50 protein-coding genes, 2 pseudogenes and 3 riboswitches (2 of these 55 running past the window's edge) are annotated in these 57,671 nt (G+C 35.9%); of the genes and pseudogenes, 37 read left to right on the top strand and 15 right to left on the bottom strand.

Features of this window, described 5'->3' with window-relative positions; translation table 11 throughout:
- The 20 genes and pseudogenes from MKX65_RS22355 to MKX65_RS22260 all read left to right on the top strand — a co-directional run.
- Positions 1 to 99 carry the 3' portion of a hypothetical protein gene (locus tag MKX65_RS22355; protein ID WP_340905698.1) on the top strand. Its footprint begins 1,287 nt before the window's first position, so 99 of the gene's 1,386 nt are visible here — the last part of the coding sequence; its start codon lies off the left edge, out of view; the stop codon is at positions 97 to 99.
- Between the two features lie 272 nt (positions 100 to 371).
- The gene (locus MKX65_RS22350; protein ID WP_340905697.1) at positions 372 to 1,481 is read left to right on the top strand and encodes a recombinase family protein; all 1,110 of its coding nucleotides are present in this window, start codon (positions 372 to 374) and stop codon (positions 1,479 to 1,481) included.
- A 123-nt stretch (positions 1,482 to 1,604) separates the two neighbouring features.
- Positions 1,605 to 5,225, top strand: a complete 3,621-nt coding sequence (locus MKX65_RS22345; protein WP_340905696.1) for a recombinase family protein — start codon at positions 1,605 to 1,607, stop codon at positions 5,223 to 5,225.
- A 220-nt stretch (positions 5,226 to 5,445) separates the two neighbouring features.
- Positions 5,446 to 6,060, top strand: coding sequence for a hypothetical protein (locus MKX65_RS22340; protein ID WP_340905695.1), 615 nt, complete (start codon positions 5,446 to 5,448; stop codon positions 6,058 to 6,060).
- Between the two features lie 39 nt (positions 6,061 to 6,099).
- Positions 6,100 to 6,981, top strand: coding sequence for a hypothetical protein (locus tag MKX65_RS22335; protein ID WP_340905694.1), 882 nt, complete (start codon positions 6,100 to 6,102; stop codon positions 6,979 to 6,981).
- Positions 6,982 to 7,379: 398 nt separating this feature from the next.
- Positions 7,380 to 8,408, top strand: a complete 1,029-nt coding sequence (locus tag MKX65_RS22330; RefSeq protein ID WP_340905693.1) for a LacI family DNA-binding transcriptional regulator — start codon at positions 7,380 to 7,382, stop codon at positions 8,406 to 8,408.
- Between the two features lie 105 nt (positions 8,409 to 8,513).
- Positions 8,514 to 9,791, top strand: a complete 1,278-nt coding sequence (locus tag MKX65_RS22325) for an IS110 family transposase (protein WP_340905692.1) — start codon at positions 8,514 to 8,516, stop codon at positions 9,789 to 9,791.
- Between the two features lie 390 nt (positions 9,792 to 10,181).
- Positions 10,182 to 10,877, top strand: coding sequence for an RraA family protein (locus MKX65_RS22320; protein WP_340905691.1), 696 nt, complete (start codon positions 10,182 to 10,184; stop codon positions 10,875 to 10,877).
- The gene (locus tag MKX65_RS22315) at positions 10,852 to 11,949 is read left to right on the top strand and encodes an Ldh family oxidoreductase (protein ID WP_340905689.1); all 1,098 of its coding nucleotides are present in this window, start codon (positions 10,852 to 10,854) and stop codon (positions 11,947 to 11,949) included. Before MKX65_RS22320 ends, MKX65_RS22315 begins: the two co-directional genes overlap by 26 nt.
- The gene (locus MKX65_RS22310; RefSeq protein ID WP_340905688.1) at positions 11,942 to 13,126 is read left to right on the top strand and encodes an iron-containing alcohol dehydrogenase; all 1,185 of its coding nucleotides are present in this window, start codon (positions 11,942 to 11,944) and stop codon (positions 13,124 to 13,126) included. The genes MKX65_RS22315 and MKX65_RS22310 overlap by 8 nt, the downstream gene beginning before the upstream one ends.
- 25 nt (positions 13,127 to 13,151) lie before the next feature.
- A complete protein-coding gene (locus tag MKX65_RS22305; protein WP_340905687.1) occupies positions 13,152 to 14,654 on the top strand; it encodes an aldehyde dehydrogenase family protein in 1,503 nt (500 codons plus the stop codon).
- A gap of 72 nt (positions 14,655 to 14,726) precedes the next feature.
- Entirely contained in the window at positions 14,727 to 15,752 is a 1,026-nt protein-coding gene (locus tag MKX65_RS22300) for a TRAP transporter substrate-binding protein (protein WP_340905685.1), read from the top strand.
- 135 nt (positions 15,753 to 15,887) lie between these two features.
- On the top strand, positions 15,888 to 16,403 hold the full coding sequence (locus tag MKX65_RS22295) for a TRAP transporter small permease (RefSeq protein ID WP_340905684.1): 516 nt from the start codon (positions 15,888 to 15,890) through the stop codon (positions 16,401 to 16,403).
- Positions 16,381 to 17,691: a TRAP transporter large permease gene (locus MKX65_RS22290; RefSeq protein WP_340905683.1), complete on the top strand. Its 1,311-nt coding sequence runs from the start codon at positions 16,381 to 16,383 to the stop codon at positions 17,689 to 17,691. The genes MKX65_RS22295 and MKX65_RS22290 overlap by 23 nt, the downstream gene beginning before the upstream one ends.
- Positions 17,692 to 17,896: 205 nt before the next feature.
- Positions 17,897 to 19,051: a glycerate kinase gene (locus MKX65_RS22285; protein WP_340905682.1), complete on the top strand. Its 1,155-nt coding sequence runs from the start codon at positions 17,897 to 17,899 to the stop codon at positions 19,049 to 19,051.
- Positions 19,052 to 20,032, top strand: coding sequence for a 2-hydroxyacid dehydrogenase (locus MKX65_RS22280; RefSeq protein ID WP_340905681.1), 981 nt, complete (start codon positions 19,052 to 19,054; stop codon positions 20,030 to 20,032).
- A gap of 434 nt (positions 20,033 to 20,466) precedes the next feature.
- Complete coding sequence (locus tag MKX65_RS22275) at positions 20,467 to 20,634, top strand: transposase (RefSeq protein WP_340905679.1); 168 nt, start codon at positions 20,467 to 20,469, stop codon at positions 20,632 to 20,634.
- Positions 20,635 to 20,754: 120 nt separating this feature from the next.
- The gene (locus MKX65_RS22270; RefSeq protein ID WP_445677932.1) at positions 20,755 to 20,862 is read left to right on the top strand and encodes a hypothetical protein; all 108 of its coding nucleotides are present in this window, start codon (positions 20,755 to 20,757) and stop codon (positions 20,860 to 20,862) included.
- A 1,850-nt stretch (positions 20,863 to 22,712) separates the two neighbouring features.
- Positions 22,713 to 23,996: an IS21 family transposase gene (gene istA / locus MKX65_RS22265; protein WP_340905678.1), complete on the top strand. Its 1,284-nt coding sequence runs from the start codon at positions 22,713 to 22,715 to the stop codon at positions 23,994 to 23,996.
- Positions 23,996 to 24,340 (top strand): annotated as a pseudogene (locus MKX65_RS22260) (ATP-binding protein); the annotation flags it as partial. The gene istA and the pseudogene MKX65_RS22260, both read left to right, overlap by 1 nt.
- Before the next feature lie 97 nt (positions 24,341 to 24,437).
- On the opposite strand, the gene MKX65_RS22255 reads toward MKX65_RS22260, so the two are convergent.
- Genes MKX65_RS22255 through MKX65_RS22245 form a run of 3 tightly spaced genes read right to left on the bottom strand, consistent with a single transcriptional unit; the run spans position 24,438 to position 27,664 of the window.
- On the bottom strand, positions 24,438 to 25,460 hold the full coding sequence (locus MKX65_RS22255; protein WP_251520838.1) for a site-specific integrase: 1,023 nt from the start codon (positions 25,458 to 25,460) through the stop codon (positions 24,438 to 24,440).
- Positions 25,447 to 26,430, bottom strand: a complete 984-nt coding sequence (locus MKX65_RS22250; RefSeq protein ID WP_251520841.1) for a tyrosine-type recombinase/integrase — start codon at positions 26,428 to 26,430, stop codon at positions 25,447 to 25,449. The genes MKX65_RS22255 and MKX65_RS22250 overlap by 14 nt, the downstream gene beginning before the upstream one ends.
- Positions 26,423 to 27,664, bottom strand: a complete 1,242-nt coding sequence (locus MKX65_RS22245; RefSeq protein WP_251520844.1) for a site-specific integrase — start codon at positions 27,662 to 27,664, stop codon at positions 26,423 to 26,425. Before MKX65_RS22245 ends, MKX65_RS22250 begins: the two co-directional genes overlap by 8 nt.
- Before the next feature lie 148 nt (positions 27,665 to 27,812).
- Here MKX65_RS22245 and MKX65_RS22240 point away from each other — a divergent pair.
- Together MKX65_RS22240 and MKX65_RS22235 are read left to right on the top strand one after the other, a co-directional pair.
- Positions 27,813 to 28,229, top strand: a pseudogene (locus tag MKX65_RS22240) (ATP-binding protein); the annotation flags it as partial.
- Positions 28,230 to 28,587: 358 nt separating this feature from the next.
- Entirely contained in the window at positions 28,588 to 28,938 is a 351-nt protein-coding gene (locus MKX65_RS22235) for a hypothetical protein (protein WP_340905675.1), read from the top strand.
- A 228-nt stretch (positions 28,939 to 29,166) separates the two neighbouring features.
- Here MKX65_RS22235 and MKX65_RS22230 read toward each other — a convergent pair whose 3' ends face one another.
- Positions 29,167 to 30,270 (bottom strand): Fic family protein, encoded by a 1,104-nt coding sequence (locus MKX65_RS22230; RefSeq protein WP_340905672.1) that lies wholly within the window; start codon positions 30,268 to 30,270, stop codon positions 29,167 to 29,169.
- Between the two features lie 238 nt (positions 30,271 to 30,508).
- On the opposite strand from MKX65_RS22230, the gene MKX65_RS22225 reads away from it, so the two are divergent.
- Entirely contained in the window at positions 30,509 to 30,931 is a 423-nt protein-coding gene (locus MKX65_RS22225; RefSeq protein WP_445677931.1) for a hypothetical protein, read from the top strand.
- Positions 30,932 to 31,023: 92 nt separating this feature from the next.
- On the opposite strand, the gene MKX65_RS22220 is transcribed toward MKX65_RS22225, so the two are convergent.
- Positions 31,024 to 31,188 carry a hypothetical protein gene (locus MKX65_RS22220; RefSeq protein WP_340905670.1) on the bottom strand — a complete coding sequence of 55 codons (165 nt, stop codon included), beginning with the start codon at positions 31,186 to 31,188 and terminating at the stop codon, positions 31,024 to 31,026.
- Positions 31,189 to 31,207: 19 nt separating this feature from the next.
- Here MKX65_RS22220 and MKX65_RS22215 point away from each other — a divergent pair, with 19 nt between their 5' ends.
- Both MKX65_RS22215 and MKX65_RS22210 read left to right on the top strand, forming a co-directional pair.
- Entirely contained in the window at positions 31,208 to 32,059 is an 852-nt protein-coding gene (locus MKX65_RS22215; protein ID WP_340905668.1) for a GGDEF domain-containing protein, read from the top strand.
- A 68-nt stretch (positions 32,060 to 32,127) separates the two neighbouring features.
- Positions 32,128 to 33,426 (top strand): hypothetical protein, encoded by a 1,299-nt coding sequence (locus MKX65_RS22210; protein ID WP_340905666.1) that lies wholly within the window; start codon positions 32,128 to 32,130, stop codon positions 33,424 to 33,426.
- 307 nt (positions 33,427 to 33,733) lie between these two features.
- On the opposite strand, the gene MKX65_RS22205 is transcribed toward MKX65_RS22210, so the two are convergent.
- The 3 genes from MKX65_RS22205 to MKX65_RS22195 all read right to left on the bottom strand — a co-directional run bounded on the left by MKX65_RS22205 (position 33,734) and on the right by MKX65_RS22195 (position 36,582).
- The gene (locus tag MKX65_RS22205; RefSeq protein ID WP_340905665.1) at positions 33,734 to 34,276 is read right to left on the bottom strand and encodes a competence protein ComK; all 543 of its coding nucleotides are present in this window, start codon (positions 34,274 to 34,276) and stop codon (positions 33,734 to 33,736) included.
- 438 nt (positions 34,277 to 34,714) lie between these two features.
- Complete coding sequence (locus MKX65_RS22200; protein ID WP_340905664.1) at positions 34,715 to 35,203, bottom strand: sigma-70 family RNA polymerase sigma factor; 489 nt, start codon at positions 35,201 to 35,203, stop codon at positions 34,715 to 34,717.
- Positions 35,204 to 35,574: 371 nt separating this feature from the next.
- Positions 35,575 to 35,664: riboswitch (cyclic di-GMP riboswitch) on the top strand.
- Positions 35,665 to 36,123: 459 nt separating this feature from the next.
- The gene (locus MKX65_RS22195) at positions 36,124 to 36,582 is read right to left on the bottom strand and encodes a hypothetical protein (protein WP_340905662.1); all 459 of its coding nucleotides are present in this window, start codon (positions 36,580 to 36,582) and stop codon (positions 36,124 to 36,126) included.
- 272 nt (positions 36,583 to 36,854) lie between these two features.
- Positions 36,855 to 36,937: riboswitch (cyclic di-GMP riboswitch) on the top strand.
- Between the two features lie 70 nt (positions 36,938 to 37,007).
- On the opposite strand from MKX65_RS22195, the gene MKX65_RS22190 reads away from it, so the two are divergent.
- Positions 37,008 to 37,748 carry a hypothetical protein gene (locus tag MKX65_RS22190; protein ID WP_340905661.1) on the top strand — a complete coding sequence of 247 codons (741 nt, stop codon included), beginning with the start codon at positions 37,008 to 37,010 and terminating at the stop codon, positions 37,746 to 37,748.
- 299 nt (positions 37,749 to 38,047) lie between these two features.
- Positions 38,048 to 38,818 (top strand): transposase, encoded by a 771-nt coding sequence (locus MKX65_RS22185; RefSeq protein ID WP_340905660.1) that lies wholly within the window; start codon positions 38,048 to 38,050, stop codon positions 38,816 to 38,818.
- Between the two features lie 94 nt (positions 38,819 to 38,912).
- On the opposite strand, the gene MKX65_RS22180 is transcribed toward MKX65_RS22185, so the two are convergent.
- Positions 38,913 to 39,401, bottom strand: coding sequence for a VanZ family protein (locus tag MKX65_RS22180; RefSeq protein ID WP_340905659.1), 489 nt, complete (start codon positions 39,399 to 39,401; stop codon positions 38,913 to 38,915).
- A gap of 127 nt (positions 39,402 to 39,528) precedes the next feature.
- Between MKX65_RS22180 and MKX65_RS22175 the strand changes: the two genes are divergently transcribed.
- The gene (locus MKX65_RS22175) at positions 39,529 to 40,338 is read left to right on the top strand and encodes a glycosyltransferase family 2 protein (RefSeq protein ID WP_340905658.1); all 810 of its coding nucleotides are present in this window, start codon (positions 39,529 to 39,531) and stop codon (positions 40,336 to 40,338) included.
- Between the two features lie 1,081 nt (positions 40,339 to 41,419).
- Here the strand turns inward: MKX65_RS22175 and MKX65_RS22170 are convergent.
- Positions 41,420 to 42,585 (bottom strand): IS3 family transposase gene (locus MKX65_RS22170; RefSeq protein WP_340905655.1). Its coding sequence is split into 2 segments (ribosomal slippage): positions 41,420 to 42,270 and positions 42,270 to 42,585, totalling 1,167 coding nucleotides; the frame shifts between segments, so codons are not numbered across the junction.
- 141 nt (positions 42,586 to 42,726) lie between these two features.
- Here MKX65_RS22170 and MKX65_RS22165 point away from each other — a divergent pair.
- The gene (locus MKX65_RS22165) at positions 42,727 to 43,116 is read left to right on the top strand and encodes a hypothetical protein (RefSeq protein ID WP_340905654.1); all 390 of its coding nucleotides are present in this window, start codon (positions 42,727 to 42,729) and stop codon (positions 43,114 to 43,116) included.
- Between the two features lie 62 nt (positions 43,117 to 43,178).
- On the opposite strand, the gene MKX65_RS22160 is transcribed toward MKX65_RS22165, so the two are convergent.
- Positions 43,179 to 43,310 carry a hypothetical protein gene (locus tag MKX65_RS22160; protein ID WP_340905653.1) on the bottom strand — a complete coding sequence of 44 codons (132 nt, stop codon included), beginning with the start codon at positions 43,308 to 43,310 and terminating at the stop codon, positions 43,179 to 43,181.
- Between the two features lie 20 nt (positions 43,311 to 43,330).
- Positions 43,331 to 43,416, bottom strand: a riboswitch (cyclic di-GMP riboswitch).
- A 175-nt stretch (positions 43,417 to 43,591) separates the two neighbouring features.
- Here MKX65_RS22160 and galU (MKX65_RS22155) point away from each other — a divergent pair.
- On the top strand, positions 43,592 to 44,470 hold the full coding sequence (gene galU / locus MKX65_RS22155) for a UTP--glucose-1-phosphate uridylyltransferase GalU (protein ID WP_340905651.1): 879 nt from the start codon (positions 43,592 to 43,594) through the stop codon (positions 44,468 to 44,470).
- Between the two features lie 55 nt (positions 44,471 to 44,525).
- On the opposite strand, the gene MKX65_RS22150 is transcribed toward galU (MKX65_RS22155), so the two are convergent.
- The 4 genes from MKX65_RS22150 to manA form a co-directional block, all read right to left on the bottom strand.
- The gene (locus MKX65_RS22150) at positions 44,526 to 46,595 is read right to left on the bottom strand and encodes a sulfatase-like hydrolase/transferase (RefSeq protein WP_340905649.1); all 2,070 of its coding nucleotides are present in this window, start codon (positions 46,593 to 46,595) and stop codon (positions 44,526 to 44,528) included.
- A gap of 481 nt (positions 46,596 to 47,076) precedes the next feature.
- Positions 47,077 to 48,003 (bottom strand): glycosyltransferase family 2 protein, encoded by a 927-nt coding sequence (locus MKX65_RS22145; protein ID WP_340905646.1) that lies wholly within the window; start codon positions 48,001 to 48,003, stop codon positions 47,077 to 47,079.
- Positions 47,957 to 49,237: a flippase gene (locus MKX65_RS22140; protein WP_340905644.1), complete on the bottom strand. Its 1,281-nt coding sequence runs from the start codon at positions 49,235 to 49,237 to the stop codon at positions 47,957 to 47,959. Before MKX65_RS22140 ends, MKX65_RS22145 begins: the two co-directional genes overlap by 47 nt.
- A 162-nt stretch (positions 49,238 to 49,399) precedes the next feature.
- The gene (gene manA, locus MKX65_RS22135; RefSeq protein ID WP_340905642.1) at positions 49,400 to 50,347 is read right to left on the bottom strand and encodes a mannose-6-phosphate isomerase, class I; all 948 of its coding nucleotides are present in this window, start codon (positions 50,345 to 50,347) and stop codon (positions 49,400 to 49,402) included.
- Positions 50,348 to 50,538: 191 nt separating this feature from the next.
- Between manA and MKX65_RS22130 the strand changes: the two genes are divergently transcribed.
- From MKX65_RS22130 to MKX65_RS22100, 7 genes are all read left to right on the top strand, one after another.
- Positions 50,539 to 50,721, top strand: coding sequence for a hypothetical protein (locus MKX65_RS22130; RefSeq protein ID WP_340905640.1), 183 nt, complete (start codon positions 50,539 to 50,541; stop codon positions 50,719 to 50,721).
- Between the two features lie 194 nt (positions 50,722 to 50,915).
- Positions 50,916 to 52,658 carry a phospho-sugar mutase gene (locus tag MKX65_RS22125; protein ID WP_340905638.1) on the top strand — a complete coding sequence of 581 codons (1,743 nt, stop codon included), beginning with the start codon at positions 50,916 to 50,918 and terminating at the stop codon, positions 52,656 to 52,658.
- 347 nt (positions 52,659 to 53,005) lie between these two features.
- Positions 53,006 to 53,893: a UTP--glucose-1-phosphate uridylyltransferase GalU gene (galU, locus tag MKX65_RS22120; RefSeq protein WP_340905636.1), complete on the top strand. Its 888-nt coding sequence runs from the start codon at positions 53,006 to 53,008 to the stop codon at positions 53,891 to 53,893.
- Positions 53,894 to 53,997: 104 nt separating this feature from the next.
- Positions 53,998 to 54,609, top strand: a complete 612-nt coding sequence (locus MKX65_RS22115) for a sugar transferase (RefSeq protein ID WP_340906364.1) — start codon at positions 53,998 to 54,000, stop codon at positions 54,607 to 54,609.
- 9 nt (positions 54,610 to 54,618) lie between these two features.
- Positions 54,619 to 55,866 (top strand): flippase, encoded by a 1,248-nt coding sequence (locus tag MKX65_RS22110; protein WP_340905635.1) that lies wholly within the window; start codon positions 54,619 to 54,621, stop codon positions 55,864 to 55,866.
- Between the two features lie 3 nt (positions 55,867 to 55,869).
- Positions 55,870 to 57,027: a UDP-galactopyranose mutase gene (gene glf, locus MKX65_RS22105; protein ID WP_340905634.1), complete on the top strand. Its 1,158-nt coding sequence runs from the start codon at positions 55,870 to 55,872 to the stop codon at positions 57,025 to 57,027.
- Positions 57,028 to 57,048: 21 nt separating this feature from the next.
- Positions 57,049 to 57,671: the 5' portion of a glycosyltransferase family 2 protein gene (locus MKX65_RS22100; protein WP_340905632.1), read on the top strand. 325 nt of this gene lie beyond the right edge of the window; only the first 623 of its 948 coding nucleotides appear in the window; the start codon lies at positions 57,049 to 57,051; its stop codon lies off the right edge, out of view.

Raw genomic sequence — 57,671 nt, 5'->3', positions numbered from 1 at the left:
ACTGTTCCTCGTGGATATAAAGAGGCAGAATGGAAAATAATGATTCATACTATTCGGGAATTAGAATACTCTCATATAAGAAGGGGTAACTCGAAGTAGTAACCCCAAAATTTAATACAAGAAGCACGTCATTAATTGCTCATTGCCTAAGAAGGTGGTGGGCTTTTTTGTTTTGACCATTTTCATTTATCTAACAGCCATACTCTTCAAATGTCCTGAATAGTTACTATGGTTAGATAAAAATTGCCGGTTTTTATCTATATTTTGCGTTTTTGAATTAGATAAGATTCTATATATAGTTTTTTATCTAACTAGTATCATGGGGTACGAAATGGGGAGTACAGAAGCGATTCCAACAAGGAATAGTTCATATGCCGACCACGTTTTTCCTAGGCTATGACACAACTGAAGATGGAGAAATAGTTATCGACGAAGAACAGGCTGAGGTGGTAAGGAGAATTTTTCGAGAATTCCTAGAAGGAAAAGGATGTCCAACCATTGCAAAAGGTTTAATGAGAGATGGATTAAAGACTGGTAAGGGGAATACAACGTGGACGGGAGATTCGGTCTACAAAATCTTGAGGCAAGAGAAGTACCAAGGCCATTGTTTAGCACAGAAAACGATTACAACTAGCTACCTCACCCATAAGCGCATCCGCAACAGAGGACATCAGCCACAGTACTATGTAAAGAATACTCATCCAGCGATTATTAGCGAAGAAACCTTTGAAGCCGTTCAACAAGAAATGAAAAGGCGAAGGTTGATGATGAGGGACCCGGATAAAAAATATCGGCAGCATTTTAGTGGAGTTAGCCCATTTTCCAATGAGTTCTTTTGCGGCGAATGCGGTAGGCCAGCCATAAGAAGACGAATGACTTCTAGCAGGAAAGGGGAGAAATATTATATTTCTGCTTGGCAATGCCGAGTGACCGCAGGACGAGATCCAGATTATAAAGACTGTAAAACGAGCTACGTTCACGAAACCGATTTAGAAAATGTCTTTATGAAAATAATGAGGGCGATGAAAGAAAACATTAGTGAAGTAAAGCAAGAAGCGAAACAAGCTATCGAAAAAGCATCCCTCTCGCCACCGGAACAACAAAGGTTGGAGGAGCTGAATACACAAATTGAAATCATAACCAACCGCATTAGTGACCTAGCTGCAAAAGAATCAGCTACCAGCGATGCCATTTACGATGCAACATTAAGGCATTTGATTTACGAACAAGAAATTCTCCAACAGGAGAGGGACAGTCTGGAAGAAAACATGCAAGAACAACTGTATTTAGAGAAGCAATTCCAATACCTTCTAGACTCATTAGAAGAAGCTGAGGAATTAGAACATTTTGATGTGAATCTTTTCAAAAATACAGTTGAACGAGGCATTATATACAAAGAGCGGATGGTTGAATTTCAATTTAAGTGCGGAGTGAAACGGACCATCTGTGCGAGAGAACGAAAGACACCCAAAAAGAAATAAGCTTAATCTAATCGAATAAACATAAACCTCTTTCCACCCGGAAAAAGAACTTGAAAGTTCTTGGGATGTGAGTGATAGATGGACACGATCTATTATCGCTTATAGGAAAGGGGTTTTTTGTTTATGGATGCATTTCAAAAAGGAATGTGGACCAAAACATTATGGGATCCAGTGAAAGAAAGAGAGGAAAGTCCATTACATGGTGAGAAGCAAGTTAAAGTCGCAGCTTATTGTCGAGTGAGTACCGACTTTGAAAATCAGATTCGCTCGCTGGAGAATCAGGTGCACCACTATACCCATTTGATTAGAAGCAAACCAAACTGGAAGTTTGTAGGTGTGTATTTTGATAGTGGTACTAGCGGTAGTAATGCTAAAAAGCAACGAGGACTGCAGCGATTGCTTCGCCATTGCGATGAAGGTAGAGTCGAATTTATTCTTACAAAAGATGTATCCCGCCTAACGAGAAACGCAGAACATTTAATGGAAATCGTAGAGGAGCTTAAAGCGAAAGGGGTAGGAATTTATTTTGAAAAAGAACAAATTGACACCTCTATTACTTACAATCAATTTTTACTCACAACTTATGCAGCTCTTGCACAAGAAGAAATCGAGAACCTATCTACCTCAACAAAATGGGGATACGAAAAAAAGTTTCAAAAAGGTGAAGCTAAATTTTCTAGACTATATGGCTATAACTTGGTTCGAGGAGAGTCAGGAAATACACTTGAGATTAATGAGCAAGAAGCGGCGGTTGTTCGTAACATTTTTGACTGGTTTCTACAAGGATGGTCGAGGGCTGAAATTACAAGAGAGTTATACAGACAGGGGATTAAAACTGCTAACGGAAAAGATAGATGGTTGCCTTCCAATATCAAAAAAATGCTAACGACTTACACATACACGGGAAATATGATGACAAGAACCGTGACCAGAGACCTTTTCACTCACAAAATGACTTATCACGATCGAGAGGAGATTGAGATAGAAAACACCCACCCTCCAATCATCAGTCGGGAAGTTTTTGATGAAGTGCAGAGGCATATAGAAAGCAACAAAAGAAATACAGGAATACCAACGAAGAGAAATCGACCGGCATTCTCCCAAAAGCTCATCTGTCATGCCTGTGGATATCGATATAAATTTTTTCCTAGTCCTAGAATTGATTATTGGAAGTGCGCTTCAACTAATGCAAAAACATGCAATGCCCCAAATATAAATGAAGAACAGTTAAAACAGATGGCATTACAAGCGATGAGCTTAAAATATGGATTGAATCATTCGGATAGTCTTGCCCAGTTTCAGAAAGAACTTAAAGCGACCAATCAGCAGGACCATTTTGAATTTCATCGCTTGAAATGGTTAACGGAATTGGAGATAGCAAAGGAAAGTAATGAGGATCCAGAAAAGATAATTTCCTTAGAAAAAGAATACCAAGAATTTGAAAAACAGGTTGCTCAAATAGAGGATGATCGTCCTTTTCGTGTGAAGACATTGGAATGGCTAGAAAAACTACAATCAATGGAAGAGTTTCATCAAAACGTAACGACGGAATACTTACGTGCATGGATTCACCAAGTTACCATTGAATCGGAAAAAGACTTTCAAGTTGAGTGGTTTGATGGGACAAGCCTGACGGTCGGTCAACTATCTAAAAAATCGATTCATACAACTCAGAAAGATAACTCAAAGAAAAAAGCGAGCCCCAAGAAGGAGGTGAATCAAGAACTGACCCTTCTCGATGAACATGGGGCTTTAAAAGAGAAGAGGGAAAAAGAAATGAATACTACGGTTGAGCGTGAAGTACAAAAGATTGAACCAGGTGAAGGGAAGGCTATTCTTGAAACGATTGAGAACGCACGGATAGGAAACGAAAAGCCTGACCATTTGCAAAAAACTCAACTACTCAAGACAGCTGCTTACTGCAGGGTTTCTACCGATCGATTAGAACAGAAAATGAGTTTGAAAACACAGGTAGCCTACTATACGTATCTCATTTTAAAAGACCCATCATACGAATTTGCAGGGATCTATGTAGATGAAGGAATTACTGGCCGTTCCTTAGAAAAACGAGAACAATTAAACCAACTCTTAAAGGATTGTGAACGAGGACTTGTAAACGTCATCATCACAAAATCAATTTCTCGCTTTAGCCGGAATGCATTAGATACACTATCTATCGCACGGCATCTGAAGGAATTACCAAATCCTGTGTATATTTATTTTGAGAAAGAAAACATTTGGACATCGGATCCTCAATCAGAATTGATGATGTCCATCTACGGTGCAATTGCCCAAGAAGAAGTTGTGAACGTAGGAAAGAGCATTGCCTGGGGACATAGAAGTCAGGCAAAACGGGGCATTATTCATTGGAGGAAAGCTGTTTATGGTTATAGTATAGATGAACAATATCGCTGGCATGTTCAACCAGAACAAGCCAAAATCATCAAACGTATTTTTAGGGAAGTGTTGAATGGGAAAACCGTTAATACAATTTGTGAAAACTTAGCTAGAGATGGTATTAAAACAGCGACAGGAAAAGACTATTGGAATCCTAAATCTGTGATGGCGATGTTAACAAATGAAGTGTATAAAGGTGATTATTTATTTCAAAAACACGTGACCGTTGACACACTACAATCCAAGGTTATCCGTAATCAGGGAGAGGAACCACAATATTATATTGAAAATCATCATGAAGCAATCATTAAGCCAAAGGACTGGGACCGGGTTCAAGATATATTAGAAGAACGAAAACAAAATAAAGGATTTATCAGTGAGGGACATCAGAAGTATGAAAAAGATGAAATGAAAAATGAAGCTTTTATTGAAAAACTGTATTGTGGTGAATGTGGATATTTGATGGGGCATAGACGGCACGTAGAGAGACGATGGAAAAAACCTTTTGAAACGCATTTCTGGGTGTGTTGTCGCCATGATCAGAGATATAGAACTGAACGATGCGATACAAGGCGTATTCGCCAGGATTATTTAGAGTGGAACTTCATCCACTTTTTAAAACAAATTCATGACAATCCGGATTTTACGAATAAGGCCATGAATTGGATTGCGAGATTGGAACTAACAAAGGAAGAGGAAAGAGAAAGAATTATGTTGCGTGAAAGAATGGAAACACAAAACCAAACTTTGTACAAAGCTGTGGAAGAAGGAATTCACGAAAATGGACAAAACACTCAACTCGTGGATTCATTGACAGAAGAATTGGTAGAGCTGCATGACCGATTAAAGCAATTCAGTGATCGGGAAAAACGTGCAGAGCAGGAACGAAATTTGTTTAAGGAAATCATGAAAAAGGTGAAAAGGTATGTGGAAGGAGGAAGCGAGGAATTTCCTGACGATTTGTTTCAAGAATTTATTAGTCGAGCAGAAGTGTGTAAAGATGGAAAGGTCACCTACCATCTCATAATTGAACTGGAACAAAAAATGCCAGAAACCTATGCCGATTATGTTGAGTTAAAAAGGCAGCAAAAGAAGCAGAAAACAAAGGAAAAACATGAGGCGTTACTGAAAGGGCCTGTGGTGGAAGAGCTGTTAGTATTTTGCGAGGAGCCAAAATCAGTTAAAGAGATTGTGGACTTTATGAATGAGAGGATGGAGATTTCTGATACGCACACCTTCCAAGTTATTTTGAGACCGTTAATGAAGCAGGGTAAATTAGAAAGATTCAAAGCACCGGAAAAGGGTGGAACTAGAGAAGTGTTTCATTATCAGGTCTGCAAGGAATAGTTTTGCAGAGTTAATAACTTAATAGAGTAATAGATTAATGTGGCGCATCTCCGATTGTGGAGGTGGGCCATTTTTTGCGTTTTATGAAAGGAGTCATTCGTTATGGTATTTGGAATAGACTGAAAAATATTTTATTAAAGGGTTTGACAATTTTAAAAGTGACGTATATGATAGGTACATAAAATTCGTTACGGTTCGTGACGGAGTGGAGGGATTGCGAGTGAATATTTTCCAAATTAAAACCAAGCCGCATGATAAGGAAAGACTTAATGAATTCGTACAGGGGAAGTTTATTGCAATAGGTTGGCCAGGGATTGGTGATCTTGCTGGGGTTGAAAAAGAAGAAATTCGACAGAGACTTGAACAACGCTATACGTACAAAAATGCTCGTAGCTTAGGGAATGATCTCGGAAATGTGTGGGCTTTCGTTAATACGATGCAGGAAGGTGACCTTGTGTTATTCAATGGGCATCAGGATTATGTTTATATTGTGAAGGTCGGGCCGTATCGATATGAGGAGCAGTATGACAATGAAGAGGGAATGGCCCATCAAAGAGCATTTGAACTGATAAAAGTTGCGAAGAGGGACGATCTGAACCCCAAGATACAGGAGCTTCTTCGTAACCGTAGTGCTGTGACCAAGTTTAAGTATCCGTTAGAAGATGCTGAGTTGGATGAAATACCAGCAAATGAAATCCTTAACTTCAATTCAAAAATAACGGTAGATAAAGCGGCTATAGAAAAAGCCCTTAATATCCTTTATTTAGAGCTTGAATCAAACGATTCCGACCGGCGATTTAAAGCAGCAATTGAACTGTTACAGTTTGCCAAATAAATTATTAGTTTTTAATAAGTTCTCTAGGAGGGATAACCTTTGACGGATATTACAATGGATTTTGTAACTGATTGGCAAAATGAAATGATTAAAGAGATGGAAGAAGAGGGGTTGCGATTTAAGAAATCACTACCCAAAGATAGTTTACTTATTAAATATTTCACCTATTGTAGAAAAAGAGGGCTTCAAAAACCCTATAATATTTTTAAATCCAATGAATTTAACTGCCCAGAGGAATATCAAAAAGGGCTAAGTAATTTAGAAGAAATTCTTAAAAGTGGCGGAGATATATCACCGTACCTAAGCAAAGATGTAGAAAAGTTGAAAAATGATTTAATGTTTAATGACTGGGGTGTATTACATCTTCATCTGGGGGAAAAATTGGAGAGTAATAACAAGTATATTGAGCGGACGGGTCCTTTGTTATTTTTGTATTTTAAAGGGGAAAATGTGTATTTTATTAATATTTTTCAACATCAGGATTGGACTAAAAAAGAAGTCCTTCAGATTATGTATTCCAATTGGCCCGAATTAATACAACCATACATTATGAAAATTGATGGTTTCCAGGGCCTTCATCCAGAATATACAGAAGATGACCACTTAAAACTAAGAAAAGCTGGAATTACAGTAATGTTAGAGTTGGTGAATGAAAATGGTGAAAAGTTCCCAATAATCCCAACAGGCATGGGAATAACTGCATCTGGTGATTCTATGAATGATGTTAGGCATTATCAACATCAAATTAAAGAAATTCGTAGTTTAGAAGATATGGTTAGAAGCAATATAGATTTTGTAAAGCAAACCATGAAATCACTTAATGTGAATATACCGACATCACTAAGTTTCAAATTAGTTTATAAGGATGGCAGGTTTCAGGTTCAAGAGGAAAATACGGGGCTGTTTTTTGATTTGAAATAAAGAGTTTATTAGACCAAATATTATAGAAGTAAATCTTTAAATATTGCTCATCTCCATTTGGGGGTGGGCATTTTTTTAGTTTAATAGCTTAATAATCAAGAGAATTGCTAATCAATGATAGAGGTCAAGTGAAATGAGAAAGAAGGGCTAAATTATTGCGCTATATAATAGTAGAAACTCGGATTATTTAATCTATATTTTGCGTATTTTTATCCATTCAGCCTCACGGCGTTATTAATACATAAGTGAAATCCAAATTTAAAAATTTTAAAAATAATTCAAAATATATTGAATTTCGTAAAATAATCTGATAAATTAATTGTAAATCGATTTCGGAAATCGGTTTACAAAACCGATTTCCAAATTTAAAACGCTTACATAAATAGAGAAGGTGAATTATGAGAGTTACAATTGCTGATGTGGCAAAACATGCCGGAGTCTCAAAATCGACTGTTTCTAGAATTCTAAACGGTAACTATGGACAAAATACTCAAGAAACAATTGATAAAGTTTTAAGAATAATTAAAGAATTAGATTATCGTCCGAATATGCTTGCACAAAGTTTAAAGTCAATGAAAACAAATGTAATCGGAATTATCTTATCAAATTTAAAAAACCCATTCTGGGCAAGAGTACTTGAAGGTGTTGAAGATACTTGCCGGTTAAATGGTTATAGCTTAATGATTTGTAACTCAAATGAGGATCCATTATTAGAAGATGAACATATAAAAGGGTTTCAGATGAAACAAGTTGACGGAATTATTATAAATCCGACTGTGAAAAACGACTTTCTTTATAAAAGTATAGTAGAAAAGCAGTTCCCTTTTGTTACCATAAACCGAAAGATTTTCGGGTTAGATGTTGATCTTGTAACAATGGATAATGTTGCAGGGGCATTCGCTGGTGTGGAGCATTTGCTACGAAATGGGAAAAAGTCAATTGCCTTATTTGTGTACACACCTGATAATATTAGTCCAAGATTAGATCGAATAGAAGGTTATAAGAAAGCGCTAACAAAAAATGGTGTGATGGTAGAAGATTCATTGATTCATATTATTGAAGAGAAGAAGGGCATGGTAAAAGAAACTGTAAAACGAATTTTATCTGAAAACTACAATCGTCCTGAAGCCATTTTTTCTACGAATAATATGATGACACTGGAAATATTAGAAGGAATCAAAGAACTAGGACTAAACGTACCTGATGATATTTCGTTATTGGGATATGACGAAACGGTATGGTCTATGCACTTAGATCCTCCTTTAACAACAGTAAATCAGCCATCATATGAAATGGGTGAACTTGCTGCTAAAAGATTAATAGAATTAATCGAAAAAAAGGGGGATAAAGAACCGACAATTAATGTTTTGCAACCCAATTTAATTATAAGAGAGTCGTGTGGAACAAAAAAGGAGCATTCCTGTTAGAAGGATTTTCGGGGACTTGAACAAAAAAGAGCCCTCTTGGTATGATACGGGGTGTCAAATCTGCAGAATTGACCCCTAACTTAGTTAACCAAGGAGGACTCCAAATTGGATTTTAAACAAAATCAGAAAATAAATCAAGTCACCGAAAGAACACTTGTTGTAGGAATCGATATTGCCAAGAGCACGCACTACGCTTGCTTTGTGGATGACCGTGGACGAGTGCTCCGTAAGTCATTCTCTGTATCACAATCTAGAGATGGTTTTGAGCTTTTCTATCAACGGGTTTTGGCCGCAATGAAAGAAAATGAAAAAACAGAAGTGATTGTTGGTATTGAACCAACAGGCCATTACTGGCTCAACTTAGCTTATTTTTTAGAAGAGCGAGGCATTCCACTTGTCATGACGAATCCAATGCACGTCAAGCGTTCAAAGGAATTGGATGATAATCTGCCAACGAAACATGACCGTAAAGATGCGCTCGTCATCGCTCGATTAGTTAAAGACGGACGCTTTAGCTATCCACGTATCTTAAAAGGTATGGAGGCTGAACTTCGTGCTGGATCAACGTTTAGAAGTAAGTTGACAGAGGAATTAGGTGCTGTCAAAAACATGATGATACGCTGGTTAGATCGCTATTTTCCTGAGTTCACTCAAGTCTTTCCGACATTTGGCAAGATGGCGATGGCCGCACTAGAATGTACCCCATTTCCGAGTGATCTTCACCAGAAACAAGCTGATGAAGTTTTATCTCTTTATCGAAAGGTCGATGGGTTAAAATCCCCTCAAAAACCAAAAGCAGTGCGCCTTATTGAGATCGCTGCTAGCTCTATTGGAGTAACAGAAGGACACGAGATGGCCCGTATTGAAATCACCACGCTTGTCCGCCGTTACCATCAACTAGAACAAGATATCGAAAGTATTACGCAACACTTAGTTGAGCTTGTAAAAACATCTGTAGAATATGAATGGCTCTCAACGGTTCCGGGGCTTGGAGACACAACTATCGTTGATCTTTTAGCTGAAATCGGTAGCTTTTTACATTATCAAGATCCACGCCAACTAATCAAACTCGCGGGATTAACGTTACGTGAAAATTCCTCCGGTCAGCACAAAGGACAAAAACGCATCTCCAAACGAGGAAGAAGAAAGCTGCGTGCCCTCCTTTTCCGAGTGATGATGCCCATGATTCGCCATAATGAGGCCTTTCGCAAACTGCATGAATATTACACAACTCGTACGGTTAATCCGTTACGTAAGAAGCAATCCATCGTGGTTCTATGCGGGAAACTACTAAAAGTATTACACGGAATCAGCACGAAGCACAAAGCGTTTGACGCACAGCGAATGATGAGGGATATTCCCAGTCTCGTAGAGGCTGCTTAAAACCCTACATCCCCTTAAAAGAACTAGACAACAGGATGACACGGAGAAGCTGGCATTATTTTCACCATTCGACCTAGAGTCCCTAAAGGAGCTTCGCTAGCCTCTGCCTTATGACTAGACCGAACGAAGGAATGTAGGCACACAGATGCCCAGAGACATGGGAGGGTACGTCATCATAAGCTACGCAGAGATCCATTGTGCATCGTATATTTCACCAGCACTACTTACCACTATTCTCCAGTAGTGACCGCGTAGCGTACCCATGGGATGGAATAGATTCACATATTATCAAAATACTGTTAAAGGTCATGTCGAAAAATATTTTTTTGACACTCAACCAACGGCTCAAACCGTTGATAAATCAATATTTATAGAGGGAGGAGATTTATAGTGAGTAACATCGGATTTAGAATTTTACCAATAACCAAGAGAGTGGATAAAGGAATAATTGAGCAGTTCCGTAATGTAGTTACACCTCATATTAGCGATAATTTAAACCGTTTACATTCAATTGGTCCTAAGTTGAGGCCTTATCACAAGGAGGGAAAGCTTCTTGGAACTGCTATTACAGTAAAAACAAGACCTGGTGATAATCTCATGGTTCATAAGGCAATTGATATTGCTGAACCAGGGGATGTCATAGTTGTGGATGCAGGCGGAGACACAACAAATGCGATTGTCGGAGAGATTATGCTAGAAATCTCGAAGAAACGTGGGATTGTGGGTTTTGTTATCGATGGAGCGATTCGTGACACTGGTGCTTTTATGAAAGGTGATTTCCCGGTTTATGCAAAAGGAGTTACACATAGAGGACCATATAAAGACGGACCTGGTGAAATTAATGTTTCAATTTCTGTGGGAGGTATGGTTGTTCACCCAGGAGATCTTCTTGTAGGTGATGAAGACGGGCTTGCAGTAGTTCCAGTCGAGAAAGCGGAGGAAGTGCTTGAGCTTGTTAAAAAACAAGAGCTTAAAGAACAAAAAATGTTTCAGGAAATTGCAAATGGAACCCTTGATCGGACTTGGATTGACAAAACTCTAAAAGAGAAAGGGTGTGAATATGTTGAGTTTGCCGACAAGATTTAACTGGAAAAAGCTACAAGATTTCTGTTCAAATGTGTTTATTGCAGAAGGAGTAAAAAAAGAAGTAGCTGATGTAGTTGCTGACACACTAATTCAAGCTGATTTACGCGGGGTTGAATCACATGGTGTAGTACGAACAGCTATTTATCTTAAACGCATTGAAAAAGACATGATTGATCCATTCGCAGAAGTTGAAATAGAAAATGAAGGCATTGCTACTGCTCTTGTTAATGGGAAAAATCAATTTGGTTCAGTAGTTGGGACAAAGGCACTTGAGCTTGCCATTAAGAAGGCGAAAGAGAATGGAGCTGCTCTTATAGGGGTTAAAGGTTCAAATCATTTTGGAACTGGTGCTTATTATGCATTGAAAGCAATTGAACAAGAAATGATGCTACTTGTTGTATCAAATGCTTCACAAACAATGCCTCCAACTGGTGGAATTAGACCGTTTATAGGGACAAATCCAATTGCAGTTGGTGTACCGGCTGGTGAAGCAGTACCATTTATTATGGATATGGCTACAAGTTTAGTAGCTCGTGGGAAAATCATTGTTGCTGATCAAAGAGGTGAGTCAATTCCTCTTGGGTGGGCAATTGATAAAGATGGTAATCCGACAACTGATGCAGAAGCAGCTCTTAAAGGTTCTGTACTTCCAATGGGAGGACCAAAAGGTTATGCAATCTCTATGTTCATCGATATTTTAGCAGGTGTTCTTACAGGTGCAGGTTTTGGAAAGTACGTTAATAACATGTATGAAAACTGGGATGATCCACAAAATGTAGGACATTTCTTTATAGCTATTGATATTAAAAAATTCATTCCTATAGAGTTATTCAAACAAAGAATGGACCAATACATTAGTGAAATTAAAGCAGAGCCAAAAGCTCCTAATGTGGAAGAGATTTTTATTCCTGGAGAGCTTGAGCATCGTAAAGTGATTGAAAAGAAGACTAATGGTATTGAACTTCCATTAAATGTTGTAAAAGAGCTTCAAAAAATTGGTGAAAGATACGGTTTAGACATAACACAAGCACAATTCACAACGAATACACAGGAGGTAACGAATAATGGTTAATCAATTTCGCTATGAAGTTCCAACTGCAATTGAATTTGGAAACGGTGTAATCAATGATTTAGCAAAACATGTAAAAACATTAAATGGTACTAGGGTATTAGTTGTCGGGGATCCGGGTGTTGTACAAGCTGGAGTGGTTGATAAATTAACGAAGCCTCTTGAGGATAACGGAATTCCATATGTTACATTCTCTGAAATTGAGCCAGATCCTGCCATACAATCAGTAGAGAAGGGTCTACTACTAGCGAAAGAAGAAGGTTGTGACATTGTTGTTGGTGTAGGAGGAGGAAGCTCACTCGATACTGCAAAGGCAATCGGATTAATGCTTACAAATTCAGGTCATATTCGTGATTATGTAGGAATTAATATGGTACCTAATCAAGCAGCACCAATGATTGCAGTACCAACAACAGCTGGTACAGGAAGTGAATTAACCATTTGGTCAGTGCTTTCAGATAAAAAAGCAAAAGTGAAAGTAAGTGTTGGTAGTATTTATAACATGCCTAAATTAGCGCTTTGTGATCCAGAACTAACAACATCCTTACCGAAGCACATTACAGCTGCAACTGGCATGGATGCTTTAACACATGCTTTAGAGTCATATGTAAATAAAGCGACTCAGCCTATTTCAGAAGGTCTTTCCGTTCAATCAATGAAAATGATTGCTAAGAATTTACGATTAGCCGTTGTTCAAGGTGAGAATGTTGAAGCACGTTATCAAATGTTATTAGCTAGTTTAATTGCTGCAATGGCATTCAATACGACTAGATTAGGACTGTCTCATGCTCTTGCATTACCATTAGGAGCGCATTTTAAAATCCCACATGGTATAGTAAATGCTATTTTGTTACCAGAAGTAATGCAATTTAACATTATTGGTAACGTGGAAAAGTTTGCAGAAATAGCAACTATTTTCGGAGAAAATACACATGGATTAACAAATAGAGAGGCAGCAGAAAAAGCTGTAACTGCAATTCGTCAATTAAAGATGGATGTTGGAATCACGCAAACTTTATCTGATTATGGTGTTAGAGAAGAGCATCTTGACATGATTGCCGAGGAAGCGATGCTTTCAGGAAATGTAGTTGTTAATCCAGTACAACCAACATTAGAGGATTTAAAAAATATTTGTAGAGCGTCTATGGCTCCAGTCGAGAAAGAAGTATTTACGAACTAAAAACGATCTTTTGGGAGGGAATAGCATGACTATTGTCAACGATGAGATAAAAGGTATGGAAGCTTGGTTAGAAACGCTCCAACCAAAAGTTTATGGTAACTTTATCGGTGGAGAATGGGTAGATAGCAATACTAGTAAGACATTTTCAATCTATAACTCTGCTAAGAAAGATCAATTATTAGCATCGTTTCAAGATTCAAATGATTATGATGTTGACCAAGCTGTTAAGGCTGCAAATGAAGCTTTTAAAAATTGGTCAAAAGTCCCAGGACCTGACAGGGGTGCTTTATTATATAAATTTGCAGACTTATTAGAAAAAAATATTGAAGAACTAGCTTTTATGTTATCAGCAGAGCAAGGAAAAGTGTTCAATGAGTCAATTGGTGAAGTTTACCGTGCAGCAAAAGAAACTAGATTTGCTGCTGGAGAAGCATTCCGTATTGACGGGAACACTCTACCAGGCGAGAGACCAAATGTGTGGAATTCTACAGTAAGACAGCCAATAGGGGTTATTGCTGCCATCGCACCATGGAACTTCCCGGTAGTCACTCCGGTTAGAAAAATAGCTCCAGCCCTAGCATTTGGTTGTACCGTTGTTTTTAAACCAGCTTCTGCAACACCATGGACATCAGCAAGATTAATGGAACTATTTGCTGAAGCAGGTTTTCCGAAAGGTGTTGTAAATCTAGTAGTAGGTGGAGGCTCTAAAGTTGGTACGCCTTTAGTTAATCATCCACTCGTAAAAGGGATTAGTTTTACCGGATCAACGAATCTCGGAATTCAAATCAATGAATCTGCTGGCAAAAGACTAGTGAAAACACAATTGGAATTAGGTGGAAAAAATCCTGCAGTTGTACTGGATTATGAAAATGTTGAAGAGGTTGCAAAACAAATTGTAAGTGCAGCGTTTGCAGTAAGCGGTCAACGTTGTACTGCGATTAGCAGAGTAATTGTTCACAAAAATTTGAAAGAAGACCTTACAGATGCCATTCTGCATGAAATGAAACAACTTCAAGTTGGTCCTGCGTGGGAAAAAGGAGTAACAATGGGTCCGCTAATGGATAAAAATCAGTTAGAAGCTGTACAAAAATATGTTCAAATTGGGAAAGAAGAAGGGGCTACATTACTATACGGTGGCGAACAGCTTCAAGGTGGAAAATATGATGATGGTTATTATTTAGCACCAACTCTTTTTGAAAACGTTACAACTGAAATGAGAATTGCAAAAGAAGAAATCTTTGGTCCAGTTCTTTCAATTATTACAGTGAACGACGAAACAGAAGCGTTTGAAGTAGCAAATTCTGTTGCATACGGATTAGCTGCTTCCATCTTTACAAACAATCTTTCTTCAGCATATGAGTTTGCAGATAAAGTTGAAAGCGGAATGGTCCATATAAATCACGGAACTGCTAGTGCAGCACATCTACCGTTTGGTGGGGTAAAACAATCAGGATTTGGAGCCTATTCAATTGGACACTCCAATATTGAATTCTTTACAAATATAAAGGCAGTTTATTTTCAGTATTAATTGATTGCTAAACATTTGTAGTCGTTAATATATAAACTATCAATAATTAAAAAAAGAAAGAAGGTATGGAAAATGAAAATGAGAAGATGGTTTACAGGTTTATCAGCATTTGCTTTATCAGTAGGAGTTTTAGCAGGATGTAATTCTGAAAATACATCTGGAGAAGTAAAAGAAAATGGATCAAAAGAAGATGTAGTAGTTGAACTAAAATTAGGACATGTTTGGCCAAATTCAGAAATTCATGCTCAAGCTGCTGAGAAATTTGTTGAAGAAGTAGAAGAATTATCAGAGGGTTCATTAAAAATAGAATTATTCGAAGATGGCACTTTAGGTGCAGATAAAGACTTATTAGAAGGATTAAAAGTTGGAACAACTGATATTTGGGTTGGAGGAGCGGGTGTACTTTCTGGATCATCTGATACAGCAAAAATTTTCACAGTTCCTTTCCTTTTTGATAATCAAGAGCACTTTGATAAAGTATACAGCGGTGAAGTTGGACAAGAGATTTCAGATAAAATTTTAGAAGAATCAGGATACAAAGTATTATCCTACTGGGAGCGCGGTGCTCGGTGGTTAACAGTAAATAAAGAAGTAAAAACACCAGAAGATCTAGCAGGATTAAAAATCCGTGTACCAGAAAGCCCAGTATTTGTTAAATCTTTCGAACAATTAGGTGCAGCTCCAACACCAATGGCATTTGGGGAAGTATTTACGTCCTTACAACAAGGAGTAATTGATGGGCAAGAAAACCCACTTTCATTAATCTATAACTCTAAGTTTAATGAAGTCGTTGACTATCTAGTAAAAACTGAACATGTTCGTGAACCTATTTCACTAGTCATTAGTGATACAACATTTAACAAACTAAGCCCAGAGCATCAAGAGATTTTAGAAAAGGCGGCTAATGGCGAGGCTAAAAAATATGCTGCAGATACGATAATTTCTGGAGATAGTGAATATCTGAAGCAACTGCAAGATGCTGGTATGAAGCTTGTTGAACCGGATCTTGCTGCTTTCCAAGCTAAGCTTGATGGATTTGTAGATAAGAATTTCCCGGAAGTCAAAGAAATCTTTGAAAAAGTACGCTCTGAAAAGTAATTCAAGTCTATCAGGTAGAATGTAGCGAGGGGAAATCCCTCCCCTTTCCTTTCTACAAGTTTCATATTCTTTTAATTAGAATATGAAACTTGTAGAAAGTTTAATCTTAATTTTACGATGTTAGGAGGAGGCTATATGAGAGGGTTTATTAATCTAGTAGATTTATTAAATCATTGGCTATTTAACTTTTTAGCGATTGTTTTTGGAGGAATAGCCATTCTAACCGTATACCAAGTTTTTGCTCGTTATGTATTAAATAGCCCTTTAGTTTGGTCAGAAGAGATTATAAAGTACTTAATGATCTGGATTGTATTATTAGGAACGGCCATTGCATTGAGAAAAGGATTACTGATTTCTGTTGAAATTGTCTTACATATCGTTCCTAAGAAAATCCAAAAAGTAATGCAGATTATTATAACGTTATTTAACATCACGTTTTTATTTTTGTTAGTACAATATGGGTTTACTATTCTTGAAACCATTCAAGGGCAAACAACGGGAGCTATTGAATTGCCAGTTTCTTGGACATATGCTGCCATTCCAGTTGCAAGCATAATCGCATTAGTAAATTGTATTGCCGTTTTTATAGAGATATTTATATCTAAGGATGAATCCGGGGTGGACAACAATGGCACTACTATTATTCATTAGTCTTATTATTCTATTTGCATTAGGGGTACCAGTTGCCTTTTCAATGGGTTTATCCTCAATATTTGCTATGACAAGTGAAGATATCTCGATTCAAGTTGCAGTCCAAAAGATTTTTTCTTCCATGAATTCATTTCCACTGATGGCGATCCCTTTCTTTATATTAGCGGGTAGCTTGATGGAAGCTGCTGGAATTTCAAAAAGATTGATAGATTTGGCGAATTCCCTTGTGGGGAAACTTACAGGCGGGTTAGCTATAGTTAGCGTTTTAACAGCCATGTTTTTCTCTTCGATCTCAGGCTCTAGTGCTGCCACGGTTGCTGCGATTGGTAGTATTTTAATTCCAGCAATGGTCAAAAGAGGATTCCCTAAACCATTTTCAACTTCTGTTCAAGCTGTTTCAGGAGAATTAGGGGTCATTATTCCTCCTTCCATTCCAATGATTATTTTTGCTTTGACTGCAGGTGTATCCATCTCCATTGGTGATTTGTTTATGGCTGGGGTTATGCCAGGAGTATTAATTGGCGGATCCCTCATGTTAACAATATTTGCCATTAGTAAAATAAAGGGATATGGGAAAGAAACTTTAAACCAGTCAAATATTGCTGAAGATGCAGCATTAATGACTACAAAGGGAAGATTAAAAGCTTTTAAGCAGGCAATTCTACCTTTACTTATGCCAGTAATTATTTTAGGCGGTATTTATGGCGGTGTTTTCACACCAACAGAGGCAGCGGCTGTCGCTGTAGCATATGCCTTTATTTTGGGAGCATTTGTATATCGTAGTCTAACAATTAAAAGTATAATGGAAGTTTTGCGTAACTCTGTTATATCGACTTCGATCATCATGTTTATTATTGCTAATGCAGGGCTTTTAGGGTGGGTTTTAACGGCTGAGAAGGTTCCAGCAACTGTTTCTCAATGGTTTATCTCTGTATCAGATAGTCCGATCATATTTTTATTACTTGTAAACGTTTTATTATTATTTGTAGGGATGTTCTTAGAAACAGGTGCTGCGATTGTTATTATGGCACCGATATTAACTCCTGTGGCCATTTCATTTGGTATAGACCCAATTCATTTTGGAATCATTATGATTGTAAATCTCGCGGTAGGAATGCTTACTCCTCCAATAGGAGTCAATCTGTTTGTGGCATGTCAAATTGGGAAACTCAGAATAGATCAAATTCTAAAGCCGCTTATACCATTCTATATTGTATTATTGGTTGATATCATATTGATTTCATACTTACCAGCAATTTCATTATGGCTTCCTAATTTCTTAAAGTAGAAAATGGGTAGTGTCAAAACTTCTATGAAAAAGTAACCTGAGGGTTTGTTTTTCTCTCTTTTTTGTATTGGAAGTACCCGCAATCGCTCTTGACAAACACGCCAATGGTTTGAGATTCCCTTATCAAGGGCGAAGGGGACAAAAAGAAGGCATGCCAAATAGCCCTTGGTTTTTTCCATTTTAAACCATTATAGGAGGGAACTTTATGAAAATAGTGGTAGCTCCAGATTCTTTTAAAGGATCTATTTCTGCCCGTGATATTTGTACTGCTGTGGAAAAAGGTGTGTTACGTGTTTTTCCGCAAGCTTCTGTTGTTAGATTGCCCTTAGCAGATGGTGGAGAAGGAACATTGGATAACCTTGTATTTGCCTCTGGTGGTACAAAATTCGAAGTAAAAGTGAAAGGTCCACTTGGAAAACCCGTTAAAGCATCAATAGGTATTTTAGGTGATGAAGAAACAGCTGTTATTGAAATGGCTCAAGCATCTGGGTTACCTCTTGTTTCAGAAGATGAAAAAAATCCCTTACTTGCAACTAGCTATGGCACTGGAGAGCTTATTAAATATGCTCTTGATCGAAACTATCGAAAATTCATTATCGGACTCGGTGGTAGTGCAACAAATGATGGCGGCACAGGTATGTTAAAAGCGTTAGGTGTAAGATTTTTGAATTCTGACGGAAAAGAACTGCCTGAAGGTGGAGGGGCTCTATTAAGTCTTGACCACTTTGATGATTCAGACTTAGACCCACGGATAAAGGAGTCATCATTTTTAATTGCAAGTGATGTAACGAACCCTTTATGTGGATTGAATGGAGCTTCTGCCATTTTTGGACCACAAAAAGGGGCATCCACAGAGGATGTAACCTTACTCGATCAGGCATTGCTGAATTTTAGTGAAATTACTCAAAAACAAAAAGAAATCGACCTCTGTCAAATTGTTGGTGGAGGAGCAGCTGGTGGTATGGGTGCAGCATTGGTTGCATTTTTAGATGCCTCAATCCAGTCAGGAATAGACGTTATAATGGAAGCGATTAAATTCGAAGAAATAATAAAGGATGCCAATTTTATTATTACCGGTGAAGGGAAGCTAGATAGCCAAACTCTTTCAGGTAAAGTAATTGCAGGTGTGAGTAAAGTGGCTAAAAAAAGGCGAATACCTGTTATTGCACTATGTGGAGGACTACAAATTAATAGTACACAAATGGATGAACTTGGCATAATAGGTGGTTTCTCTATTGTCCCTGGTCCATGTTCTCTTGAAAGTGCAATGCAGAATTCAGCAAAGTGGACGGAAGAACGAACAGAACAAATCCTGCGTATAACAAAGGTCTTTTATAGGTTAGGAGAGGAAGGATTATAGTTGAAACCAAAAATATTTATTACTAGAAAAATACCAACCCATGTTATTAATCATTTAGAAGAGGTTTGTGAGGTTTCGATTTGGGAACATAAAGATATACCCGTTCCACGTGAAGTTTTAGAAGAAAAAATCGTGGATATTGATGGATTATATTGTCTATTAACAGATGCAATCGATCTTGAATTGCTTCAAAAAGCTACCAATCTTAAAGTGATTGGTAATATGGCAGTGGGGTTTAACAATATTGATGTTGAAGCAGCTACGAAAAGGGGTATTATTGTTACGAATACTCCAGGAGTTTTAACAGAAACAACAGCAGATTTAACATTTGCGTTATTAATGGCTACTGCAAGAAGAATACCGGAGGCTTCCGATTTTTTAAGAGAAGGAAAATGGAGTACCTGGTCTCCTATGCTTCTTACAGGTCAGGATATTTACAACTCTACTTTGGGAATTATTGGCCTAGGAAGAATTGGAGAAGCACTTGCTAAAAGAGCCAAAGGCTTCAATATGAATATATTGTACCATAATCGAAGTAGAAAAATAGAGGCGGAACAGGAATTAGGACTTGAATATTGTTCATTAGAGAATCTTTTGAAAAGGTCAGATTACATTTGTGTTATGACTCCATACACTCCAGAAACGAAAAAAATGATAAGAAAAGAGCATTTCAAAATTATGAAGGAAACTTCGATTTTAATAAACACAGCCCGTGGTGGCATCGTAAACGAAAATGATCTTTATCATGCATTAAAAGATGGAGAAATATGGGCAGCTGGTCTAGATGTTTTTGAACAAGAGCCAGTAGTGTTGGATCATCCATTGTTATCTTTACCTAACGTAGTTACACTACCTCATATTGGAAGTGCAAGTATTGGCACAAGAACTAAAATGGCAGAAGTAGTAGCAGAAAACTTGCTTCAAGCTTTGAATGGTAAAATTCCAACAAACATTGTGAATAAAGAACTGATTGCTAAGTAGTAAATAAATATATACCCACTACAAGAAATCAGGATGAAAAAGATGGATGTATATTTATTAGGATAAAATTTTACTGAAAAAAGGTTTTTACTTGCAACTTCTTTTATTGTACAACCTTTTATCCACAACTAAATAGGAAGCTAATTATATATTAAACTGGTTAAGTGCACCTAGGACAAAAATGAGACTCCTGATAAGAATTATACAATTATTGAACTTGTTTTGTTCGGGATCCTTTTTTGATTACCACTAATAATTGATTGTAAAAAAATTTTTTAAAGAGTGATTCTATGGACAAGCACCATTTCCAATTTGCCGAGATACTTTAAAACGTCAAGCAATTTTAATGAAGTTAGTGCTTTTATTATACGCGACATTCTTTAAAAGGGAGAAGTAGACGATCTGTAACCAATCAAAAGTGGGTGTAAACACTTATGGGAATAAACAGTAATCTAGAAACTAAAATGCGATCGCCTGGAGATAAGATTTTTAAAGCTTTAGAAGCTAAAGTAAGAAAGCTTCAAATGGAAAATGAGTATTTAAAAAAGTTAATAGCATTAAATCAAACCAAGGAAAAATCACCAAACGACGAAAATGCATAAATTATCTATAAGAGTTTCCGGTTTATGCACTTTTATAAAGTTTGCAGATATTCCACGTAGGACGTAATAAAATACTTTATCAACTTTACTGGACACCCTTTAGCGTCAATTCCGGCAGGTATGTCAGAAAACAACCTACCTGTTGGCATGCAGATTATTGAGAAGCGATATGCAGATGCAGATGTATATCCTAACAGCCATGTTAAAACCTTGGGTTCATATCTATAATATTTATCAAGAACTGACTTTAGTTAACCCGTCTTTGTTTCAGGGTTCAAAAAAATATATACCAAATATGCAAAAGCGTCTAATTCTAAAAAAGAGAGTTGGGCGCTTTTTCTTTTTTAACATTTTAGTAAGAAGGAAGAGTATAACGATAGTTCAAGATGGGGAACTTAATCACAATAAATTTTAAAAATACCTTAGAGGTGATTTTATGTTGGTGAAATTTAGAGATAAAGAAGAGCCTTATATTTTCTTTCAAAAAGAATACAAAGATATTTTACCAATAATTGAAATGGTTAAGTAAAAGGCCTTTATAAACATATTCCTTGATGAGGAAGGGACGGAAAGGGTGTTTGCTAGATTTTATCGATATGAATTTACAATAGAAGTCAATTCAATGTCAGACAGAGATACCTTGTTAGTTTTCCTTGATTGTGATGAAAAAGTGCTTATATATTAACAGGATATATCTTATGAAGATTAAATGACTAACATTTGGTTGCTACTAGGTAGGATTTAACATTAGAGGTTGACCTGATAATTAGAATATATCCACCACACATCATATGAAAATTGGTTTAAGGCAACAAAAATATCGATGCTTTAAACATAGCCAACTTACTTTAATAAAACGCTTTGTTGAAAGTTATGAATGAAAATTCTCAAGAGAAATGATCTATGAGCTGCTAAGTAATGATTACCTTTCAGAGATGGTCGAGATGCTAAAGAGTACTGGCACTATGTGAAGATAAAATGTATTAGAAAGTACATAATCTGTAATAGTTCATAATAATAATAGGCCTCCTTAAATCCTTTTTAGGTCCTTTTCTAATATCAGTGAGAAAAGATGTTAGTAGGTTTTAAGGATTATTTTGACAATGAAAAATATTGTCCATTGAACCTGTTGTATACACTTTTTTATTAATAATCTTCTTTAATTTGAAGAAATGAAAAAAATATAAAATTTAAAGAATGGAGGCAGCAGGAAAATGACAAGTTCAAATTATCTAAATTTGGAAAAAACAGTGTTTAAAATGTATTTACAATACCCTTATGCCAGGAAAGGTATTAGTTTATGTTTCGGAGTTGGAAAAAAACACTATTTTTCTAGCCCTATTACAGTGAAGATTAAGGTTAGAAGCTCTTGAGTAAAGACAAAAATAGATTAATGGGTGAATCACTAAAGAAAAAATTAATGTGTTCATTAACTTAATTAATAACAGCAGATTTGCTAACAAAAGAAAAATACCAGCTTGAGGAGGATTGGAGATAAAATCAAATCTTTTTTAGATTAACCTCATCCATAGAAAAAAAACCCCCTTTTTTACAAGAAATGCAATCTATTGGTAACGTAACGTCAAAGCGTTCTTTACTTGAATTATGCATATATCGTTACTGGTAATGGTTAGTAGTTCCCTAGGACCTAGATTTATGAAATTAATTAACGTGTTAAAATCGAGATACACTTTAACGTTTGGAGTGTACATATAAGATCCTCTCTATATTTTTTATTAGTGTGGCCAATGATAAATAGAATATGTACAGTTGAACCTAAAGGTGTTGTAGGAATTTTAGTAACGAAAATAAATCAAGTAATGTATATAAAAAAAGAGTAAGATTCATAAATAAAAGCGAAGAGGATTTTTAACAAATATGTGTGAAAGTTATATTTTGAAAATTTCTTTGTAAAAAGGGGGTTACCGAAATTTATAAAATCTAACTTGGATAAACGTTCAGAGAACTCATTCTATGAGGTCTCTGTAGAAATGCTAATTTAAATATGTTCAATATCGCTTGGATAAATATGTACAAAGTTGCTTTCTTTTTACATACTAGTCATGAGGTGACTAGCAATGTATCTATCATTAAACGTTGACGTTGATTTTGAGATTAATAGCCTTTCAGACTTACCAAAATTCAAGCAAATAATGGAGCATATAAAAATGAAAATTAATAAGAGCAAATTGGCAGAGGAATTGGGGGTGGATCGCCGAACGGTTGATAAGTACCTAAACGGTTTTATCCCTAAGAGGACGAGAAAAAAGTCTTCAAAAATTGATGAATACTATGAAATAGTCGCTGCCCTTTTATCAGAGGATTCCAAGCAGGTATTTTATTATCGAAGAGTGCTGTGGCAGTATTTAAAGGATAATCACGGATTGGAGTGTGGAGCTTCCACATTTCGTGCTTACATATCACGCACACCTGAATTCAATGCCTACTTTGAGGAAGACAAGCGCATCCCTTCTCCTAAAGGGACTGTTCGTTATGAAACTCCGCCAGGCAAACAAGCCCAACTAGATTGGAAGGAAAATATTTTGTATGAGACAAAGGATGGTGAACAGGTCGAGATAAATGTAGCCGCACTCATATTATCTACTTCAAGAATACGAGCATTTCATATGAGTATATCAAAATCACAAAGTACTTTGTTTTCCTTCTTAACAGAAGCTTTTGAGGCTTTTGGAGGTGTTCCTGCGGAACTCCTGACGGATAATATGAAAACCGTGATGGATGAAGCTAGAACAGAACATTATCCAGGGAAAGTGAATTCGAAGTTTGAGCAGTTCGCAAAAGATTATGGCTTTAAGGTTAGGGCGTGTATTGCTGGACGGCCAAGGACAAAGGGGAAAATAGAAACGACCATGAAACTATTGGATGAAATACACGCTTATCAAGGCCAACTCACGTTAGAGGAGCTACATCAGTTTATCCAGGATTTAGCCAACCGAGTGAATCACCAGATCCACCAAGGAACAGGAAAAATTCCAATAATGGAATTTAAAAAAGAAAGGAATCAATTACTCCAGCTACCAACTGAACGAGTAAGAGATTCCTACCGTATCAAGCATACACTTGTAAAAGTCAATGCATCGAACATGATTTCCTACAAATCCAACCAGTACTCCGTACCACCAGAATATCAAGGAAAGAAAGTAGGCTTACAGGTGTATGATGACCACTTATGGATTTATTATAACATGAAACTCATTGCACAACATCCAATAAGCAAAGCCAAGCTCAATTATCAGGAGGCCCATTATAAAGAAGGCTTGGCTGTGTCAGTCCCCTACTACCCTGAGATTGATGATTTGGCTAAGAAAAATCTAGCAACCATTGGAGAGGTGTATAAGTAATGAGTTCAGCAACGAATTATCAACAGTTATTACGAAACTTAGAGTATCTAAAACTAAAGCAAATGACGCTACATTTAAATGAAGTGGTTGATTTTGGTGTGCAAAATCAAATGTCTTTTATTGATACATTAATTAAGCTAACAAATTATGAGATTGATGTACGAGAGCAAAATATGACGCAGTCCATGGTAAAGGTCGCAGGTTTTCCACATTTGAAGGAAATAAAGGATTTTGATTTTAACTTTCAAACATCAGTTAATCAACAGCAAATCTTAGACTTTCTCACCCTTCGGTTTATTGAGTTAAACGAAAATATTGTATTTTTAGGACCAAGTGGAGTGGGGAATTATCGAAAGTTTTTGTTTATGGAAAGATATTAGTAATTAGGCGTAACATTCGTAGCTGGCATAACAAATATCTTTCCATAATACTCCAAAATTCCTATCGACAAAATTCCTCCAGCCACTTTAATAAATCTGTATCCTCATCCCAAACAGGGGTATCTTGCTTCACAACCTCCATATATGCGGCTTCTAATGCATTTCTTTTTATTTCCGTATTTGCTCTTAAATATATATCAGTTGTAGTAACATTTACGTGTCCTAGTAAATCCCTTATATAAATTAGATTTACACCAGCCTCCAATAAATGCATAGCTTTTGTATGCCTGATCATGTGAGGATGAAGTCTGTCAGAGAACAGAACATCTGAATGATTTTCCTTAGCCTGTTTTAAATACTTTTCTAAAATGTATGTGATTCCAGGCCTTGTAAATGCGCGTCTATTGCTATTAAAGAAAAGTGGATAATCTTGTTTTCCATTTTCCAATAGTTTGTTTTCTTTCATGTAATTCTCCAACAGAACTCTTGTTTTATCCATAATAGGTACACTTCTTCGTTTATTTCCTTTGCCGGTTAAAGTAATTGTGGCTGGTTTCGTAAGTCTGACATCTCTTGTTTTTAAATCAATTAATTCTTGTACTCGTGCCCCTGTATCATATAGAGTAGCCATTAACGTTAAATCTCGACGCCCTTTTTTCTTGGTAGTATCAGGTTGTTCTAATATATACCTTAAAGATTCCTGTGAGAGGAATTCAACCGTCTTTATCTCCCTTTTTTTAAAGGGAATTCCTAATATTTTTTGACATTCAAATATATTTTCAGGGTGTTCTGACTGTGCATAACGGTAGAAACTATGGATTGCTGCTAGTCTTTGATTACGGGTGTTAATTCCGACGTTACGCGACTTTTCAAGCCAAAGGAGAAAGTCTCTAATTTTTTCTGCTTTAATTTTTTCAAAGGTAAGGTACTCTGGCCTGATTTTCAATTCTAAATTAAAATAAATTAGCACTTGTTTAAAGGTATCCCGATAGGACTTTATCGTATTAGTACTAACATTACGATGGCTAGGAAGGTAATCGGAAAGGAATCGTGTTAGTGTTCTGGCAAAATCAGTCTGTTTCACTGAACGATACCTCCGGTATTAAAGTTGAAAAATTCTGTTCAACTGATGCAATAATTTTTGGATATAAATCAGCAGTCAGTCTTAAGTAATGTTGTGTACCTCTTAAATCAACGTGTCCTAAAAATGCAGAAAGATAGGGAAGGAGATTCGTAATATCTTCTTCATCTAAGACCCATTTTTTCAAACAATGGACCGCAAAAGTGTGCCTAAAATCATGAAGTCTTGGTCCCTTTCCACTATGGGATATTCCAGCCTTCCACAATATCTCTCTAAATAGGTTATATATAGTACTTTCCTTATAATGTCCTCCGTAAGGGGATTGGAATAAATAAGTATCACTGGACTTTAGGTTATGAGTTTCTTTTACATACAAACGACAACGCTTCGTCAATGAATCTGTCATTGGAACATTTCGTTCTTTTCCAAATTTCGTATCCCGAATGAATAAAGTCCCATTACCCAAATCAACATCTTTTAGTTTTAAATTCAATGCTTCTGAAATCCGGAGGCCACAACCATATAACATACGGAACAGAAAAGGTAAGGTCAGATGTCTGTTGGGAGAAACATCTGAAAAAGGATAAATGTCGCATGTGGTAAAAATGTTCTTCAACTCTATTTCAGAAAAAATGTAAGGAACATAAGAATATCTATCAATCGAAATAGTTGCAGCTGGAAAAATGTATGCCTGATACCCAAGACGAACCATATATTTAGCGAGCCCTCGTATGATAGAGATTCTTCCATTTCTAGTACTGACAGTCTCATTTGGCCTTTTTTCTGTCCAAAGAAATACTAATTCTTTCGAAAGTTTTATATCTATTAAGTTTTCATTGGCAGCCAATGTGTCAAATTGTTTCAAAAGAGAAGATCCTTTTTTGTACTTATAGCCAACAGATCTCTTTTCCTCAATGTATCCATCAATCAATGGACCAAGAATACTTTGAAACACTACAGATTTCTTAGACATTCTTAAGCACCTCCTCTGGATCAATGGCACATTTCCTTAACCCATCCATTCCTGTATGCAGATAGACATTGGTAGATTTAGAATTAAAATGTCCTAGGATCTCAGAGATTACTGGTAATGGGGTTCCCTGCTCAAGCAAAGTACTCGCAAGAGTATGACGAAGCGAATGTAACCCTTGCCGTTTACCATCAGGAACAGTAATTCCAGAAAGTCTGGTATATTTTGTAATGATATTATGAAGATTAGCGTCTCTTCCAAATGCCTCAAAGGGTGCATTCATCCGAATAAAAACGAATGGAGAGTTACTAATAGGACGCCCATTTTTTAGGTAATCAATTAATGCCCAACCTATATCATTTAATATTGGATATGACACGATATTCTTTGTTTTATTTTGTCTTATTTCTATATTTTTTGATTGCCAGTTTAAATCTGATAACTTCAAGGATTTGATGTCACCAACCCTAATACCAAGTTTGGCAACCAGAAGCAGAATCGCATAATCTCTCTTTCCGGTTGGGTTCCCTCTATCAATACTATTCAACATACGAATAACATCATCTTTATTCCAGACAGAAGGAACAGGTGGATAATAATATTTACTCTGTTTAGGAACTTTTAAAGACAAATCTTCATCCGTATATTGGTTAAAATAGAGAAATCTTAAATAAACCCTAAGGGCTGTTAAGATAGATGCAATACTTTTTTCATGATACTTATAAATTGTTTTTACATAATCAGAAATTATATTTGCAGTAATATCATTCGATTTTTGAACATCTCTACTGTCAAGATAATCTATGAAAAAGAACAAACGTTGCATCCGTGTTCGTAGACCTCTTTTGGAGTACTCGTTATTTTCGCATTCCTTTTCATAGCCAGTAAGTTCTGATTCAAACTGTGGTGGTTTAACATATCCTGGCTTTTTTACAATCCTTCGGATAATCACACCATGAAGCTGATAATCGCCTAGAACTCTAATTCTTCTAATAGGACCTTTGAGTTCTTTAGGTATAGCTTCTTGATAATAGTTAACTGTACAATTGTATGTTTCCTTCAAAAAAGCCCTTCCTAACGCTTCTGAAAAATAGAACTCATCTCTTGCATTTGCAAATGAAATTACTCTTTTGTAAAAAGCACGATATCCACAAATAGTGTTATATGCATAATTTAGCCTTTCTAATTCAGATAAAACATTTGCAACTAATTCTTCAATGATTATTCGATTTTCCATATGGCACCTCCTAGATTTTAATAAATCTATTGTGAGGTGTTATGGAAAGAAATAAACGTATATTTCAATTCAAATAGGGCATATACACTTATTTCTTACCATAAACAAAAACTTTCCATAATTCCCCTTATGAAAAGCTTTGCATAAGGGCAAAACCCACTTGGCCACTGCAATAGGAATCGCAGCAGCCAAAAAACGGACAAGTACTTATTTCGTTAAGTGCCATGACTTAATCCAGAATTTAAAACGTGCACGTCTCGAGAACCGCCTAGAAGCACGATTAAAGCACTATACAAAGTATAGGCTTCTAGTTATTGATGAGATTGGATATTTACCCATTGATCAAGAGGATGCGAAATTATTTTTTCAGCTGACTGACATGCGGTATGAGAAGAGAAGTACCATCTTTACGACAAATGTTAATTTTAAAGCGTGGGATGAGGTCTTTCAGGAAGCGAAGCTCGCAAATGCAATTCTAGATCGAATTTTACATCATGCCTCGGTAGTAACAATGGTTGGGAATTCCTACCGATTAAAGAATCATCTTTCGAAAGAAAACGAGTAATTTTGTACATCCTTAAACGAGCAAAAGTTGTGTTGACATTTATACTTGTCCCTGCGGCTATTCATGGGGAAAGGGGGAATAAAATGTCGTTAATGCGTGGTGTTTAATGATTAATGATATTCATTTGTTAGTAAGGGAGGGAAATAAGTCTCTCTATTACCATGAAGAGGTTAGGTGTAAGTTATGTAGGGTTTTACAACTGGAAATATCAAACCATCGGCCACCTATTTCAGGATCGCTTTAAGAGTGAGAAAGTTGAAAATGAATCATATCTACTAACGGTTGTAAGATATATTCATCAAAATCCAGTCAAAGCGGGAATGGTCAATCGGGTAGATGAATGGAATGGAGCAGTTGCTTGGGGTACTACAATGAAGAGGGGAATCCTAAATATTTACTAGATCGAGAATTTATCCTCCGTTTGTTCTCCACTAATACAACAATTGCTCTAAATAGATTCAAGGAATTCAATGAAAAAGTCACTCATGATCAATGTTTGGATGATTATGTAAAAAAGAGACTTACAGATGATGAAGCACGGAAAATCATAAAAGGACTACTAGGGGCAACTGAGATTGCACAGGTGAAGGGATTGCCGAGAGAACCTAGAAATAACATCCTCCAACAAGTAAAAAGGATCGATGGTATCTCCCAACGGCAAATAGCCAGGATATTGGGAGTGTCTCCAAATCTAGTATTTAAGGCGTGAAATAGGGACAGGTTCCTTGTCCCATTAGTGGTGTGGAATTTACTACTAGTGCTTTGAATCTGACAATATATTTACATGATGTTTGATAAAAATCTTCACAAAAAAATCAATCAAACGTTTGATTGATTTTTTTGGTTCATTTGATTCGGAGACAACAGGAGCTATCTAACAAAACATGTGGAATAATTATTGCTTTCGAAGCACTAGAACCATCCCTTTGCTTCTTCTTTACTCAGTCATGATTCGAATAAGGTCGTAATGATAGAACCGTCGATTTCTTTGACGGTAGTCACTGAAGATCATGTTCAACTGGACTAACTGATTCAGACTTTTACGAATAGTGGATGGTGCTAAATTAGTTGATTCATTAAGGTTCTGAACGGTAGAAATCGGATTTGAGAAAAGGGCTCCCCAAATTTTCTGTGTAGAAGGCTGGTCAAGTTGCTCCATTCCTTGATTATATAAATTCTCAGCCTTATCTAATTTTTCATATTGTCGTTCAGCCATGCGCATCGAAGCATCTAAGAAAAATAAAATCCAGCTTTTCCAATCAGGTGCACTCCTATTAATCCCTCTAACAGCATTCAGCATGGAATAGTATTTATACTTTTCTCGCTCAAGCTCTTCACTTAAGAAAAAAAATGGTGAGTCAATAAGCTTTGAATCGAGTAAGTATAATACAATTAGAATTCTCCCTAGACGACCATTCCCATCTAAAAAGGGATGAATAGATTCAAATTGCGCATGAACGATTGCAACTTTTATCAAAGGGTGAAGAGTATCTTTCTCTATATTTAAATAGGGGTGCCCATTAATATATCGTTCAAGGTTTGTCATATATTCCCCCATCAGCTGCGGTTCAGGTGGAATGTATGAAGCATCTTTAATATTTTTAGTAGGACCAATGAAATTCTGTATCTTCCTATACTCTCCAGCGGTGCTCGTAGATCCGCGAGCATTTTGCATTAATTGCTTGTGCATATCACGAATTAGCCGCTCAGTAAGAGGATAACCCGTTTGTATGGTGCTCACGCCTAATTTTAGGGCACTTTGATAATTTCGAACCTCGATTTTTTCCCAATCCTGTTTCTTATCAATTTCGTCTTCAAGCATTTCGCTGAAAGTAACTTGTGTTCCCTCAATTCGAGTAGATTGAACAGACTCTTGTAAAGTTAAGAGTTGAATAAAAGACTGATTAACCAATGAATATCGAAGTTTTTGTCTTAGTTTTTCTAACCTTGATGAAGCATCGACTACTTTTTTATAAAAAGATAACTCGGTTTCTGGATCAAAAGTTATGGGGAGGAACGGTAATTGGTAAGGCTTCTTCACAAAACAACCCCCAGTACTATATTTTTTGACTATTATGTTCTATAATACATCCTTTCTAAACATTGCGCTATTATTTTGATAAAAAATGTTGTTAGTGAAAAGATAAGAAGCAAGAGAACCGACCCGGTGCCTCACATAAAAGATTCACATTTTTTATTGAAAAAACTAACCTTTTTCTTCATTCATCTATATATGTACTATGAAAGGTATTTTTATAGATGAAAGGATGGAGGTTTACATGGCAAAATACAGATCGGTGCGTGTTGGTATTTGGAACCATCCGCTTGTGCTTGAGAAGATGACTCCGGAGGATAAGTATTTCTATTTATATCTACTTACTAATCCACAAACTACTCAGATTGGAATCTATAAAATTACGAAAAAACAAATGGCTTTTGATTTGGGCTATTCGATTGAAAGTGTTCATTCATTAATGGATCGATTCACGGATCATCACAAGCTAGTACGATACAATCCTCAAACGAGAGAACTAGCCATTAAAAGCTGGGGGGAATATAATCTTCACAAAGGTGGGAAATCAGTGATGGACTCTGTTATTTCCGAATTACTAGAGGTGGAGGATTACTCTCTGATTCACTACGTGGCAGTGTCTATTAAAAAACAGGATATACTAAGTTTATATGAGTCTTTTTTTAATTAGACCATTGGGGACAGGTCCCCTGTCCCCTTGAACTCGCATATGTTATAATTTTACAAAAGAGTGGTGGAATCTAAACGGATCTATCTTAACTACTACCCAAGAACAGGAATGACATCTATGATTGGCAATGAAATAATCCATCGTCGAAACATAATATTATTCACCTTTATGATTGCTTTTTTTACTATCCAGGTAACGGTTAATATTTTCATTGAAGGATTAGCAAGTGTATTCCCGCCAGCTTTTTTGTTCATCACCGTGGGGATTCTTTTATTCATGATGATTATTAGGAAAGTAAACCCAAGAGTGATCATGTATGTAATGATCACCTGTACATATATCTACTTTTATTATCTTTTGACTGATTCTCCGTACCTAGTCAATTACTTATTTATGTGGTTGGGGCTTCCTCTAAGTGCTATCTATCAAAGCTATCGAGTGGTGTTATTAGCTTTTACAGGCTCGATGATAATAAACTATTACTCTTTCTTTTACTTACATGAGGAAATATTCCCGAATGTAGTAAAGGGGGATTTTGTCTATCTTGTTTTGTTTGGAGTATTTTCTACGGCTTTTCTTTTAACGTTCATTCATATGACTCTCCGGCTATGGAAGGAAACAAAAGAGGCAAATGATAAGCTTCAGGTAATAGCCTATCATGATCCATTGACTGGGGCAGCCAATCGGTTATTGCTTAAAAAGGAGTTTGACCAACTTAAGAATACGAAAGTGGATTCCATCTCATTATTATTCCTGGATATGAATCGGTTTAAATACATAAATGACACATATGGCCATGATGTAGGGGATCAATTACTAGCGAAGGTTGTATCAAGGGTAAGGGGAGAGCTTAAGGATTCAGATTTACTCTGTCGATTGGGTGGAGATGAGTTTGTAATCTTATTATCGAATATAGACCACAAAGAGTTAGAAGGGTTATTGGCACGAATTCAGTCCTCAATTGGTCAGCCGCTGAGCATCAATAATCATACGATACAAGTTTCTGCAAGTATTGGTTCTTCCTATACAACAGAAGTATCCAGTGTTGATTTAGATATTTTGATAAAGGAAGCGGATGAAGATATGTACATGGAAAAGAGAAAGGGGACGCGGGGACAGGCACTGTGACCCAATTTAGTTTAGAGAGGAGGGACAATGGACCTGTCCCTCCGTCACATCGAAGTGAGGAGATTTATATGAAGAGCATACGTATACCGTACTATTATGTATTTATTGCAATCGTTATTGCAGTTGCTGCTTTTATTTCAGTGGAAATTTATCCATTCCAATCAACGGCTAATTTATTGGTCTTTATTGTTACCATAATGTCTCTCGTAATCTCTTTTATCGCATTTATCATTGCGATGAAAACCTATATATCTATTGATAGTGTAAATGTGATTTCTCAGATGGAGGGAAATGTATTAGAAAACGAGAATTATGTGGCATCTCTAACTAGTCTTTTAAAGGAATACAATATGGAGGATTCCAAACAAGTTGGGGCAAAGATTTTTCGAAGCTTAACTACTCGTTTTTCAAAGGAATCCAAGACTGCCATTGAATTTGCCTCAAATTTACAGTACTTCATTGATTTAATTGTCTTTTTTCCTTCTCTATTTCAGTCATCTGATGAGAATAAAGAAGAAAATGTAAAGAATATGGAGAAGATCCTGCAGCTTATTGATAAAAGGAAAGAGGCTTTGCTTTCGATAAGTACGGGGAATATGATATTAATTGAAGAAACCGTCAAGCTCATTAAATATGTTATCAGTTATCAACAACTCATTCATTCAAAAGAGTATAACGTGACCTCCTCCTTGCTAGAGGTGAGGGGCACGATGCTAAAGAACTCAGTGACTCAAACGGTTTATTATAATTATTTAGGTTTGTTTTATAATAAGAAAGCAATGTATGTCCTTCGCAAACGACTAGGTTATGAGAATGAAGACTTCTTTGAAATAGATATATTAAAGGATATTCACCAGCGAATCCATACATTAGAAGGAGAAGAAATAGAGCTCTACACGATGTATCTAATAGAGTCCAAAAAGGCCTTTCAGAAAGCATTAGAAAGCTGTAAAGAGGATGTCATGTGGGAAGGATTTATTAAGTATAATGATGCAAGGTCCACTTTCTTTCTTCAGCTTATTCAAATGGACTATAAAGGAACTGACTGGTTACCTTTGATGAATGAAGCCATTATTGCAAGGAGCCGTCTCAATATATTAATAGGTGATATCCTAGACCAAGATAGAAAGAGTCATCTTCAAGAATCGTTTATCTACCAAGAGTATTTAGCACGGTTGGTGAAGATCAATCTTCAACTTGCCCAAGGAGAGGATATTACAGATACTACGCAAAGGGTGAAGCATGAAGCCCCATTGTATAAAGGATTAGAAAATGAACGACACATCAAGACTGTCTATACGAAGAACTTTGATAAGATTAGAAACTATCAAATACTAATAGAAGGCTATTTAAATAGAATTAGGTAAGGTTATTGGGACATAGGGACAGGCACTTTGTCCCTTTTCGAATTACTCCTATGTAAAGAGAGGCTATTCATATGTTTTTTTCAAAGAAATGTTACTTCTGCAAAAGGAAAACGAGACAATACACGAAATATCTAGTCTCTACAAAGAAAATCTATTGTTGTTCGTTATGTAAAGAATATGCAGAAAGAAGAGCTTTTAAACGAGTATGATTGATGATTGTGCATAGAAAAGGTCAACCCAAAAACAGGTTGACCTACCGTTATGTAACTCATTAAGAATTCAATCAAACGTTTGATTGAAAATCATTTTATTTTTTCCGCTTTTTAGGATTACTCCCTGGCTTTCTCTTATTTGGATCCAGTATCATCAACATAGATCTGGGATTTTTCCCCATTTCGGTTGTTATGTTTCTGAGCTGCATGGCATTTTGGAGCTTGGTGTTAAAGGCTAAGATCGAGCAATGGATAATGAAAGTGGTACCATTTGTGAATTCTATGTATGTTTTCTTCTTGTAACTTAGGGTACGAACAATATGTACAGGGTTAAACCAAATCGTGTCGTCATTCTTAGCTGATTTGTCAGAGAATAAGCAAATACCTTGTAACGGGTTAATCATTACAGGTGGCATATGGATTTCACCACCAAGAATCCATTTAGCTGAAGACATAGCTCCCTTTAAATCATAGCCTATACATTTAATGCTATTCTCTAGTATATGGAGAGGGGAATCATCTACGAAAAAGGTCTTTTCCAGTTCTTTAACGATAGTACATTGCTTTCCATTACGATCATAAACACCATAGATGTAAAGAGTATTCGAATTAATAATATAGCATTCTAATAATACCAAAATCCTCAGCTCCCTCAGCTTTCAAATAATTTACGGTTAACGTACCCCCCTACCTGTTCTTAACCATACCTCCTTTACATTTAGAATCTTCCCCTTGTATGTGATTATATGAAAAAAGAACTAGAATTAAATACCTGTTGTCAGGATCTCTTACAAGACAAATTTGTGAACCATGGGGACAGGTCCATTGTCCCGCTAGTGAGTAGAGTTTGGGAGCTTTGACTAGGTTAGTGTGTGAGTAGTAATCGAGGCTTTTGTGATAATAATCACCTCCCTACCCACAAGTGGGTAGGGAGGTATTGAAAGTAAATATTTATCATATAAAGGGAGGGGTGAACAATATTTAAGTCATTCAATTAGCTATTCTCTACCCTTTAAAGGATTAAAGTTCTTACTTTTTTCATTAATGATTATGGTTATAACTTTGTAGGTAAAGCATTAAGAAAGAGTTGGGACAAGGAACCTGTCCCTCAGTCTCTTTCTCGCTCCTGATCGCCAGAGCTTAACGGCTGATAGTGAAACGTCCTCGATTGTGGCAATCTCTTTAACTGTAAAGCCATAGATCACGGTGTACATAAGCCATTTTTTCTCTTTTTCTGTTAATCCGTCACAATCAAGTTCTTCCCATTCAAATGGAAGTTTACAGGATAAGTCAGGGATTAAGTCCCAATTTTCATCATCTACGCTTACATTATGTTCATCATACTTGTTTCTCTTGGTCATCTCCGTTTGGAGGTGGCCTTTAATATAGGAATATGCAAAAGAGGAAAAAGCGCCACGTTCTTGATCATACCGTTCAGCTGCTTGCCAAAGTGCAATTAATCCTGTTTGGAAGAACTCTTCTCTGTTTTTATAGATTCCTAGTGTCAAAATAATTTTGTGAATCATAGGCTCATATTGTTTTACGATTTCATTAAACTGTTCCACAAGCCTTCCCTTTCAGGAAGCGCGCTACCATTTGTATTCCCGGGTACACTCACAATAATGGAAGGTAAGACCTTTGTTCCAATCACGGAAAATGGGGTTGGTTAGTAAAAAGAGTGTTGAAATATCAGATTTCGAAGAGGAAATAAAGATAAACGGAATAAATGTGCTCTAAATTTATAAAACTAGGGAAAAAGGGGAACATGGGGACAGGTAATGTGACCCTAGAGGTGTAGCGAGGCGTAGGATACTATAACATGGCTTAACCCCGTGTAATAATATTTCATAAAAATATAGGTACAAGGGACCTTTCCCTATGAAAAAGCCTTGCCTAGTGGTTAAATTATCCTATAATAGTCTTGTAACCATAAATCGTACGATAATGGCAAAACCATTGAAAGATGGTGACGCAAAACTATAGGGGCTAAGATCATTTTAAGTGATTATGCTTGCCAGTTTCCGAATACGGACTCTTACGATTTATAGAAAATCTAAAGGAGAGTTTTATGGGACTAAATAGTCGGATAGTAAAAATAAAAATGAAATGGCACACCGCAAGACTATATTATTATATGTGTTTAGTAGACTGCTGTTTGGATGCAGGCATACAGGGGGAAATAGAGGGAAAGATTATGTATCATAGAGAGAAATTAAACGATTCGATTAGGATCTAGCGAGAAAACCAGAGGACAGGAACTGTGTCCCATTACTTTGGATTAGACCAATTGACCAAGAACGAATCAATTGCTTTTCATAGAAATGCCATTTTAGCTAAAGGAAGCGAAGTTTCCAAAGGGGTATTAGTTTCATAGTAGAGCTGGACAAAAAAATTCAATCAAACATTTGATTGAATTTTTACTTTTTATTCAACGGTTCATTCATCGAAAGTGAACCAGTTTCATAAGGCTATGGGTTTTCGTACATCACCATAGCCAAAGGCTTAATAAGTTACTCTCTCCTAAACCACGGTAAATAATAATATTCCATATAGAACTTGCGATTAATAGAAGGCCAGTTACATCAAGAAGATTCTTTGACTTAGTTAAAATATTGGGAAGTTTGTCATGGTAATATTTTTGTTTAAGTCTATTAAGGTTTTTATCTTCATCAAAATTTTCATCACCATTTGCCATTGCTCTATTATAGTCCCTACTCATTTGAAACATGATCTTTGGAAAAGCCTTTAAAAAAGTAATTAACATTATTACATACATCATAGAAATAATCGCTGATAATATTAATTGAATTATTATAATAATGATAGATTCCTGAGAGTGAATGTAGTTTACGAGCCCCAATTCTAAAGAAATAAAGGGTAGTGTCAATAATGTAACGCCTCCCTTAATGACATAGGAAAAAATAGTAAATAAAAGTTCTAGCATGTTAATTCTCCTTCTTTTAATTCATGTACAATAAATCACCCTTCTTATATTACCAACAATTAACTATTTTCTCCATATTAATCTAGGTAAAATATACCTAATAAATTAAAAGTTTATTTTCCATATCTATTACAAAGTGGCTGGAAAAACCCTTTATGTGGCCATTTTCAGAATACGGACTCTACGAATTATATTTATTCCCCTGAAGATTAGTCTTTCTAGTATTGAATCTTAGTTAATGCATGGTAAAATAATCCTATAACTTTAAGACTATACGATAATGGCAAACCTATTGAAAGGTAGGGACGCAAAACTACGGGCCTAAAGCACAAGCTATGGTAGCCGAGTCACCGAAGTAGATGGAGATAGCATTCTGGGGATCCACCTATTTAGGTGGATCTTTTAATTTTTTAGGAGGGTGAATGATGGGATTTTTAAGAGATTTAGGTAAGTTTTCAGGAAAAGCAGCTGGTTTCGTTGTTGGAGGAGCCGTTAATGTAGTTGGTGATGTGACGGGAAGTAAGTTTATTAAGGAAGTTGGAGATGGAGTAAAGAAGGCGTCTGAATTTGCAGGAGACACTTTAGGGCAAGTCGCTGATGGAGCGTGGAATACTACTACTGGAATGATTCAAAAGGATGATCGAAAAGTAGAACAAGGTTTAAATGATATAGGTAACTCTGTGTCACGTACAGCAAAGGGAGTATATGAGACAGCAAAGGGAACGTACCACAATGGCAAAGATGTCTATGAAGGCTTCAAATATAATGACGATGAAAAAATTAAAAGTGGTGTGAAGAATATAGCAAAAACTGTTGCTGTTGGAGCACTAGCTGTAGGAGTCGTAGATTTGGTGGATGGTGTAGATGTTGGTGATCCAACTGGTAACCAGCAAAACCTCGCTGATGATAGTGTGGATACAAATAGTGTAGCCAGTCATACCGGGGGAATGCAAGCGGCTTCTGGTGTAGAAACATCGGAAGACCTAGGAGTTCATCACGTGAATCCTCATGAGGTAAGTGGATATACACGTACGGATGGTACATACGTGGAAGGATACTACAGGGATGGAGATGGCAATCCAAATACACAATTAACGGAGCAACAAGGTGGCGGATACCTAAGAACAAACGCTGATGGAAATGTTCAGAACAATTTAAATTCATGATATTGGGAAATGGGGACAGGTAAACTGTCCCTTTATTTGCTACGTAGGAATAGGCAAAGTTGAAACATAGCTGTTAAATTGGGACAAAGAACCTGTCCCCTTGAAATATAGAAATAATAGATTACCTGCAGGATTATAGAATCACGAGTGGAATATTTAAGTGTAAGTATTTCGCCCCCTAAGTAACTCCCTTATACGTATCTCCTACCATAAAATTCATTTAGTATCATTAATCAAAATTCCTACACCCAAAACAAAAACTCATTAAAAACAAAACTGTATGCCGAGGTGAGTATTATTTGCCAAGGAAAGCTAGGAAGAAAAGCAGAAATGGGGTATATCATATTATCCTTAGAGGAATTAACAAACAAATTATTTTTGAGGAGGATGATGATAAGAGAAGATTTCTGGAGACGCTAGGCAGATTTAAGAAGCAATGTAATATTAAGCTGTATGGTTATTGTTTAATGGATAATCATGTGCATCTGTTAGTGAAGGAAGTAGAAGTGACCATTTCAGAGTTTATAAAAAGAATTTGTTCAAGCTATGTATATTGGTACAACATGAAATATGATCGGTGTGGTCATTTGTTTCAAGATCGTTTCAAGAGTGAAGTGGTTGAAACTAGGGCTTACTTTTTTACAGTTCTCAGATATATTCACCAAAATCCTTTAAAAGCAGGTCTTGCAGGCAATGTGTTTGATAGTAAATGGACAAGTATAGGTGAGTATTTGTATCAATCGACCATCGTAGATACAAAATTTGTACTGAGTCTCTTTTCGGAAGATAGAGAACAAGCGGTCCAGTTAATCACTAGTTACATGAATGAAACAAATGATGACATTTGCATGGAAGAATTAATGAGAGTAAGATTGTCAGACCACGACGTAATCGAGTATTTACGAACATTAGGAATTACTAACAATAGCACGATGCAACAAATGAGTAAGGGCGAAAGAGATACTGTTTTAACTATGTTAATGAAATTAAATGGAGTATCAATTAGGCAAATTTCTAGAATCACGGGATTTTCTAAAAGTGTGGTTCAGCGTGCGAGTGACCGGGGCTAGGGGAGCTGGCTTAGGGGACAGGTACCATGTCCCACAAAAAGCAGAAGGGTAAACAAGCCATAATGTTACGAGGGAATCAAAAAGAGGGACGGATCTAAGTCCCTTTCTCTTCTAATGGGACAACTGACCTGTCCCTATGTCTCACCATCTTCCTTGCAACCATATAAATGACTACAAAAATAAAGCAACCAGCCGCATCAACCAGTACATCAAGCATCCGCCCGCTTCTTCCTAATAAGAAGTATTGGTAAACTTCATCCAGGATTCCGACACATATCGTTAAGATGGTAGCAAAGAACCCATTTACTAGTAGGTTTTTCCACTTTCCTACTCTAAAGAGGGAAATAGCTATTAATCCATAGAAGAAAAAGTGTCCGGTTTTTCTAATAGCTAAGTAAGGGAAATCTTCTTTGATGGAGTATTTATGATAGAAAGAGCCACTTGTTTCTAGTAGAAACAAAGGAGATACTTGTTTTTTGTATATCTGATTAATGGAATCCAATTCACTCCTACCTAACTCCCCAAGTGTATTTCCAATAATGATGATAATACCAATACATATAGCAACATATATTTGTTTCATGGTAACCTCCTCATACTTAGTTCTAGCGTTGACAAGGAAGTTTATGACTATTCAAGGGGACAGGTTCCATGTCCCACAATTTAAAAAGGGACAGCTGACCTGTCCCCCATGAAGGAGAGAATAATGAGTGAGTCGTCCGCTAGTTTCCGTTATTATACCAACTTATAATCGTAAGTATGCTTTAGGTGAGCTGTTAGAATCGTTGGCAAGGCAAAGCGTGCAGGAGTTTGAAGTGATTGTTATTAACGATCATGGAGAGCCTGTTGATCAGCTAAGAGATAGTTTTTCCGAGTTAGAGTTGAAATTCATTAACTTAAAGGTTAATCAAGGTCATGTTCATGCGCGGAATGAAGGGATGACACATGCAAAGGGTGAGTTCATTATGCTTTGTGATGATGACGACCTTGTTACCCCCAACCATATTGAGAAGATGCTTGAGGAGATTAAGGATGCTGATTTAGTTTATTCAGATGTTGAGATGGTTGAATACAAGTGGGAGGGAATCCAAAGGGTACCGATAAAGAGAATGTTATTTGCTTATGAACTAGATAAAGAGTTTATGAGGAAATTTTCTACATTCGTTTCGTCAGGATGCTTATACCGGAGATCGATATATAATAAAATTGGACTGTTTGATGTTGAGATGAAAAACTATTGGGATTGGGACTTTATTTTAACAGTGCTTGAAAGCTTTAAGGTTAAGCGGGTAGCTATTGCCAGTGTACTGTATGCCTTCTCTTCAAGTGGAGACAACCAATCAGCAAATTTATCGGAAATACGTAATCATTATTTAAAGAGATTGTGTGACAAGCATCGTTTAGGAAATCTCCCACAGAAAAACTTTTTTACTCTCTTAGAGGAGCCAGAGGTAATGGCTAAAAGAGCGGAGAGTCAGAGTGTTTGGGATGGAGAAAAGATAGGACATCGATTACCGTAAGCTAGTGAACATGACGGACAATTGACCTGTCCCTAAAATAAGAAGAAAAATGTCGATTATTTCTTATGGGAATTCGACATTTTTTTTGTGTTGTTCTTTATGAGAAACGTTATAATAACGAATAATGAACAAGCAGATCGATAAGGAGTTGTTCTACATGAAAATAAAATCCATCATTTGTTTTTTTCGTAGATATCATAAGTATAATTATTTCACCGGTGAATGTATCAGATGTGGCAAGGTAAGTAAATCCATAAAGCAATAGAGGGACATAGGGACAGGCATCATGTACTATTCCGGGAGGGATTGGGATTGACTCTTCTCTTTAAATATTTGCACGCCATGGGGGCAAGGAACCTGTCCCCACGTCCCGTAAATTATTTACTTTTTTTAGGATGTGTGATAAAAATTGTGTATAGGAAAATGTTACTATATCTACTACATACGACAGCTAGAAGAACCGGGTGAGAGAAGATGTTAGTGAATATTATTTTATCTTTTGCACTGTTGTTGGTGGTTTTTAATATCCACTTAGGAATTATTGTATCAAAGCGCTTTCAATCTAGTTTCTTTGGGTTGATTAATTGGGGCATGGCCTTTATATTATTGGTCAGTGTTATTCAAAAAATGTGTGAGATTAATTTTGTTTAAGTTTACCAGTCCATGAGGCTGGTTTTTTTCTTTCTTTTTCATTCATAAGGAAAATAAGGATGGGAAAAGGTTACGTATGTTTCCTTTTTTATAAGCATAAGGATTAGTAACAGACTTCTTTTTGGAGGTTTCTTATGTACAGGAGAAAAAGAGGTGGATTGCTTTGAACTGACCTAGCCAAATGAGACATATATAAAACACCTATCCATATTAAATTTAACACTTTTTCATTAATTTGATATTGGTTCTTTACTGGAAATAGTTCAGGCACTTTGTCACTTTACTTGGAGCCTCTGCGGGCATAGATTCTTTAGCCAGGAAGCCAGATATTTCAAAGAGAATCTGGCTTAGCCATAATAGGCTATCATGCCCGCATCTCCAAATAAAGTGCACGTCTTTTCTACATGCAAAGTGGATAACCCCGAATCCTTTAAGCTGCCTTTAATCCAAATTCTATTGGAGTTAAGTAGCCTAATTTTGCTTGAATCCTACCCTCGTTGTAATGATGAATGTACCCATCTATTCTAGAAATAACTTCTAAATTAGATAGGGTATTAAACTTACAATATTGGAATTCCTCTGTCTTTAAATTTGAATGAAATGATTCAATCACCGCATTGTCCCAACAGTTCCCTCGTCTGGACATACTACCTACTAAATGATGTTCCTTCAAATAATTTTGAAAAGTATACGAAGTATACACACTACCCTGATCGGAGTGTATAATAACTCCTTCTGGCTGATTGCGTTTATCCAAAGCATCCTGCAGTGTATCAATTACTAATGTCGTTTGTTGATGATTATAAATCTTATAAGCTACAATTTCATTATTATACAAATCCATAATCGTAGACAGATATAATGTTTCGCTGCCATACTGGATATACGTAATGTCCGTTACCCACTTCTCATTTGGTTTACTTGCACTAAAATCACGATTAAGAATATTAGGTACAATGACTTCACTTTCTCCCTGCGATTTCCACTTGCGTTTTGGTTTCACCTTACACTGCAAATGATGCTTCTGTATAATGTTTTGAACTGTGTTCCTATTAAGATGAATATGATGTTCTCGCTTTAGAATAGCTCTAATTTTCCTATGACCATTTCTATATTTAGTAGCCTTACAGATTTCAATAATTAAATCTTCATGTTCATTCCGATATTCACCAAACCCTTTAGTCCAACGATAATAGCTAGCACGTGGAATCCCTAAAACTTTTAAAATGGAAGTAACGGTATATTTTTCACGAAATTGTTCAACCAATTGTACTACTAGCCCTTTATCGACTCCTTTCTCATCGCCATATACTCTTTTAGAATTTCATTCTCCATTTTTAGGTGAGTTAGTTGATTACTTATTCGCTCGTCCTTACTTAAAGAATCGGGCCCATGCCCAAATGTATATTGTTTACCAATTGGCTGATCAAACCGATACATTTCTCCATTCTTGTACCATCTCATCCAAGTTTCAATTTGAGTTTTATTTTTGATTTTGTATTTGTTCATAATTTCCCGTGTTGTTAATTTTCCTTCAAGCTTATCTCTTACTACCGCCCATTTAATCTCTTTTGTATATACAGTTTTTTTGCCCACGCAAAAACACCTCCGAATAATGTCACAATACTTATCTCAAGTATTGCCATTTTGGAGGTGTTTTATATTGTCTCACTATTTTAGGTTAGTCCACTTCCCTTCCTATTCTTGCTTCTTTTTTTGGTAGGGGGGTATCTTCTAATGCGTTATGGACTTTTTTCCCCATCAAGACAGGCAATCCAAGTGGTGGAGGAATTTTATGAATATGAACAGACTGGGGACTATTCGAATTCGTGGGAACTTCTACATTCCTCCATGAAGGAGAGGTTTCCAAAGGGAGGATACATACAGGATCGGGTTCATGTATTTATGGGACATTTCGGTGCAGATACCTTTGAGTTTGAAATAGGTGAAAAAAGAAAGTTATCGAACTGGAAAATGACAAAGGAAAGTAAGAGCCTACACTCAGTGTTTGAGGTTAAAGTGACGCAGTTTTATAAGGGTAAGTATGGAACCTTTGAGTTTGTTCAATATGTTTATGTAACGGAGGAAAAAGGAAATTGGGTCATTCTCTGGGACTTTAAAACCTAACTGTATATAAAATAAAGAAAAGCAGTCTGTCGTCAAGATAGGCTGCTTCTTCTATATAAGGTTTATAGTTGACTAGTTAGGATTGTGACAACAGCACTTAATAACATGGTACCTAGGATAATTGATGCATAAAGAATCGCTTTGTTTCTCTTCCTCTTTACCATCACTTCTTCAGGTGTTAAAAATTTTGACATGTCTATTCTCCTTTAATGTTGATAGTAGCTGGCTGGCTTTATCAAAAGATAGAGGCCCCTATAGCTTTGCGTATATCACTTTTCAGTGATCTTGCCTTTTTTATCTAGTACTATTATCGGATAAGATGGTCAAAATGTTAATAGGAAATTGGTTTTATGTGTCAAAAAGTGTCGAATATTTTTGGTGTTCGTTATTGGGCTCCTTGAAGTAATAACGTAAGATAAATAAAGAGAAGGTGAATTCTTAAAAACCTGCTTTTATATAAAAAGGAGATGGACTCATGAGAATTGTTAAGAAAGCAATCATACCTGCTGCTGGTTTGGGTACGAGGTTTTTGCCAGCGACCAAAGCTCAGCCGAAAGAAATGCTCCCAATTGTAGATAAACCAACCCTTCAATATATTATTGAAGAAGCTGTACAATCAGGTATTGAAGAGATCTTAATTATTACCGGAAGAAATAAGAAATCAATTGAGGACCATTTCGATAAATCGGTGGAGCTTGAGTTAGAACTAGAAGCTAAAGGAAAGGTTGAGCTTTTAAACGAAGTAAGGAAGATATCAGAAATGGTAAATATCCATTATATTCGTCAAAAGGAGCCAAGAGGGTTAGGGCATGCTATCTATTGTGCAAAAAGCTTTATTGGTAATGAACCTTTTGCCGTTCTACTAGGTGATGATATTGTTTATAGTGAAAAACCTTGTTTAAAACAAATGATTGAAGCTTATGAAGAATACAAAACATCTATTCTTGGAGTTCAAGAGGTTCGCCAGGCTGATGTGAATAAGTATGGTATCATTGACGGAATACATATAGAGGATCGAATTTATAAGGTAAAAGGACTTGTTGAAAAACCAACAATAGAGGACGCACCCTCAAATGTTGCCATTCTTGGGAGGTATATTATTAGTGCAGGTATCTTTGAAGTTTTAAAAGAAACAAAACCGGGTAAGGGTGGAGAAATACAACTAACAGACGCACTGAGAGAATTAGCACAAAAAGAGGCTGTATATGCCTACCATTTTGAAGGAAGACGCTATGATGTAGGAGATAAGCTTGGATTTTTACAGGCTACAGTTGAATATGCACTTAGAAGAGAAGATCTAAGACAAGATTTTCATGATTATCTAACAACTATTATGGATCATCGTAAAGATTAGAATAATAAAGAAGCAGTCCCTTTTAGAGGACTGCTTCTATGTATAGGAATAAACTTTAATTTTCAAATAAGATCGTTCGGCTATATTGTTTGCCAAGTAATAAATCGTATGCAATCAAGCGATAATCTTCAAGTAACTCCTGTTCTTCTGCAGAAAGCTCAGTCACAAATTCTCGTTCGCTATTAATCTTCACCGTACTTTTTATCCCAGAGAAATGGGTTCTTAACTGATCAAGGATTTGATAAAATGATGGCTTTTCTAATCCGCCTAATTCGTATACGATCGGCCCAAGATAAAACGGACTAACTGTATTTAATTGTTTGTCCTCTGTATCAAAATTCGAATAAATTAATAGAGGTGTTTCGTAATACTTTAATTCGTTCATATTTTGATCGGGATCATCAAAGTTAGCTTCCTTATAAATTCCTAAATTTGCTCCAAGAACAGGCAAGTGATCTCCCCAGAACACAATCATCGTTGGCTCATCTATTTCTTCTAGCTGATTAATCAATAGCTGCAAGGCTTCACCGGACCTTCGAATTCCTTCTGTATAAACCTCCAGCATAGCATTGGACTCATCTTTTAGCCCTGAAACCTTAATTTTATTTTCCTCATACGCTCCCGGGTTGTAGGGCATATGGTTCTGCATCGTAACGGCATGAATAAATAATGGGCTGTTTTCATTCTTTAAGTTATCTATTATTTCATAGGTTAAGGATTCATCGGATATGACCCCACCAGGCGTTGTTCCTTTGTTCTTCATGGTTTCTTGATCCAAAAATGTATCAATTCCGAACGTCTCGTATACTCTATTTCTTTTATAAAATACCCGATTGTAAGGGTGTATGGCTAAGGATTTGTATCCTTTTTGCTCCAAATCACTAACAATGGTAGGGACAAAACTTTTATTATCAACAAATTCTTGAAATGGAACGGATCCTATTTTAAGAAATGAAGTGGTAATTCCAGTCAAAGCTTCGAATTCCACATTCGCTGTGGCTCCGCCGAATACAGGGGAAAGGACTTGTCCAGAAGTATTCTCCCCCATAAGTTTGCGTAAGTTAGCTAAAGGATCACCAGAGAACGAAACATTTTCTAGCTTGGTCGGATCCCAGAATGCCTCGCTCATTATAAAAACAATATTAGGGCGACTAGACTCGTCATTACTTGTCTCCTCATTGTTGGATTTCTTATATTTATTGGCGATTTTTATAACATTTTCTTTAGTGTAGTTTTCAGGCTTTTCAAAGCTAGCATTATAAAGATTGGAAATAAAACCAAAGATAAACCCATTTTCCTCATAATTAGACAACTGACTCCATTGAACAACCGCTATGCCAGATACATCTGTTAGCTTCTTCATAAATGTTTTTGGGAAAAATGTATAAGCATATACCATATAGATTGAAAAAAGTAGAATAGCAACTCTACTCCAACGGTTGATTTTCATTTTTGGCAACATAAAAATAATAAAACTGATAATAAGTACAAGTAAAAGCACAACTAGAATAGAGCGTATGGAAAGAAACTCTGCTACCATCGGTACGACATCCTTCATATGTGTTACTTGTAAAAAGTCCATTGGATAGAGAGGCTCTGTACGTAGGTTCAATTTATTAAAATGAATGAATCCAATTAATACAAACAAGACACTACCTAATAATGAACTGATAAAAATATTACCCATGACCGCAAAGAGGAATAGAAACACAAATTGTAAGTAAAGGATTCCAGCTAAGAAAACATAAAAATTGTTAGAGATCCATTCTGTTGTTGAGACAGGATCCTTAAGCCATTGGAAATATTGAAAAAAGTAATTGACTATAACTGATGTGAACAAAGTTAAAAAGATAATGGAAAGGTACTTTCCGATAACCAAAGACCAAAGGAAGCGTGTTTTGAGGAAATTGTAAACCTTCATTTGAAGTTTATATGTACAAATAAAAATCAAAAACAAAATAACAAAATAAGTGGCCATCTTTTTATTATCGTTGTGCAACCATGCAATGAAGTTGGTAATATCATAATTATTTCTTCCCAATTTGATGAAGAAAAGAGCCAACAAGGAAAAGAAGCCGTTCACGGTAAGTATCGATAGTATATGTTGGATTTGTTGTTTCTTCATTAGATCCTCCGTTTAAGCAATTTGGGCACAAAACATTCCATTTGTTTTATTTTAAGCATTTATTGAGAATAAATAAAGTTTTGTTACAGGAATGTTAATTTACATCCGAAAAATGCAAGTGATAATTTCCGACAATTAATGACAATTATGAGAGGCTTTGAGTGGAATATGTAAGTATTTGAATGAAGGACTATTTTATCTTTGTAGCAAATAAATATAGTAAATAGAAGATAATGAGGTGGTCCAATGGATTGGATAATTAGACACGGTACATTTATGTTTATAGTATCCATAGCTTCATGCATTTGGATTATGAAAGCGTTATCTGGAACTTCTTTTGATTTGCTCCTTTCCTGTGGGCTATCGTACTTAGTGTGGACAATTCAATGTTTGTATTATGTTATTTCAAATATTCTTAATCTGGATTAATAAAAGGGCTATCTCTAACAGTTAAATATAAACTGATGAGATAGCCCTGTTTTTACATAGGTCCTGTTTTTCCAATCATTCCATGAATGGATCCTTTGATCATGCTAGTAAGTTTTCGTAACCGGTCTTTTTCGAATAATAACACAATAATCGTTTCTTTTAGGGTAGCCTTTATATCCTCTTTAATCCACTCTTTTTCTCCCTTAGAATACTTTCTATATGTTAGAATTCGATTTCGTGTAATATAGTAGCGGCGTATATAGTTATGATTGGTTGCCATTACTCTTGATCCTAAGAGGTTATGTCTTTTCGTATTTCCTAGATTATGGACCATCGATACATTTTGAACCATAATGATTTTATACCCATTTTTCCTTGCACGTAAGCAAAATTCAATATCTAAGAAGTCAATAAAGTACTCTTCAATGAATAGACCAATATCTTTAAATACGCTCTTTTTAATGAGACTTCCTGAAGTGATAACTGTTTTTGGCTCAGTGATGGCAGAGGCTTGAGGGCTCTCTGTGGTTTCTTCATGAAGCAGGTTTTCATCTACCCAGTTGGGAGCCAATATTGCAACCTTATGTTGTTCAGGCAACGAATCATATGCTAATAGCATGGTAGTGAAAAAGTTCTCACTAATTTTGCTGTCTTGATCAAAAGTTGCAATCCAATCTATCTTTTCGTACTGCTTATCTTCTAAATAACAAAGGATTCCCTGATTTAAAGCTGTTCCTAATCCTTTGTTCATTCCATTATATACAACTTTCACAGATGGAATAGCTTCTACTTCTCTTAAATATTCTAAAGAAGCAGTGCCTGATCCATTGTCAATAATGATCAGCTTGGAAGCTGACTTTACGATAGATTTTACGTTATTTACAAGGTCTTCTTCTGGATTATACGTGACCATGATGGCCGCCACATGTTCCTCAACCATTAGCATGTTCCTTTCTGTTTTTTCTAGGTGCCCAAACATGAACGCCTTTTCTCCATAAAAAGACAATCATGAGTAGTGTCGCAAAGGTTTCTGTTAGGATCGCAATCCATGCTGTTCCGTATTCTCTAAATGGTGGAATCAGAAGGATCATTAACACAACACTAAACAAACTAGCAACAATATATATTCGTGATAATTCCTTTTTATAATCAAAATTAATCATCGTTAGTATACCAAAGATATTTGCCCAACCTAATACAAGAGGCATAGGAGCGAGAATCTGAAGTAAGGGAATGGTTTCTATATATTCCTCACCTAATCCAATGATTACTAATGGCTCTGCAAAGATTCCTACAATCAGTGATAATAATCCCATTCCGAAAGTAATGATTATGAACATTTTATTCAAGATCCATAAAGCTCTCTCTCTCGACTCTTGTAATGCCTTACTCAAATAAGGATATATGGTTTGAACTAGTGGAGAAATTACACTAGATACAGCCTTTACTACTTTCTCGGCACTTGAGTAGTATCCAACTATTGTGTTTGATGCAAAGAAACCTAAAATAAATATATTGCTGGTTGTGTATAAACTAGTAACAACATTTGAAACAAATATATGCCAACCCTCTTTTAATTGATTCTTTATATCTGGGATAGAAGGTCTGATAAAGCGAATATGATAGCGTGTCAGTATAATGTATATGGCAATGAATCCAATGGCAATAGATCCAAGAGTATTTAAAATAGGTACTAATAAATATTCAGAAGGGTCCTTTACGAAAATAAAAATTCCTACTGTGAAGATCCCTTTTGAGATGACATTTAATATAGAAATGGTCTTCATCTGTTCAATTCCTTGAAAGAACCAGATAGGAAAAAGGACATTTCCGATAACCATACCAAAGGTAATAAAATAAATCATGCTATCACCTTGGAACTTAGGAACCAAAAGGACTAATATGATCAGAAGGATGAAGCTAACCATTAGCAAGAGTGTCCGTATAAGCATGACAGTAGAGAAAATAGTAGACAATCGCTGTTTATTATCTCGAGCTAAGGAGATATCTCTGGTAGCCACTAAGTTGAATCCATAATCTGTAAAAAGAATAAAGTACTGAATAAATGCTTGCGCAAAGCTAATTAATCCGAACTTACTTGGGCCTACGGTTTGCAATAAATAGGGCAGGGTGACTAAAGGAAGTATGAAATTTAAACCTTGAACACTAGCTAAGGATAAGAAGTTGGTTACTAATCTTTTTTTGGTGGACATTAGTTGAAATAAATCTCCTTTAATTGCTTGATTAATCAATCTTTATATTTAAACACTTGATTATTTTATCATTTCTTTATTCTACATAACAGTCAAATAGAGGAAGGAGGTTCATTTGTGCAACAAAAAGGCAACAGTCCAAGACTATTGCCGAAAAAAGTACTATAAAAATGACACCATGCATTCACAATTACCTTCAAGAGAAAACGCCCCTAAATTGGAAGGTAATAAGAAATGGTCCCCCTTTGTAAAATTAAACTGGTCACCGTTAGAAACCGTAAGTGTTCCTGCCCCTTCCATCACACTTACCAGCTGAAAAGGCTTATTTTGTTGTTGCTCAGCTCTACCAGATAGATGCCATTTTTGAACAGTAAAATAACGGTCTCTGACAAAGGTTGTCACAGTTAGGTCATCTGTTCGAGAAACTTCTGTTTCTACTTTAGCTGGTTGATGAGGAATGGTCGATACTTCTATTGATTTAGTGATATGTAATTCTCTTTTGTTCCCATTGTCGTCCATACGATCATAATCATAAACGCGGTACGTTGTATCCGAATTCTGTTGGGTTTCTAGGATAACAATCCCTTTTCCGATTGCATGAATCGTACCACTAGGTACAAAAAAGAAATCTCCCGGTTTTACCGGTACCTTTCGAAGTAACTCCTCCCATTTTCCTTCCTCAATCATTTGAATAAAGTCTTCTTTTGATTGAGCATTATGACCAAGAATAATCTCTGCCCCCGGTTTACAATCTATAATATACCAGCATTCAGTTTTACCTAATTCCCCATTTTCATGAGCATAGGCATATTCATCATTAGGGTGAACCTGAACAGAAAGATCATCGTTAGCATCCAAAATCTTTGTTAGGAGGGGGAAACGATCTCCTTCAATACCACCAAACAACTCACGGTTGGAGCTCCACAAATCACCGAGTGTTTTCCCTTTGTATTCTCCGTTTTTAACAATACTTTGCCCATTTTCGTGAGCGGCGAATGCCCAACACTCTCCTGTCTTTGAAGAAGGAACATCATATCCGAATGATGTTAGTTGTTCTCCACCCCAGATTCTCTCTTGAAAAATAGGTTTAAAAAAAATTGGTTCTCTCATATGTAAAAAGCCTCCAAAAATTAAGTACTCCTATTGTACTATAACTATTTATAAGTGCAAATTACTAGAAGTTTGAATTCGCCTATAAAGGGGAATATAAACTATATTCATTTTATGTATAAAGGACACTGTGTAAGGGATAAATAGCAAGTGAACATTTCATAATCAAACATATATACGGAGAGATGATAATGGACTGGGTTATTCGGAATGGTACATTAAATATCTTAGTAACAATGGTTTCCCTTATATGGTGTGAAATTATACAGCAGGTTAATCTGGTATCTATTGTAGTAGCTTGTGGAGTCGGTTACTTCATATGGTCAATTCAATGTATTCTATATTTATTGGTTGGAATCGCAAAAGTTAATTAGGAAAGTAAGGATGGAGAATGAATATATGAAGCTCGTATCAGCAGAGATACGAGCTTTTTGAATTTTTTATGAATATTATGGGAATTTTAAGTAATATTCTTGATAATCTTCACAGTTATTGAGAAAAATTGGTGATTAATAAGGATATTTTTTGTATAATACATAGGTCAAAAATAACAGAACGGAGTAACTAAATGAATTGGAAACATACATACAAAAAATGGTTTAATTACGAAGGTTTAAATGTAGAGCTTAAAGACCAGCTGATGAAGCTCTCAAATTCACAAAAGGTGTTAGAAGACAGTTTTTATAAGCATTTAGAATTTGGTACGGGCGGAATGAGAGGGGAGATTGGCCCTGGGACAAATCGTATGAACATTTATACCATTAGAAGAGCTGCAGAAGGATTGGCAAAGTTTATCGAAACACAAGGAGAATTAGCAAAACAAAGAGGGATCGTTATTGCTTATGATTCTCGCCATAAATCTCCAGAGTTTGCATTAGAAGTTGCAAAAACTGCAGGGAAATATGGAATAAAAGTTTACTTGTTTGAGGATCTACGGCCTACTCCAGTGTTATCATTTGCAGTAAGATATCTAAATGCAGTCTCTGGTGTTGTTATTACAGCTAGCCATAATCCTCCTGAATATAACGGCTTTAAGGTTTATGGAGAGGATGGCGGACAAATTCCGCCTGAGAGTGCTGATAAGATTATCGGTTATGTTAATGAAGTAGAGGATGAGCTACTTGTAGAAGTAACTGAAGAAAAGGACATGCTAACAGAAGGTCAATTAACGTACATTGGAAAGCAAATTGATCATGCATATACGGCTGCTTTGGAAAAGATTCAACAAAACAAGCAACTTGTACAAAGTGTATCAAATGATCTTAAGATTGTATTTTCACCTCTTCATGGTACGGCAAACATAGCAGTTAGAGAAGGTCTAAAGGCGTTTGGTTTCGAGAATGTGACTGTGGTAAGTGAGCAAGAGCTTCCAGACCCAAACTTTTCAACGGTTGAATCCCCGAACCCTGAAGAACATGCAGCATTTGAATTGGCTATAAAATATGGACAAAAAGTGGATGCGGATATTTTATTAGCTACGGACCCGGATGCAGATCGACTAGGTGTAGCTGTTAAAAATCAAGAGGGTGAGTATGTAGTTCTTACTGGTAACCAGATGGGAGCATTAATGCTTGAGTACTTGCTTTCTCAGAAGAAGGAACAGGGAAAATTACCTGTTAATGGGGTTGTCGTAAAAACGATTGTAACCTCTGAGATTGGAAGAGATATTGCTAAAGCTTATAACATAGAAACATTAGATACTTTAACAGGGTTTAAATTTATTGGTGAGAAAATTTATGAGTTTGAGCAAACAGGCTCACATGAGTTTCTCTTCGGTTATGAAGAAAGTTATGGATACCTAATTGGTGATTTTGTTAGAGATAAGGATGCAGTACAATCGGCTGTCTTCGCGGCAGAAGTCGCAGCATTTTATAAAGCACAAGGTAAAACTCTTTACGAAGGATTATTAGAAATTTTTACGAAGTATGGCTATTACCAAGAAGCATTGAGCTCTATTACTCTGAAGGGAATTGAGGGTGCTGAGAAGATTTCATATATAATGGAGAAGTTTCGAACAGAACCGTTGCTAGAGGTAGGAGGCATCGATGTGGCGGTAATTGAAGATTACAAAGCTGGGACTAAAACAACTGTCCAAACAAACAGTAAAAGTAAAATAGAATTACCAAACTCAAATGTATTGAAATATCATCTTTCCGATGGATCTTGGTACTGTTTAAGACCATCAGGAACGGAGCCAAAGGCAAAGTTCTATTTTGGAGTAAAGGCTGATAGCTTGGAGTTAAGCGATAAAAAGCTACAAACCATCCAAAATGTTATAATGGGCAAAGTGAATGAAATTATAGCCGAGTAAAACATGAGGAAGGATGCTATTGTATCCCTTCCTTTTACTCTTTATAAGTAAGAGAGCTTTTTAACTGATTCAAAAGTAATACCTTTATTATTATTAATAAGTGTATTTTTACATCTTGATTGGAAATAATTTTACAAATAAAAACATAGGTTACATCTAGGCAATTTAATTTAAGATGTTATAATTAACAACGTTGTAACAATTATTTCTTTTTTTCATCATGATTCTTCAAAAACTCGACAAAATGTGACAAAGTTTTAAAAGAGACTATGTTACTATTTTTTATGTAAAAAAACTGTTAATCATTGGATATATTTGATTTTATCTTTTCTAGGAGGAATGTTTCATTGAAAAAAGTAAAAAAAGCGATTATTCCAGCAGCTGGATTGGGAACTAGATTCCTGCCAGCAACTAAAGCAATGCCAAAAGAAATGTTACCTATCGTAGATAAACCTACGATTCAATATATTATTGAAGAAGCTGTTCAATCAGGAATTGAAGATATTATTATTGTAACAGGAAAAGGCAAGCGCGCAATTGAGGACCATTTTGATAATGCTTTTGAACTAGAACACAATCTAGCTGAAAAAGGAAAGTTTGAGCTTTTAGAGAAAGTCCAAGCACCTTCTAAACTAGCAAACATTCATTATATTAGACAGCAAGATCCTAAAGGTTTGGGTCACGCAGTATGGTGTGCTAGAAGCTTTATAGGTGATGAGCCATTTGCGGTTCTACTTGGAGATGATATTGTTGAAGGGAAAGATACACCATCTCTGAAGCAATTAATCAATCAGTATGATCAAACAGGATCTTCAGTAATCGGCATACAAACAGTTAAAGATGAGGATACACATCGTTATGGAATTATTGATCCAGCCGAACAGAGTGGGCGCATGTATAAAGTAGGTGCATTTGTTGAGAAACCACAACCTGGAACAGCACCTTCTAATTTAGCAATCATGGGGAGATATGTGTTAACACCTGAAATATTTGACCTGCTTGGCGAGCAACAGGTTGGTGCTGGTGGTGAGATTCAATTAACAGATGCGATACAAAAATTGAATGCAATTCAAGATGTATATGCATATGATTTTGAAGGAACACGTTATGATGTGGGTGAAAAGTTAGGGTTTATTAAAACAACGGTCGACTTTGCTTTAAAGCATGAAGACCTTAGAGAAGAGGTATTGGAATACCTTAAAGAAGTATTTGAGCGTACTTTGGTGAAAGGGTGAGCAATTAAATGCAGGATACTAGAGTAAGTGTACAGGAAATTAACTATATTCCTAAAAAACAACAGGTTTATAATTCTAGTAACCGAGAAATAGCACTATTTAATATGTATCTCTTTATTAAGAGATGTATTGATATATTAGGTGCATCTATCGGACTACTAATAGCAAGTCCTTTCTTTATAATAATTTCACTGATGTATTTATTTGGAGAAAATAAAGGGCCTGTAATTTTTAGACAAACTAGAATCGGAGAAGGTGGAAATGAATTTAAAATTTTTAAATTCCGTTCTATGGTTGTTAATGCAGAAGAAAAATTAAAGGCAAATGAAATATTATTTAAAAAGTATGTAGAAAATAGTTATAAGCTTGAACCGGAAGAAGATCCTCGTATTACAAAAACGGGTAGATTCTTAAGAAAAACAAGTTTAGATGAACTTCCACAACTTATCAATGTCCTAAAAGGGGAAATGAGTTTAGTGGGTCCTAGACCTGTAGTAGTCGAGGAACTAGACGAATATGGTAACAAGGTAAGCGATTTTCTATCCGTAAAACCTGGTGTAACAGGTTACTGGCAGGTTAGCGGAAGAAGTGAGGTACTCTACCCTGAACGAGTGGGTGTAGAACTATACTATGTTTATAATCAATCTTTATTGTTAGATATAAAGATTTTATTCAAAACTATACAAGTCGTGTTATTAAAAAAAGGTGCGTTTTAGGAGGACAGGATGTCTTCAAAGAAAAAATTGTTAGAGAACTTCTTTTCATTACTCTTTCTACAGGGATTTAACTTTTTGTTGCCATTGCTTACATTGCCTTATTTAGTACGAGTGTTAGGTCCAGCAAATTATGGTGTCATTGCTTTTGCCCTAGCATTCGTACAATTTTTTGTTATCATTACTGATTATGGTTTTAATTTAACCGCAACTAGACAGATCTCAATTAATAGGGATAATCATTCTAAGTTAGAAGAAATTTATAATTCAGTTTTGAATTCAAAATTACTTATTATGGTTATCTCATTTGTAGGTTATTTCCTTATAGTTACTCTTGTTCCACGCTTCTCTAAGGATGTGGAACTATTTTTATGGGCTTATGGAATGGTGGTAGGAAATGTCCTCTTCCCTGTGTGGTTTTTTCAGGGGATGGAGAAAATGAAATTTATTAGTATACTTAACGTCATCTCAAAGCTAGTTTTTGCAAGCGGAATATTTATTTTTGTTCAAGGTAAATCAGATTTAATTTTGGTTCCAATACTACAATCTATAGGGTTTATAGTTGCTGGAGTTATTGCACTATTTGTTATTCGATTGAAATTTGGAGTGAAATACCGTTTAAGTTCCATAGAAAGTATTCGTTACCAACTCAAAGATGGTTTAGATGTATTCCTTTCAACAGTTGCAATTAGCTTATATACCATAAGTAACACTTTTATTTTAGGCTTGTTTACAAATAATACTATTGTTGGATACTATGCGAGTGCAGAGAAATTAATAAATGCTGCTACAGGCCTAATCACACCAGTTTCTCAAACAGTATATCCCCATTTAAATAAACTGGTAATTGAATCAAAAGAAAGAGCACTTCAATTTCTTAAGAAGATGCTTTATGGAATATCGCTGGTGACTGGCCTAGTTTCAATAATTATTTTCTTCTTTTCAAATCATATTGTTGATATAGTACTAGGTCCAAATTATGGCGAATCTGTTGTTATCCTAAAGATACTAGCCTTTTTACCACTAATTATTGGTCTTAGCAATGTATTTGGTGTACAAACTCTGCTAACTTTTGGATTTAAGAAAGTATTTTCTCGAATCTTAATTATTGCGAGTACTCTTAGTGTAGTTTTAGCATTAATTCTTGTCCCGAATTTTGAAGTCATAGGTACTGCAATTGGTTTTGTGGTTACCGAATTGTTTGTTACGATTTGTATGGGATGTTATTTATATAATAAAAAAATTAATCTTTGGAGGTAACTTATGTTTGACCACGTAATTATTGGTGCAGGTTTTGCAGGAAGTGTAATAGCTGAAAGAATTGCAACTCAATTAAATGAGAAAGTATTAATTATTGAAAAGCGAAACCATATCGCGGGAAATGCTTATGATTCATATGATAAGGATGGAATCCTTATTCATAATTACGGTCCTCATATATTCCATACTAAGGTAAAATCTGTATGGGACTACTTATCTAACTATACAGAGTGGTACCACTATCATCATGAAGTTTTAGGTGTCATTGATGGTAAAAGAGTGCCGATTCCATTTAATATTAATACCCTTCATGAAATGTTTCCTAAACATTTAGCTGATAAATTGGAACAAAAATTAATTGAGAAATACGGTTATAATCAGAAGGTTCCTATCTTGAAATTAAGAGAGCAAGATGATGAGGATTTAAGATTTTTGGCTGAATTCATTTATGAAAAGGTCTTTCTCGGATACACTCTTAAACAGTGGGGGATTTCTCCTGAAGAGTTAGATCCAACTGTTACTGGTCGTGTTCCAGTTTATATTAGTAGGGATAACCGTTATTTCCAGGATCCGTTTCAAGGTATGCCAAAACATGGATATACTAAATTGTTTGAAAATATGTTAGATCATCCTAATATTAAAGTGATGCTTAATACGGACTATAAAGAAGTGTTAGAAGTGGATTTTGAAACGGGAGAACTAAAATTATTTAATCAGCCATTTAAAGGTAAAGTTGTTTATACAGGTCCAATTGACTACTTCTTTAATTATAAGCATGGTGAACTCCCATATCGTTCTTTGAATTTCCTATTTGAAAATTATAATCAAGAAAAGTATCAAGATGCTGGAACAGTTAACTACCCTAATGATTATAGCTTTACTAGAGCAACTGAGTTTAAATATCTTACAAACCAAAAGAGCGCAACTACTACTATTGTTAAAGAATTTTCACAAGAGCATATTCCGGGTGAAAATACGCCATATTATCCAATAAAAAATGATGATAACTTTAATAAGTACAGAGATTACAGAAATGAAAGTAAAAAATTCGATAATTTGATCTTTGTAGGACGTTTAGCAGAGTATCAGTACTACGATATGGATATGGTAGTCGCAAAATCATTGAAGGTATTTGGAGAGAAGTTTTTAAAAAATGAATAGATATTTAGGAGTTGTTAATACATGCAATCTAGTGTGTGTGCAGTGATCGTAACCTTTAATAGGTTAGACCTATTAAAGGAAGAAATCCAAGCTCTAGTTAAACAAACTAGAGCTCTCGATAAAATCTTTATAGTTAATAACAATAGTTCAGATGGAACAAAAGAGTATCTTGAGGAATTAAAGAATTCTATAAGTAATCTTCACCCCATTCACTTAGATGAGAATTTAGGTGGTGCAGGGGGCTTTTACGTTGGTACAAAAGAGGCATTCGATAAAGGATATGATTGGATTTGGATCATGGATGATGATGCTGAACCAGAACTCAATTGCCTAGAAAAGTTGTTAGAAACAGCAGAGAATAATGATAACGTAGGCTTTGTTGCTCCTTTAATCATACATAAAACAACCAAAGTAGTTCAAAATTATCACCATAAGAGAATAAATGAATCGTTAACAACAGATTTTCCATTATCACTAGAGGAAATCAAAGGAAATAAAGAGATTTCCTTAGATGCAAATGCTTTTGTTGGACCATTAATCTCAAAGAAGGTAATAGAAAAAATAGGATTACCTCGAAGTGACTTCTTTATTTGGTTAGATGATACTGAGTATACTCATCGTATTACTCGTATTAGTAAAGGAAT

Origin of the sequence: Robertmurraya sp. FSL R5-0851, from assembly GCF_038002965.1 — a bacterium.
Classification (GTDB): domain Bacteria; phylum Bacillota; class Bacilli; order Bacillales; family Cytobacillaceae; genus Robertmurraya_A; species Robertmurraya_A beringensis.
Note: the sequence above shows the minus strand (reverse complement) of the source record. Positions and strands in the feature narration are given on the sequence as shown.

Excerpts from the sequence above, each read along its gene's own strand:
- MKX65_RS22330 (WP_340905693.1), top strand. The coding sequence starts at position 7,380 with ATGAGAGTTACAATTGCTGATGTGGCAAAACATGCCGGAGTCTCAAAA.
- galU (WP_340905651.1), top strand. The coding sequence starts at position 43,592 with ATGAGAATTGTTAAGAAAGCAATCATACCTGCTGCTGGTTTGGGTACG.
- MKX65_RS22305 (WP_340905687.1), top strand. The coding sequence starts at position 13,152 with ATGACTATTGTCAACGATGAGATAAAAGGTATGGAAGCTTGGTTAGAA.
- MKX65_RS22285 (WP_340905682.1), top strand. The coding sequence starts at position 17,897 with ATGAAAATAGTGGTAGCTCCAGATTCTTTTAAAGGATCTATTTCTGCC.
- MKX65_RS22110 (WP_340905635.1), top strand. The coding sequence starts at position 54,619 with ATGTCTTCAAAGAAAAAATTGTTAGAGAACTTCTTTTCATTACTCTTT.
- MKX65_RS22140 (WP_340905644.1), bottom strand. The coding sequence starts at position 49,237 with ATGTCCACCAAAAAAAGATTAGTAACCAACTTCTTATCCTTAGCTAGT.
- MKX65_RS22115 (WP_340906364.1), top strand. The coding sequence starts at position 53,998 with ATGTATCTCTTTATTAAGAGATGTATTGATATATTAGGTGCATCTATC.
- MKX65_RS22195 (WP_340905662.1), bottom strand. The coding sequence starts at position 36,582 with ATGCTAGAACTTTTATTTACTATTTTTTCCTATGTCATTAAGGGAGGC.
- MKX65_RS22295 (WP_340905684.1), top strand. The coding sequence starts at position 15,888 with ATGAGAGGGTTTATTAATCTAGTAGATTTATTAAATCATTGGCTATTT.
- istA (WP_340905678.1), top strand. The coding sequence starts at position 22,713 with ATGTATCTATCATTAAACGTTGACGTTGATTTTGAGATTAATAGCCTT.
- MKX65_RS22130 (WP_340905640.1), top strand. The coding sequence starts at position 50,539 with ATGGACTGGGTTATTCGGAATGGTACATTAAATATCTTAGTAACAATG.
- MKX65_RS22350 (WP_340905697.1), top strand. The coding sequence starts at position 372 with ATGCCGACCACGTTTTTCCTAGGCTATGACACAACTGAAGATGGAGAA.
- MKX65_RS22145 (WP_340905646.1), bottom strand. The coding sequence starts at position 48,003 with ATGTTTGGGCACCTAGAAAAAACAGAAAGGAACATGCTAATGGTTGAG.
- glf (WP_340905634.1), top strand. The coding sequence starts at position 55,870 with ATGTTTGACCACGTAATTATTGGTGCAGGTTTTGCAGGAAGTGTAATA.
- MKX65_RS22270 (WP_445677932.1), top strand. The coding sequence starts at position 20,755 with ATGTCAGAAAACAACCTACCTGTTGGCATGCAGATTATTGAGAAGCGA.
- MKX65_RS22125 (WP_340905638.1), top strand. The coding sequence starts at position 50,916 with ATGAATTGGAAACATACATACAAAAAATGGTTTAATTACGAAGGTTTA.
- MKX65_RS22160 (WP_340905653.1), bottom strand. The coding sequence starts at position 43,310 with ATGTCAAAATTTTTAACACCTGAAGAAGTGATGGTAAAGAGGAAGAGA.
- MKX65_RS22315 (WP_340905689.1), top strand. The coding sequence starts at position 10,852 with ATGTTGAGTTTGCCGACAAGATTTAACTGGAAAAAGCTACAAGATTTC.
- MKX65_RS22250 (WP_251520841.1), bottom strand. The coding sequence starts at position 26,430 with ATGTCTAAGAAATCTGTAGTGTTTCAAAGTATTCTTGGTCCATTGATT.
- MKX65_RS22165 (WP_340905654.1), top strand. The coding sequence starts at position 42,727 with ATGCGTTATGGACTTTTTTCCCCATCAAGACAGGCAATCCAAGTGGTG.
- MKX65_RS22275 (WP_340905679.1), top strand. The coding sequence starts at position 20,467 with ATGGGAATAAACAGTAATCTAGAAACTAAAATGCGATCGCCTGGAGAT.
- MKX65_RS22310 (WP_340905688.1), top strand. The coding sequence starts at position 11,942 with ATGGTTAATCAATTTCGCTATGAAGTTCCAACTGCAATTGAATTTGGA.
- MKX65_RS22300 (WP_340905685.1), top strand. The coding sequence starts at position 14,727 with ATGAAAATGAGAAGATGGTTTACAGGTTTATCAGCATTTGCTTTATCA.
- MKX65_RS22215 (WP_340905668.1), top strand. The coding sequence starts at position 31,208 with ATGATGATTATTAGGAAAGTAAACCCAAGAGTGATCATGTATGTAATG.
- MKX65_RS22225 (WP_445677931.1), top strand. The coding sequence starts at position 30,509 with ATGGCAAAATACAGATCGGTGCGTGTTGGTATTTGGAACCATCCGCTT.
- MKX65_RS22290 (WP_340905683.1), top strand. The coding sequence starts at position 16,381 with ATGGCACTACTATTATTCATTAGTCTTATTATTCTATTTGCATTAGGG.
- MKX65_RS22150 (WP_340905649.1), bottom strand. The coding sequence starts at position 46,595 with ATGAAGAAACAACAAATCCAACATATACTATCGATACTTACCGTGAAC.
- MKX65_RS22210 (WP_340905666.1), top strand. The coding sequence starts at position 32,128 with ATGAAGAGCATACGTATACCGTACTATTATGTATTTATTGCAATCGTT.
- MKX65_RS22190 (WP_340905661.1), top strand. The coding sequence starts at position 37,008 with ATGGGATTTTTAAGAGATTTAGGTAAGTTTTCAGGAAAAGCAGCTGGT.
- MKX65_RS22245 (WP_251520844.1), bottom strand. The coding sequence starts at position 27,664 with ATGGAAAATCGAATAATCATTGAAGAATTAGTTGCAAATGTTTTATCT.
- MKX65_RS22345 (WP_340905696.1), top strand. The coding sequence starts at position 1,605 with ATGGATGCATTTCAAAAAGGAATGTGGACCAAAACATTATGGGATCCA.
- manA (WP_340905642.1), bottom strand. The coding sequence starts at position 50,347 with ATGAGAGAACCAATTTTTTTTAAACCTATTTTTCAAGAGAGAATCTGG.
- MKX65_RS22180 (WP_340905659.1), bottom strand. The coding sequence starts at position 39,401 with ATGAAACAAATATATGTTGCTATATGTATTGGTATTATCATCATTATT.